Source organism: Pseudomonas sp. LS2P72 (genome assembly GCF_054897865.1).
The window spans coordinates 5081294-5138401 of the sequence record NZ_CM142708.1 but is presented as its reverse complement, the minus strand read 5'-3'; the positions used below and the strand labels follow the sequence as shown (position 1 = coordinate 5138401).

The window sequence follows — 57108 nt, the reverse complement described above, 5'->3', positions numbered from 1 at the left end:
GGTCGTCGTGGCTGCCGTCGAGCACTTCGTCGGCGGCCTGTTCGATCAGCCGGGCGATGTCGGCGGGCAGGTCACCATTGCGGTCATTGACCCGCGCCGCGGCTTTCTTGATCAGCGCCAGGGCATGCAGCACGGCCAGCGGCATTTTTTCGTTGCCGATGGCGAAGTTGATCAGCGAGCGTTGCGTCTGAGCGCCCCAGTAGGCTTCATCCGGGACTTCCACCTGGCCAAGGCTGTCGGTTTCGATACGGCTCATCATGCACACTCCTGTAGGTCGATAGCGCAGTTTAGGCCGTGATCGCCGGCCGTGGTTCCATCAGTCTGTTTTTTGACCATTCAACCCCTCTAAATCAGGCCCGACAAGGCTTGGGGTTGAGTGACACACTTTTTTAGGTGCAGAATGGTCGCCCTTGGGGTAATGACCTCGCCTGCTAGAAAAGGAAACTCGATGACTCGTCTTCGTGCCATCTGTACCGCGGTTGCACTGGTTTGCGCCAGCGGCCCTGTTTTTGCCGATACCGCCAGCCACAACGCCAGTGCCGAAGCTTTCCTGACTCTGGCGCACGCTGACAAATTGGGCACTCCGGTGTACATGCAAGTGCAGCAAATGTTCGCTCAGCGCTTTGCTCAGACCAAAGCCCCTGAATCGAAAAAGGCCTTGCTGGAAACCTACCAGGCCAAAGCTAACGCCGCGCTGGACCAAGCCATTGGCTGGAACAAGCTGAAGCCGGACATGGTCAAGCTCTACACCACCAACTTCAGCGAATCCGAGCTGAAAGACCTGGTCGCGTTCTACAAATCGCCACTGGGCAAGAAAGTCCTGGAAAAAATGCCGCAGCTGACTCAGCAATCGGCCCAGATGACTCAAGCCAAGCTGGAAAGCGCCGTGCCTGTGGTCAACAAACTGTTGGCTGACATGACGGCCGAGCTGGAGCCTAAAGGCGCCGCCGCCCCAGCCAAGAAAAAGCCTTAAGCGGAGTTCGGTATGACCATGCAACAACGCATCGAATCGACACTGGGCCTGTTGCAGCCACAGCATCTGCAAGTGCTGGATGAAAGCCACATGCACAGCCGTGGGTTGCAGACCCACTTCAAGGCCGTGGTGGTCAGCCAGCAGTTCGAAGGGCTCAACCGCGTCAAGCGTCACCAGAAAGTCTACGGCACGCTCGGCGAGCTGATGGGCGAGTTCCATGCGTTGGCGCTGCATACCTACACGCCAGAGGAATGGGCACAGATCGAAGCAGCTCCGGCCTCGCCGACCTGTGCTGGCGGCAGGTAGGAGCAAGGCTTGCCCGCGATGGCGACCTTGAGTACGCCATCGCGGGCAAGCCATGCTCCTACAGAGATCGCGTTATTTTTGCTAGAATCCGCAACGCGCCGCTCACCCGGCGCGTTTTTTTTCGCATCCGGTTCACCCCTTACGAGGGTAGCCACCTGGAGAATCACCCATGACACAACAGATTGTCGTGGCGGCACTGTATAAGTTCGTCACTCTGGAAGATTACGTCGCCCTGCGCGAGCCACTGCTGCAAGCGATGGTCGACAACGGCATCAAAGGCACGCTGCTGATCGCCGAAGAAGGCATCAACGGCACCGTGTCCGGCAGCCGCGAAGGCATTGACGGGCTGATGGCCTGGCTCAAGAACGACCCGCGCATGGACGACATCGACCACAAAGAGTCGTACTGCGACGACCAGCCGTTCTATCGCACCAAAGTCAAACTCAAGAAAGAGATCGTCACCCTCGGCGTCGAAGGCGTAGACCCGAACAAAAAGGTCGGCACCTACGTCGATCCAGAAAACTGGAACGCCCTGATCAGCGATCCTGAAGTGCTGTTGATCGACACCCGCAACGACTACGAAGTCTCGATCGGCACCTTCGAAGGCGCCATCGACCCGAAGACCACCAGTTTTCGCGAATTCCCCGACTACATCAAAGCCAATTTCGACCCCGCCGTGCACAAGAAAGTCGCGATGTTCTGCACCGGCGGCATTCGTTGTGAAAAGGCGTCGAGCTACATGCTCAGCCAGGGCTTCGACGAGGTCTATCACCTCAAGGGCGGCATTCTGAAGTACCTCGAAGAGGTGCCGCAGGAAGAAACCAAATGGCAGGGCGACTGCTTCGTGTTCGATAACCGCGTGACCGTGCGCCACGACCTCAGCGAAGGCGACTACGATCAATGTCATGCCTGTCGTACACCGATCAGCGCCTCCGACCGTGCATCCGAGCACTACGTGGCCGGCATCAGTTGCCCGCATTGCTGGGATAAGCTGAGCGAGAAGACCCGTCGCAGTGCTATCGACCGGCAAAAGCAGATCGAACTGGCCAAGGCTCGCAACCTGCCTCACCCGATCGGCTACAACTACAAGCAAACTCCTTCCGAGGCTTGAACCATGTCTGCGCAACGCCTGCTCTATGTGATGGACCCTATGTGTTCGTGGTGCTGGGGCTTCGCACCGATGGCCAACGCGCTGGTCGAGCAGGCGCAAGCAGCGGGGGTGGACGTGCACCTGGTGGTGGGCGGTTTGCGTACCGGCAGCGGTTCCGCGCTGGAGCCGACCACCCGGCGCTACATCCTTGAGCATTGGCAGGCGGTCAACGAGGCGACGGGCCAACCGTTCAAGCTGGAAGGCGCGTTGCCCGACGGATTTGTCTACGACACCGAACCTGCCTGTCGGGCGCTGGTGACCGCGCGCAGCCTGGCGCCGGATTGCGCGTGGAAACTGCTCGGGCTGATTCAGCACGCGTTTTACGCCGAAGGTCGCGATGTCACGCATGCCAGCGTTCTGGTGGAGCTCGCGGAGCAGGCCGGTCTGCCGCGCATCGAATTCGCCGCCGCGTTCGACCGTGCCGATCAGCACGCCGCGACGGCGGCCGATTTCACCTGGGTCCAGGACCTGGGCATTGCCGGTTTTCCTACCTTGCTGGCTGAGCGTGATGGTCAATTGGCGCTGTTGACCAATGGTTATCAGCCGCTCAGCGTATTGTCTCCGTTGCTCGGCCGCTGGCTGGAGCGCGCTGCCTGTGCATGATCTGCCCGACCACGAGCCACCTGCTTCACATGTCGACCGTCTGAGCTGGGCGGAAATCCGTCGCCTGGCGCTGCATCACAAAAAATCCCTTTGGATTGCCAACGGCGTGGCGGTGTTGGCAACCTTGTGTAGCGTGCCAATTCCCTTGCTCCTGCCGTTGCTGGTGGACGAAGTGCTACTGGGCCACGGTGACGCCGCGCTGAAGATCATGAACCACGCGCTGCCCGAAAACTGGCAGAAAGCTGCGGGTTACATTGGCCTTATGCTGCTGGTGACGCTGGGACTGCGTTGCGCCGCTTTGCTGTTCAACGTGGTGCAGGCGCGGTTGTTCGCGGCGCTGGCCAAGGACATCGTGTACCGCATTCGTGTGCGCCTGATCGAACGGCTCAAGCGCATTTCGCTGGGTGAATACGAAAGCCTGGGCAGCGGCACGGTCACCACGCATCTAGTGACCGACCTGGACACGCTGGACAAATTCGTTGGCGAAACCCTCAGTCGTTTCCTTGTGGCCATGCTGACCCTGGTCGGAACCGCATCCATCCTGATGTGGATGCACTGGAAGCTGGCGTTGCTGATCCTGCTGTTCAACCCGTTGGTGATCTATGCCACGGTGCAGTTGGGCAAGCGGGTCAAGCACCTGAAGAAACTCGAGAACGACAGCACCTCGCGCTTTACCCAGGCGCTCACCGAAACCCTCGATTCCATTCAGGAAGTGCGTGCCGGCAACCGTCAGGGCTTTTTCCTTGGGCGCTTGGGGCAGCGCGCCCGGGAAGTGCGCGATTACGCGGTGAACTCTCAGTGGAAAACCGATGCCTCGAACCGTGCCAGCGGTTTGCTGTTCCAGTTCGGCATCGATATTTTTCGTGCGGCGGCGATGCTCACCGTGCTGTTTTCCGACCTGTCCATCGGCCAGATGCTCGCGGTGTTCAGCTACCTGTGGTTCATGATCGGTCCGGTGGAACAGCTGCTGAATCTGCAGTACGCCTATTACGCGGCCGGCGGCGCGCTGTCGCGGATCAACGAGTTGCTGGCCCGGGCCGATGAGCCTGAGTACCCGGGCGGTGTCGACCCGTTCAACGGTCGCGACACCGTGGGCATCGAAGTCCAGGGATTGAGTTTCGGTTACGGCGACGAGCTGGTGTTGAACCAGATGAACCTGTCGATCGCCCCCGGCGAAAAGGTCGCGATTGTCGGCGCTAGCGGAGGCGGCAAAAGTACTCTGGTGCAGTTGCTGCTGGGCTTGTACACGCCGCTCGCCGGGACCATCCGTTTCGGCGGCTCGACCCAGCAAGAGATCGGCCTGGAAACCGTTCGGGAAAATGTTGCCGTAGTCCTGCAGCATCCGGCACTGTTCAACGACACCGTCCGCGCCAACCTGACGATGGGGCGTGAACGCAGTGACGAAGCCTGCTGGCAAGCGCTGGAAATCGCGCAATTGCACCAGACCGTTCGAGAGCTGCCCAACGGCCTGGACAGCATCGTCGGACGTTCCGGCGTGCGCTTTTCCGGCGGCCAGCGTCAACGCCTGGCGATTGCACGGATGGTGTTGGCCGACCCTAAAGTGGTGATCCTCGATGAGGCCACTTCAGCGCTGGATGCCGCCACCGAATACAACCTGCACCAGGCGCTGGCGCGGTTCTTGAGCAACCGCACCACGCTGATCATTGCGCACCGGTTGTCCGCGGTGAAGCAGGCTGATCGGGTGCTGGTGTTTGATGGCGGGCAAATTGCCGAGGATGGCGACCATCAGCAGTTGATTGCTGGTGGTGGCTTGTACGCCAAGCTTTATGGGCATTTGCAGCAGTTGTAAGTCAATTCCACAGCACCTTCAGAGCATCCGCCCCGCCGTCATGGCCGAACTCTTTGAGGACGACTGAACAGCTATTGCACGGCGGCATGGTCGTGGCCACGTCGACTGATTTGATCATATTGTTCTCCGGGTACTTTATCCGCAGGGTGCTGATCAATTTGGCTTCGCTGTCCAGAGAGGTCGGTCGGCTGGTCATCACAGGCGTATAGCTATCAATATTCTTTATCGTATGCGGAATGGCCAATACCTTTCCTTCGCTCGAGACGTTCAACGACGTCCTGGTAAATGTCTGGCCGAAGTCAATGTTGAAGTAGGTGGTATCGCCAACGATGACTTTATCCGGGGCGAAAGGCTGTTTGAACAGTGGCAGCTCTGCGGTAAGTCCCTGTGCGCCGGAAACGCTGACATAAACCTCGCGCTTACCGGTCGATGTCACGATGTCGACGTAAGCGATATTTCTCGGGTTATGTGATTGGAAATTGTCGGGGAGCAGCTTCTGGAGCTTCTCCATCGTCCTATTGATTTTCAGATCAATGTCCGGGTTGACAGTGATGGTCTTTTCAGCGAACAGCGTATCGAAGATGTCCGCGGTTCTTTGGCGGAAGGTGTCCGATGCGGATCGGCTGCGAGACCAGGACGTCGCCCCGGTTGGAAGTTTGCTGACAATCATTCGTGTGGAATGGTCGAACAGCACCGCTTCACCCGGACTGGTATCGACCTTGAGCAGCTTGAGTGTATCGGGCGGGTTCACGTGGCCGCCAATCGGAATGGCAATTTCTTCCATGGTTTTCAACGCGCGTTCCACCGCTTCCGTACCGTGAATCCTTGCCATATTGTTGGCATTGAGCGATCCGGTATAAACCGTCTTCAATTCCTCTACCAGGTCGGCGGGCAAGGTTTGCGTCTTGCGCAATGTCAGGGGGGCGGAGAAGCTTTGCACCGGAAGGCGCTCGGCGACGTAAAAATCTCCGGCATCCAGTCGGGTGAACACATAGTGCTTCGAACCGTCAATTGCCGGGACGATGATGGCGCCGGCCTCAAGGGTATCAAATTGATTCGTGCGCGAGAGGGGGGTACGCGCTCTGATTCGCCCGTAAATCCCTTTTTGAAATTCCATCGAAGCCGTGAGTTGGTCAAGGTTTTTCAGGGTTTTCAGTGACAGAGGCCATTCGGGGTTGGCCGGTGTATAGATAGTGTCTCCAAACCAGGGAGCCCATCCCTTGGTTTCGTCGAACGAATTGACTGCCGGTGTGGGGGCCGGGTTTCGAGTTACGTAACTTGTTTTGCAAGCGTCTGCTGTTGGAGCGCGTCGTGGGCGGCAAGGTATTGCCTTCAGTATTTCACTGCTTTCAATCAAGTCGGCACGGCGCAGTTGGTTACCGTCCAGACGATAGGGAATGTCATCAACGAACACCGTCGTCCGACCATCGACCTCAAGCACTTCACGGATGTGGGCGTTTTCCGGGAGTTCTACCAGGACGTGGGATTCGGTATGGGAGGACGTCTTGAAGATTGACCGGCCCTGTATGAGGTTGTCGCTGTGATTGTGCAGGCGCGGGCCATAGGGCAAGGACGTCACCGGGTCGACGGGGTGGAACCGGGTCAGGTCCGACGGGCTGGTATTGCGCACAAGTACATCATCGACACCGTTGACCGTTGCCAGTCGATCATTGTTTGTCAGTGGCTTCCAGCGCCCCGGATCGGTTGTCTGGGGCAGGTTGTGGACCAGTCGGTAGCTGTCGGCGTGTCCTGTCAGCTTCTTGAACCCGCTAACACCGATGCGTCCCGCCGTGTGCAGTCCTTTCCGCGCACCGCTTCCCATTGTCTTGAGCAGTGTCGGAACCCCGTCCAGCGGATTGAGGTTGCTCAGTGAAGCGGTCAGCAGTTTTCGGGTCAACGTTGAAAAGGAAGGCAGACTTGCTTTGGCGGTCATTCGCGAGGCTGTGGCCCCGGCCCTGATCAGCCGCACCGAGCCCGACATGAATTTCCCGATAGGGGTGATGAATGAAGCCAGGTCCAACACGAGTCCAGCCACGCCCATGAGTATCCGGTCAGTTTTGCCCGACATAAGGTCCTCAATACTGCCCCAGAAGGGCACAAACCCTTTGGCCAACTCTACGAACGTATTCCGCCGTTGTTCGTTTCTAGCCCTGATGGTGTCGAATGCCGTCATGCCGCGGGCTTGGGTATGCAACTGCCGTTCATCTACGTACAGAAAATTCGTTGCAATGTAGTGGGCCACTGCATTCAAACGCAGGGATTTCCACGCCGTTCCTTCGCTATGGCCAAGAGCTGCGGGCACGTCACCTACCACGCCGAGAATTGCTATGCAGAACGCCCTGTCAGCAGGCTGCGTGCCATTCAAGTGCGCTGACCAATCGAGAAGCAGAGAAGTGCTGATTTCAGCAGTGTAGGTTTGTCCGGGGATTGTGGCGTGCAAGGGAAACGTGGTGCGAACCCCGTTGACTGTCGAAAACCTCAAGTGGGGTCGGCAACGAATGACGCCAGCACTCGGGATCAGTTCGTAATAGGTGATTTCATGATTGTGGGTCACCTGCAGAACGAAACCTTTTCTTGGCCGGATGTCTCCCCTTGATTGGATGAGTGTTTTTTCCAGGTGCAGGCTCAGCAAGCGGACGTCACCCCGTTCAAGGGCATGGCGGTCGGTCAGTGGCAGCGAGGTCAATAGACTGGCGATCAGGGTCTGATAGGCCGTCCTGATTTTCGAGAGGTAGTTTGTGAAGTCTGTTTCAAACTGCGTGTTGATATCAGGCAGCGTCTTGCCCCTGTATGTGCTAAACACACGCCTTTCGATCCCCCTATGATCCTTGAGAAATTCCTCATGATGCAGGGTTCTCTTGTCGTCGATCTTGATCCAGTGACTGGTTCGTGTTTTCCCATCCGACTGGGTTACAAACCATTTGCTTGCGTCATCGAATTGGCCATCGGCATAGACATCGAGGAACGCATTGCCCGGCAGCTTCAATGAGGGCATATCTCTGAACCCCAAGTTGCTCGGTGACTCCTCACGCAGCAACTTGCGCCCGTCCGATTCGAACATTGCATCGCCAAACAGCTCATCCTTAACTCGTTTGGCCATCTTCAGTCTTTCAGGGGGCGGCAAATCGAGTGTCATGACGGCGTTGTTCAGGCGCTCGCTGTGGCTTTCCAGAGCTGCCATCGCCCGCGTCATATCGTCCTCGTCGTAATCGGATTCCGTTCGCGATTGAACGAAGCCACTGCAGACCGCCCATTCCAGCGCTGGATCCATCCTCAGTCGCGCAATCTGCTCAAGTTGTTCGGACGAGGCATCGGCGCTCCGGGACAGGGGCAGGTCGACGAATTGTTGAAAGGACAGCGGTTGCAATCGATCAAGGCCGAGTTCATCTGCCAGCAGCACGCCGTGCATGAAGTTCACCCACACCACCGAGCTTTTGTAAGGAAGGTCGGGCGGGATATCACGCACAGCGAAGTCCTTTGAGAGGCGGGTCTCGAACACCCGCGCCAGAAAGAACGCCTCTTTTGCATTAATGACCCGTTTGGTGCGCAGCAAGTGCTGTTCAAAATCGCTGCGCAGGGTCTGGTAGTTTTTGCCCCAGTGAGCCGGGTCTTGCCAGCGGAATCCGGCGAGTTCCTGCGGCTCATCGGCTGACGGGGCGTGCGAGTAAAGGCATATGGCCTTGCAAACCAGTTGATGGCGTACGGACGCCGAAGTCTGTTCGCCGGGGTGTGCGCCATACCACTTGAGTTTCTTGAGTAGCCGGTCTGCCAGATCCTGTGCTTGGGGCGCGTTCAATATCCGCTGGAGAAATACCGAGGGCGTCGCACGCAATTCTTCTTCGGACGCGAGACGCAGTACATCCCCGCCCAGATGACGGATCAACGAGGACTTGTCGGTGATGAAGCTTTTTACGGTGTCGACGATTTGAACATTGATGAGTTTTGCCTTGTACATGTCGATGGTCAGGGATTGCGCGAGGGTGGGTATCGCGCGTTGCAAAGCCTTGAACCGTTGTTGGTCCTGAGCGGTGGGTTGGGTAATAAAAGATTCGATATCCGGGCCGTCGTCGAGTCCCAGAGCCTGTCTGGCGCGAAATTCTTCGGCGGCCGATGTGTCGGGTGCAGCTAAAGTTGTCGATGTCATGTCGCACTCCTCATGAAAGTAATTCCCGCAACAAGTAGGGGGAATCCTGGAGTGCCCAGTAAATCGATCTCGAAATCTGCTGTGGCTGTATATATATATGACTGTGTTTAGAGTGTACCGAGGCTGAACCTCCGCTTGCCGGAACCGGGAACGCACCCTAGGCTAGCTGTAGCGATCACGTTGGATGATGATCTGGCAGTGCTAAAACAAGGGACCTCATGAATCAAGCGCGGACTCGCGGAACGCCACGGTTGTTGGGCATCGTCTGGCCATTTATTGCCGTCGTGTTATTTCAAGCCTTGCTGGGCGGTGTCAGCCTGTATGTTCTGTCGGCGGTTCGCGGCTACGTTGCCGGTGAAAGCCTGTGGTCCAAAGGCCAAAAAGACGCCATCTATTACCTCAATCTCTACGCCGACAGTCACGACAAGACGATATTCAACAAATACCAGAACGCAATTGCCGTGCCTCAGGGTGGCCACGAATTGCGTGTGGCGCTGGATCATCAGCCGCCGAATATCGAAGCCGCGCGCGTGGCGATCCTCAAGGGCGGCAACCACCCGGATGACATCAATAGTGTGATCTGGCTGTACCTGAATTTCCGGCACTTCAGTTACCACGAGAAAGCCATCGACCTCTGGACGGTGGGCGATGCGTATCTGGTGCAACTCGATGCCATTGCGCGGGAGATGCATCAGCGCATCACCGCCCGGCAGGCCACCGATGCCGATATCAAGCGCTGGAAGGATCAGATATTCGTCATCAACGAAAGTGTGACACCGGCAGCGAAGGCCTTCAGCGATGCCTTGGGCGAAGGCTCGCGGATGATCCTGCGGCTGTTGCTGGTGACCAACCTCGCCACCGCGCTGGGCTTGATTGCATTAGCACTGATGCGTACTCACAAACTGCTCAAGCATCGCAATGCGTTCGCCGAGGCCCTGCAATTGGAGAAGGACCGGGCGCAGATCACCCTGCAATCAATTGGCGATGGCGTGATCACCACCAATGTCGAAGGCGCAATCGCCTACATGAACCCGGCCGCCGAGGCGTTGACTCACTGGAAGGCCGAGCAGGCAACGGGTTTGCCGCTGGCAGCGTTGTTCAATCTGCTGGACGAGAACGCTGAGGCCGATGGCTCCACATTGATCGAGCACATTTTGAGCGGACAACTGAGCGGTGGCAGCGAACACTCAAAACTGATCCAGCGCCTGGATGGCAGCACGGTTTCGGTCACCCTGGTCGGTGCGCCGATCCGCAACGCCGGGAAAGTCAGCGGTACGGTGCTGGTGCTGCACGACATGACCCAGGAGCGACAATACATTGCCAATCTGTCCTGGCAGGCGACCCATGACGCCTTGACGGGGCTCGCCAACCGCCGCGAATTCGAATATCGCCTGGAGCAAGCGCTGCACAACCTGGCGCGGCAGTCGGGGCGCCATGCTTTGATGTTCCTCGATCTGGATCAGTTCAAACTGGTCAACGATACCTGTGGCCATGCGGCGGGTGACGAGTTGCTGCGGCATATCTGCGCTCTGTTGCAATCCGGTTTGCGCGAAGGCGATACCCTGGCCCGGCTGGGGGGCGACGAGTTTGGCATCCTGCTGGAGAACTGCGCCCCGGAAGCCGCAGAAAAAATCGCCGAGGGCCTGCGTCAGACCGTGCAGAACCTGCACTTCGTCTGGAAAGGTCGACCGTTCGTGACCACTGTGAGCATCGGGCTGGTTCACGTCGCTCAGAATCCAACCACCCTCGAAGCCTCGCTGCGCGCTGCCGACATGGCCTGCTACATGGCCAAGGAAAAGGGCCGCAATCGGGTTCAGGTCTATCACCCCGACGATTCGGAACTGTCCCTGCGCTTCGGCGAGATGGCTTGGGTGCAGCGCTTGCACATGGCGCTGGAAGAAGACCGCTTCTGTCTGTACGCCCAGGAAATCGCGCCCCTTGGTCATATCGAGAAGGGCGGTGGACATATCGAAATTCTGTTGCGCCTGCATGATGAAGCCGGACGGATGATTTTGCCCGACAGTTTTATTCCGGCTGCTGAGCGTTATGGTCTGATGACCTCCCTTGACCGCTGGGTTGTACAGAACGTTTTCAAAATTATTGCCCAATGCATAGCCGAACAGTACAAAGGACCATTGGCCATGTGTGCGATTAATCTGTCAGGCACAACTATCGGAGATGAGGCGTTTCTGCACTTCCTGCGTGAACAGTTTGTTACTTACTCCATACCGCCTGAAATGATTTGTTTTGAAATCACTGAAACCAGTGCTATTTCCAATCTCGGAAGTGCAATCAGATTTATTAATGAACTCAAAGGTTTAGGTTGCCACTTTTCACTGGATGACTTTTGCGCCGGAATGTCTTCATTCGCATACTTGAAACATTTACCTGTAGACTTCCTGAAGATCGACGGGAGTTTCGTAAAGGATATGCTGGACGACCCGATTAACCGCGCCATGGTCGAAGTGATCAATCACATCGGTCATGTTATGGGTAAGCGTACGATTGCCGAGTTTGTTGAAACACCCCAGATCGAGCAGGCATTGCTGGAGATCGGGGTGGATTACGCTCAAGGGTATGTTGTTGAACGCCCGCATTTGTTTACCAGCGACAGTTTAAAAAGTCGTCCAGCCAGGCCTCAGCCCTTGTTATTCAAGGCGCCTGGCACGTTCCGTTGAAATCTCTTGCTGATCCTTATAATCACAATCAAAAGGAGCTCGACAGTGATCGACACATTCAACCGAACCGGACCACTTATGGAAGCTGCAAGTTATCCTGCCTGGGCTCAACGCCTGATCCAGGACTGCAGCGAGAGCAAACGCCGGGTTGTCGAACACGAACTGTATAAGCGTCTGCGTGATAACAAGCTCAGTGCAAAGACCATGCGTCAGTACCTTGTTGGTGGCTGGCCGGTGGTCGAACAGTTCGCGTTATATATGGCACAGAACCTGACCAAGACTCGCTTTGCCCGCCATCCAGGTGAAGACATGGCGCGTCGCTGGCTGATGCGTAACATACGCGTCGAATTGAACCATGCCGATTACTGGGTGCACTGGAGCCGTGCTCACGGTGTCAGCCTGGAAGATCTGCAAGCGCAAAAGGTTGATCCTGAACTTCACGCCTTGAGCCACTGGTGCTGGCACACCAGTTCGTCGGATTCGCTGATCGTTGCCATTGCCGCCACCAACTACGCCATTGAAGGTGCGACCGGGGAGTGGTCGGCGCTGGTCTGTTCCAGTGGCGTCTACGCGGCATCGTTCCCGGAGGAAGATCGCAAGCGGGCCATGAAGTGGTTGAAGATGCATGCCCAGTACGACGATGCCCATCCATGGGAAGCGCTGGAAATCATCTGCACGCTGGCGGGCACGAACCCAAGCAAATCCTTGCAAGTGGAACTGCGTCAGGCCGTCTGCAAGAGCTACGACTACATGTTCCTGTTCCTGGAACGCTGTATGCAGCTCGAACATGCGGAAAGGGCCCCGGTCGCGCGTGAACGCATGGAGCTGGCCGAGAGCTGATCGGTGAATACACACCATTGAAAAAGCCCGCCTCCCTTGTCTGTATCGAAAGGGGGGGGGGGCGGGCTTTTTCGTAATGGCAGTAAACAGTCAGGCGCTGATCTTCAGCCCGACCAGCCCGGAAATGATCAACGCCACACTGGCGAGCCTGAACAACGCCATGGATTCACCGAACAGAATGATCCCGGCAATCACTGTCCCGACCGCACCGACACCCGTCCAGATCGCGTAGGCCGTGCCCAGCGGCAATTCCTTCATGGCAAGGCCCAGCAAGCCAAGGCTGATGGCCATGGCGGCAACGGTCAATGCGGTGGGGAGAGGGCGGCTGAAGCCATCGGTGTATTTCAGGCCGACGGCCCAGCCAACTTCGAACAGACCGGCGAAAAACAGAATGATCCAGGACATGAGAGACCTCCATCGATTGACGGGGTCGTCCCCAGATTAATGACTCGATCGAGCCGCGAGGTCGTCCTCGCGTTTTGCAATAGAGTGCCCATCATTAACCCGGGGATCAAGTTTTCGGATCAGCCGGTGGCCTGTTGAGCCGCCACCTCCCGATCTTCTTTCTCGCTCATCCGGCGGAAATAGGTCGAGAGCAGCGAGCCATGATCAGCAGGCCGGATTCAGCAGCCGACCAGGATGACGCCGACAGCGATTTCCGGCGACCTGGCAAAGCCATGGCCTGATCCCTGTTATGTGAAAACGCCACCGAAGCGGTGGCGTTTGAAGGTAACCCAATACCTGTAGAGAGGTTTAGATCCCCTGCGGAGTCTCTTCGCCGCCCAACGCTTCAACCAGCGCCGGCAGGAAGTCGCCGAAGGTCAGCATCATCAGGGTGAAGCTGGCGTCCAGTTGGCCGAGGGCTTCTTCGCCACCGTCCTGTTCCGCCTGGTCTTGCAGCAAGTCTTCGAACTTCAGGCGCTTGACCACCATCTTGTCGTCAAGCACGAAAGACAGCTTGTCTTGCCAGGCCAGCGACAGCTGAGTGACCACTTTGCCGGTGCTCAGGTGCAGCTGGATTTCTTCGCTGGTCAGGTCCTGGCGCTTGCAACGCACGATACCGCCGTCTTCGTGGGTATCACGCAGCTCGCACTCGTCCAGCACGAAGAAATCGTCCGCGGCTTTCTGGGTGGTGACCCATTCAGTCATGGTCGCGGTAGGGGACATCTTCACGGTCAGCGGACGTACCGGCAGTGTGCCGATGACTTCACGCAGGGTGGACAACAGGTCTTCGGCACGTTTCGGGCTGGCCGAGTTGACCAGGATCAGGCCCTGTTTCGGCGCAATGGCAGCGAAAGTCGATGAACGACGAATAAAGGCGCGCGGCAGGAAAGCCTGGATGATTTCATCCTTGATCTGATCGCGTTCCTTTTTGTAGACCTTGCGCATTTGTTCAGCTTCGATCTCTTCGACCTTTTCCTTCACCGCGTCACGCACGACGCTGCCCGGCAGAATGCGTTCTTCTTTGCGGGCGGCGATCAGCAGGAAGTCGCCACTGATGTGCGCCAGCGGAGCATCTTCGCCCTTGCCGAATGGCGCGACGAAACCGTAGGTGGTCAACTCCTGGCTTGCACATGGACGCGCCAGTTTGGTGGCCAGTGCAGTTTCCAACGCCTCGGCATCAAAAGGCAGATCTTGGGTCAGGCGATAGATAAGCAGGTTTTTGAACCACATGGGGCGAGTCTCTCCTTTATACAAAGGGGGGCATTATTCTCTTCGCGGCGCCATAGGCCAACCCTTCTCTAAGCCTTTGGAAGGCCTGAAAAAATTAATATAAAAAGTGCTTGCCAGAGATGTGGTCGCTCCGTAGAATGCGCGCCACACCGAAAGTGAAGGGTGATTAGCTCAGCTGGGAGAGCGTCTGCCTTACAAGCAGAATGTCGGCGGTTCGATCCCGTCATCACCCACCATTCGCTTCCAGTGTTACGCGCAGCGGTAGTTCAGTCGGTTAGAATACCGGCCTGTCACGCCGGGGGTCGCGGGTTCGAGTCCCGTCCGCTGCGCCATATTCGGTTATCTGGAACGCTGAACGCCAGGTCACCACGGAAAAGCCCGCTTAACGCGGGTTTTTTTCTGTCAAAAGTTTGTACGTTGTTCCTGCAGGTCGCGTCGTTTTATGGATTTTCAGATTTTTTTGAAAAATTATTCAATTAAATCAACACATTATGAAAATCTGTGGCACAATGCGCCCCGCAACGAAGGTAAAGGGTGATTAGCTCAGCTGGGAGAGCGTCTGCCTTACAAGCAGAATGTCGGCGGTTCGATCCCGTCATCACCCACCACTTACTTTCAACGCTACGCGCAGCGGTAGTTCAGTCGGTTAGAATACCGGCCTGTCACGCCGGGGGTCGCGGGTTCGAGTCCCGTCCGCTGCGCCATATTCGGTCACCTGGAACGCTGAACGCCAGGTCACTACAGAAAGCCCGCTTGATGCGGGCTTTTTGCTGTCTGGGGTTTGACTTCTGCCGAGACGCAACGAAAGAAAGCGGCCTTCGGGTCGCTTTTTTTCGTTCTGCCTTCTTATCGTTCGGCGTTGCGGCTGTGTCGGTAGTCGCTCACGGCTTCGTACACCGCTTTGCGCAACCGGTTGATGCCGCCAATGGGGCGATGAGCCTCAAGGCCAAACCACGGGTTGAAGGACTTGTTATCGCATTGCACGTTCAGTGCAGGCGTATCGAAGTCCTGGGCGGGTACGTTGATCCGCGCGACGGTCTCGAAGGGTGCGTCACTTTCGCTCCACTCGATACTGGTGTCTTCGATCGGCATGTACTTGCCCGCATCCTGACGCTGGATCTGCAAGACGAAACACGCCGGCACCCGATCGTTCGATAGCTGCTGGTTCAGCGCATTACGCAGGAAGTTCGGCAACTTCTGGTTTTGCGCAGGCAGGGTGTAAGTCGGGCAGCTTGCCGGATCGGGCATGACGCGGAACTTGGCATTGGCTTCGCCGAATTTGTAGGGCGAAACCGAAAAGTAAGTCGTCTGGGTCGGGCTTTGCGGGGCGGGTGAGAGTGTCGCCAGCGCGACAAACAGATGGCGAACCTGCCAGGTCCGTGGATCCCAACCCGGGAAGAACGCCATCACCTTCTTGCCGTCAGCCTGTGCGGCTACATTCTGACGGTACTCGGCGACATCGCTGACGAAGAAATTCGGATGGCTGAACATCACGAAATCCTGTTCGCCACCACTCTGTTGATCATTCAGCAGTTGTTTGCCGGGCACATCGAGCAACTTGATTGCCATGCCCCGTGCATCGCGGATGCTGTCGAACTGCGGGTAGGCATTGCCGTTGGACAGTCGCATCGTCGCTTGCCAGGTTTTGCCCGGTTCGCTGAACACCCCCTGACGCAGTTCGCCCGCCAGATCCGGCAGCACCTGAACCTCGGCCTTCACGCAGCCATGGGCCTTGGCATGGGCGTCGCGCAGATACCGGGTGCTTTCACGATGCTGATCGACGATGCGCACGGCCGTCTGGATGATGTCTTGAGTCATCGCTGATTCGCCATCCGGAATCAGTTCTTCCGCCGAAACCGGGCCGCTGTGCTGCCAGGCGAACCACGCCGTGGCTAACGCCCAGCCGAGCAATCCAAGGCCCAGTGACCACAGCAGGGTTTTGCCGAGAAAGGCGCCAAAACGCATCCAGAGTCTGCTCATGGCAATTGTGCCTCCAAGGGGCCGCCCAACACTTTCAGATACTCCAGCAGCGCCCAGCGCTCTTCTGGTTGCAGCAGGCGACCGATGACGCCGTTGCCACGCTTGCCTGCGCGGAATTCGTGGCCGCTGTTGTGATTGCCGGTGATGCGTGTGTCGAACATGAAGCCATTGGTGAAGGCCTCGGTGCGATAACCCAGGTGCCTGGGGTCGTACTCGAAGGTGCCTTTGTAGAAGGTGGTTGCGCGTTCATCCTGGGGCGAGAGCAACTGATAAATGCTGGGCACCGAACCGTTATGCAGAAACGGTGCGGTCGCCCAGATTCCCGCCAATGGTCGCGCTTTGTAGGCGCGCAATTCGCGCACGCCAATCGGCAGGCCGAAGCCATCCATGTCCGGTCGTTCGGCCGCAGGAATGTTTGCTTCACGGTAGGCCTGGTTTCCGACGAAAGCGGTGATGTAGGCCAATCCTTTAGCCGATGAGAGCTTGCTCAAATCCAGCGGTTCAACGGGCGTCGGCTGCAATTGCACATCCAGTTGCGCCAGCTCTGCCGGGTCCCATTGCAAGGCTGTGAGGTCGAAGCGATGGTCGGCGATGTTATTGGCCGCGCCCGGGTCTGTGCCGATGAACTCTACGGGCAGCATTTTCAAATGTTGCACCCAGCGCCCGTCGCTCTGGAGCGATCGAGGTACATGGCAGCCGGCGCAGTTCTCGGTAAATAATTCGCGACCTTTTGCGGCCTGGGTTTTGTCGATGGCGCCCAGCAGTTCCTCCGGCCAGGCCGGCGGTTTGAGCCGTTGCAGGGTTTGTTCGATCAGGTGCAGATCGCGCAAGCGAACACTGGATGGATAACGCGCGTCTCCTTTAAACGGTTGGCCGTTAGCGTCGAAGAAGTTCAGCGTGGCGCCCACACCCAAGGCCTCACCGATGTTGCGGGCCATCGGTTGCTGCGCCGAACCGTTCCACTGCACCCAGTCGAAGGTCCACATGTCCCACAGTTGCGGATAGTCGACCGGAGCGTTGGCTACACGGTAGTTGGCGGGGGAAATCGCATCACCGAAACTGGCGTTGGCAATGCGCCCGAAAGCGTCGGTGCGGCCGGGGCCTTCTTCGGTGGGATAGAGCCCGCGATGGGTGTCGTTCCAGGCCACCTTCAAGAAGGTGTCGAGAGAGACTTTGAAATCTTTGCGCAGTTGTTGATGCCGGGCATCGTAGTCCTGGCCCAGTACGTTGCGTGCGAAACGTTCGAATTTCCACGGGTTGTAGTAAGTCGACGTCAGACTCGATACTAGCGCTTGTCCGAAACTGCCGCCGCGCAACGTAGGAACGCTGGATGGCAAAACGTGCTGCGCCGAACCGCCATCGATGCGCACGGCCTGGCCGTTAAAGCGCAGTTCGCCGGTGTGGCAGGCGGCGCAGGTGATGTCCAGAAACTCGTCCTGGCTTCCAGGGTTTTGATGACGGGCAAAGCCCACTGGCAGATTGCCGGGGTTATTCGGCGTGGGTCGCTGGCTGGGGTCGATCAGAAAACCGAAGCGGGCGAGGTATTCGGGGGCGGCGAATCGCTGTTGCGAGAACGGCAGTTCGAGGGCCTTGAACCAGTCATAGCGCAAGCCTTTGACCTGAGTACCCTGAGGCGTGAAGTAGTAGGTCTCGCGGTCACTGGCGCTCCATTGCTCCAGGTAATGCACCTGCTGCACAGGTGATAAGGACGGCAGTTTCGGGTTGGCGACATAGTACAGAACCACGGCGAGGCCCAGCCCCAGCAGGACTGCGAGCAGAACAAGCAAGCGAAAGAAGAGGCGCAAGATAAACATCCTTGTCAATTTGAAGCTATCTTATGCCTCAGCGCCTGAGGTGCGGCAAGTGGCCATTACGCCAGATGCTGGGGTTCTGCTATCAGTCTCTGTGGGCGCAAGATGACAGAAGCTTCATCAGTCCATTCCCGAAATGCGTTAAAACACCTGAACTTATCAGAAATTTCCTGCTCTCATGCCGGTAGCCATTGGTCGTGGCCGCCTGATAAGCTCGCGGCTTTATTCGATTGCCCTTTAGGCGCATGAACAAGGAAATAGCATGAAACAGCATCGGTTGGCGGCGGCGGTGGCCCTGGTTAGCCTGGTACTTGCGGGTTGTGATTCGCAGACCAGCGTAGAGCTGAAAACCCCGGCGCAAAAAGCTTCCTACGGGATTGGCCTGAACATGGGCAAGAGCCTGGCTCAGGAAGGCATGGATGATCTGGACTCCAAAGCCGTAGCCCAAGGCATCGAAGATGCCGTCGGCAAGAAAGAACAGAAGCTGAAGGATGACGAACTGGTCGAAGCCTTCGCAGCACTGCAAAAGCGTGCAGAAGAGCGCATGACCAAAATGAGCGAAGAGTCGGCAGCTGCCGGCAAGAAATTCCTCGAAGACAACGCCAAGAAAGCCGGTGTAACCACCACCGCTTCGGGCCTGCAGTATGAAGTGGTCAAGAAAGCCGATGGCGCACAGCCTAAGCCGACCGACGTAGTGACTGTTCACTACACCGGCAAGCTGACCGACGGCACTACCTTCGACAGCTCCGTCGACCGTGGCAGCCCGATCGATCTGCCGGTCAGCGGCGTGATTCCGGGTTGGGTCGAAGGCCTGCAACTGATGCACGTTGGCGAGAAGTACAAACTGTACATCCCTAGCGAACTGGCTTACGGCGCCCAAAGCCCAAGCCCGGCGATTCCAGCCAACTCGGTGCTGGTATTCGACCTGGAACTGCTGGCGATCAAGGATCCAGCAAAACAAGACGCTCCTGCCAAGTAATCAGCGTCTGCTCTAAAAACAACGCCTCGCTTATGCGGGGCGTTGTTGCATCTGGCGTTCAGCAAAGGTAAACAAAGCGAACGGATGCTGTAGGCTGGAGTCATAGCCATTGAGGGCGCTCGTGCTAGCCGCGCCAGAGCGCCAAGTCAATGAAATCTTGGGTTTTTTTATGTGAGTAAAAAACGCCCGATCTGAGTTGGGCCCTTATGAAACGGGGCTTTCAGCCGTGAAAAGCAGCTCTGTTCACAAGGTTATCCACAATTTGTGTGGATAACATTGCAGCGGGAGGAATAATGAAAACACCCTGGAATTTCGCTCGTTTCCTGCCTCTGGCCGGACGCCTGCTCGCGCGTGGACGTTTGCCGACCTTGCTCTTCGCGGTAGCCAGCAAAGGTGCCAGCCAGGGTAATCGGCTGGGCAAGCTCAAGGATGATCTGCGCCTGTTGCAGGCACTCTGCCTGGCTTACTGGCGCGGTGAGTATCGGGCTATCAGCCCCAAAGCGTTGATATCGGTGGTGGCAGGCCTGATGTACTTCCTCAGTCCGCTGGATGCCATTCCGGACTTCATTCCAGTGTTCGGCATGCTCGATGACATCGCGGTGCTGGCCTGGCTGATGAAAGTTCTCGACGATGAGCTCAACGCCTTTCGCGCCTGGCGCAAGCGTCAGTTGCCGGAAAAGCTTGCCGTGGTTGAACGCCTGCCCGATACCCCGGAACAACTTCATCTTCAGGGTCCGAAAAAAAACTGAACTGATTCAGTCTCATCCATAGATACCCCTGCGACCTTGGCCGCTGTTAGGATTACACTTCTAGGGAAAAGTGCCGACTCGCTAAGTGTTGTTGTCCTACGGGGTAGTCATGGATATTCAGATAATTACACGCGAAGGAGAGCCCGAGTATGCGGTTCTGCCATGGGCTCAATATCAGGCTCTACTAAAAGCAGCAGGCATCAATGAACAACCGCCGCGGGTCGCTCCAGAGCGTCCCACGGCAACACCAGACCAGATTCTTCCGGGTCTGGATCAACTACGCAGTTTGCGCGAAGGGAAGGGCATCGCCATCGAGGCGTTGGCCCGCACGGTCGGCATCAGCCCGTCTTATCTGGCCTTGATCGAAAATGGCGAGCGTCTACCCGACGCTGCGATTCGCCGCAGCCTGGCCTGGGAATTGGCGGTGCCAGGGTGGAGGGATGAATCGTGAGCGTACGCATCAGTCGTCAACATTGGGACGGGTTGCTGGGCGAACTGGATCAGGCACGCCGCCAGCGTCATCTTCTGACATACCGGGCGTTGCTTGAACGTTTGCAACTGCCCACACCGGCCATGCAAACCTTGACCGCCGCCCTTGAACATCTGGCCGCGCTGGACGCCAAGGCCGAGCAGCCATTGCGCAGTTCGCTGGTGATCAGCCAGGGCGCCAGCCGCCTCCCGCGCACAGGGTTCTTTGAGTGTGTCGAGCGTCTGGGGCGTTTCTCCGGGCCGTCCGATGGCATTGCCGCAGCGTCCTGGCATGCCTCGGAAGTGGTTCGGGTGTTCGAGTACGAATACCCCGAATCGGCAGAGGCCTGAGTGTTTTTAAAACTCAAGGCGCGGGCTAACTACTGGCTGGCTCGCCGCTTGTTTCACTGGTCATGGTTTGTGCGTCAGCCGCGTGGCTGGAGCTGGCTCGAAGGCCAGTTCGCGCGCATGGCGAACCTGGGTGATGTTGGCGCCCAGAGCTTCTACGGCCACATCCTGACCTTTCGCGGCGTCGGCCTTGGCGCTCGCGAAGAGGGCGTGCGATTGCTGCGCCTGGCGGCGTTGGCGGGGGATGGCAAAGCGGCGTATCAGGTGGGCGTGATTAGTCTGGCGGGGACGCCGAGCAAGGCGCCGGATGCGGTTGAAGCTGCGCGGTTTTGGGAGATGGCCGCCAAAGCAGGACATCCGTTGGCCGAGCTTAAACTGAAAGAGTTGACGTCTCGCGGTTCCGAGGCGCCGCCCTCACTCTGAGTTGAATGATCGTTCCCGCGCAGAGCGTGGGAACGATCAGGATCAGCAATCACTGATGTCCCGCAGCCATCGCTTCCTCGGCTGCTGGCACCGCCAGACTATCAATCACATGCACGCTATATCCCGGCACATTCTTCGCGTGATGCTTGGCCTGCGATGCCATCTCCGCCAACTGGCTTGCATCGAGTTGTCCACAGGCCTGTGGATGTAAATGCACCACGCCGATCGACAGTGACAGCAACGCAAACTCCTGGCGCACACCCTGACGGTTGGGGGCGATGAAGCAGCCGGCTTCCAGATGTTCGCTGCGATAAAAGCGTCGGCATTGGCTCTGGAAGTCGTCCAGCAGTTGGTTCAAGCGTTTGCGCCAGTCTTCCGGGCCGAGCACCAGCAGAAAGTCATCACCGCCGATATGGCCGACAAAGTCGCGGGAAGGGTCGACGCGATCATTCAGGCATTGCGCCAGGCACAGCAGGACTTCGTCTCCACGACCGTAGCCGTAGATGTCGTTGAAGGGTTTGAAACTGTCGATGTCGACGTAGCAGATCACCGATTCCCGTTGCTGTTGCAGCAGTCGCGTCAGGCATTGCTGGATCGGCACGTTGCCCGGCAGCAGGGTCAACGGGTTGGCATAGCGGGCTTGCTGGATCTTCAGTTCGGTAATCAGTTTAAGTACGTCGATCACTCGGCCTAGTCCCAGGTAGCCGCCGTTGAGGGTGATGATGAAGTCTTCTTCGATGCGCTGCCGCGCGCGGCTGGTGATCAGGCGACTGACTTGTTGCAGCGACTGGCTCATCTCAACGGCGAGGAAGTCATCGCTCATCAAGCGACTAATCGGCTTGCGGGCGAACAGATCGGTGGCAAAAGGCTTGAGCAGTGCATCGGAGAGCGAATGCCGGTGGACGATGCCGCAGGGCTGACCTTGCTCGTCGAGTACTGCCAGGGAGTTCAGGTTGGCCTGGCGGCGAAAGGCTTCCAGCACCGTGGCGGTCGGTGTATCGCGATCCACCGCCGGTTGGTCGTTGAGCAAAGCGCTAAGGTCGCTGACTTCATCATTTAATGCCACCGCTGTGCTTTCCCGTTTGGGCATCAGGGCTCGGGCATCACGAGGTGGATGTTCCTGGGGACGGCAGAGCAGATAACCCTGAACCAGGTCCACGCCCATCTCGGTCAATACCGCGAGTTCTTCCGGCAGCTCGATACCTTCTGCGATCACTTGTGCCCGTGAGGCTTTGGCAATTTGCAGGATCGAGCCGACGAATTCGCGCTTGAGGGCGTCCTGGTGAATGCCGTCGATGAAGTGTCGATCAATCTTCACGTAGTCCGGGCGCAATTCTGACCATAGCCGCAAACTCGAATAGCCTGCGCCCAAATCATCCAGAGCAATGGAAAACCCCATCGCTCGATAGTGATGCAGAGCGGTTTGCAGCAGCTCGAAATCGTCGGTCGGGGTCTGTTCAGTCAGTTCGATCACCACCTGACTTGGCGGTATGCCGAAATCCTGCAGCAGTTGCAGGGTGCGACCGGGTTGGTGGGCGGCTTCGAGCAGGGATTCAGGGGAAACGTTGAGGAACAGTTTGCCGGGCAGTTGCTGCTCATTGAAACGTCGGCAGGCGCTTTGACGGCAAGCGATTTCCAGCTCGCTCAGGCGGCCGGCCTGACGGGCGACGGCGAACAATGCGAGGGGAGAGTGCAGCGGACTGTTGGAGGGGCCGCGACTAAGGGCTTCGTAACCGACAATACGTCGCTCAGAAAGGGAAATGATCGGCTGGAACAGACTGTGCAAACCGCTTTGAGTCAGTATGGAACTCAAGGCACTCAGCTGTTCTGTGGTGGTCATGGCTTTCTCTGGCGATAAAAAAAGGACTGGGAGCGCGCTCTTGGATAAAGAGGTGCTCCCAGTCCTTTATTTCACGACAGAATGATGACTGTTTGATGACGCTCCGGGGAGCGTCAGCGTTAAATTGCCATCATCTTGCTCGTAACCACTTAGTGCTTGGCTACCGCGGTATTGAGTTTCAGGTAGTCCAACAGAATTCGCCCGGTCTCGCTCAGATAAGCATCGTCTTCTGGTTTGGTCTTGTCTGGCTCGGCCGCGATCGCGTCTTCGTCTTCTTTCTTCAGCTCTTTGAGCGGTTCTTCACCCTTGGCCTTGCGACGGATGTTTTCCATGACAAGTTGCTTGGCCTCGATATCGGCGTGTTGGGTACGACGATCGGCTTCATTGAGGCTGACGGTTTTTTCCGCCATCAGTTTCTGCGCCAGGGCCAGTTTGTCGCGGATGAACACGAATTCCGCGTCTTTGGCCGAACGTACGTCATGCTCGGATTTGAGCTGCGAAATGTATGGCTTGAACGGGTCGACTGCAGGCTTTATGGCCGCGCGGATGGTGTCCCACGGCATGGCTTCAGGCAGTGCGCTTTCGCCGATTTCCTTGGTGTCGATGATCGACGGGTAATCGATGTCCGGCAATACGCCCTGATGCTGGGTGCTCTGGCCGGAAACCCGGTAGAACTTGGCCAGGGTCAGTTTCAGTTCGCCATGGTTCAGCGGCTGAATGGTCTGCACGGTGCCTTTACCGAAGGTCTGGCCGCCAATGATCAGCGCGCGGTGATAGTCCTGCATGGCGCCGGCAAAAATCTCCGAAGCCGAGGCAGACAAGCGGTTGACCAGCAACGCCATCGGCCCTTTGTAGAAGGCACCCGGGTTTTCATCTTCCAGCACATCGACCCGGCCATCGGCATTACGCACGAGAACGGTCGGACCTTTGTCGATGAACAGGCTGGTCAGCTCGGTGGCTTCCTGCAGGGAACCGCCGCCGTTGTTGCGCAGGTCGATGACCACGCCGTCGACCTTGTCTTTTTGCAACTCGGTCAGGAGTTTCTTGACGTCGCGAGTGGTGCTCTTGTAGTCCGGATCACCAGCACGGAAAGCTTTGAAGTCCAGGTAGAAGGCCGGGATCTCGATGACGCCAAGCTTGTAGTCCTTGCCGTCCTGTTTCAGGTTGAGGACCGACTTCTTCACCGCCTGGTCTTCAAGCTTCACCGCTTCGCGGGTGATCGGGACGACCTTGCTGGTCTGGTCGTTCGGCGCATTGCTGGCCGGGATCACTTCCAGGCGCACCACGGTGCCTTTCGGCCCACGGATCAACTTGACCACTTCGTCCAGGCGCCAGCCGACCACGTCGACCATCTCTTTGTTGCCCTGGGCAACGCCGATGATCTTGTCGGCAGGGGCAACCATTTTGGTCTTGTCGGCCGGACCGGCAGGCACCAGACGCACGACTTTCACCTGGTCGTTGTCGCTCTGCAACACGGCGCCAATGCCCTCGAGGGACAGACTCATGTTGATGTCGAAATTCTCCGCGTTATCCGGTGACAGATAGTTGGTGTGCGGGTCGTAGGACATGGCGAAGGTATTGATGTACGCCTGGAAGATGTCTTCCGGACGGGTCTGGTCCAGGCGCGCCAGTTGATTCTTGTAACGCTTGGTCAGGGTTTCCTGAATCTGCTTGGAGTCCTTGCCCGCGATCTTCTGCCGCAAGACTTCGTCCTTGACGCGTTTGCGCCACAGGTCGTCGAGCTCTGCGGTGTTCTTGAGCCAAGGGGCGTCCTTGCGATCGATCAGCAAGGTTTCCCTGGCGGTGAAGTCGATCTTGTCGACGCCTTTGTTCAGCTCGGCAAGGGCGAAGTCCAGGCGCGCCTTGACGCGGTCCAGGTAGCGCTTGTAGATGGTGAACCCGGCGTTCAGGTCGCCGCTTTTGAGGAAGTCGTCAAACTGGGTTTTCCACTTGTCGAATTCGGCAATGTCGCTGGCCATGAAATAGCTGCGCGACGGGTCCAGCAGCTTGAGATAGCTGTCATAGATGATCACGGAGCGCGCGTCATCGAGCGGCGGCTTGCTGTAGTGATGGCGCTTGAGCAACTCGACGACGTTCAGGCTGGCGATCACTTCGTCACGATCAGGCTGAAGCTTGTCCCAGCTATTGGCTGCAAACGAATGGCTCGACATCGGCAGCAGACCGATACCAATGAATAGGGCTAGGGCGGTGCTGGGGAAAAAATGCTTCATGCTGATTCGACGCGGGGACAATTGATCACGCATATTAGGCCGTCTTTGAAGTCGCCGGTACCACTAGGCTCTGTACGAAAACTGCCTGCTAGCTTTCGTATAGGCCCCAGGGCCGGTCGCATAATGCAAGAAAGCCCGGCGCTACAGCTACGGGCTCAGTCCAGACTCACTATGGAGGCACTGTGAAAGCATTGCAAGGCGTTGAAGGTCGAGTGGAGTGGCTTGAAGAGCCCAGTCCTACATGCGATGTAGGACAAGTTCGGATTCGAGTGGCGGCTGCGGGTCTCAATCGCGCCGATTTGTTACAGAAGGCGGGTCTTTATCCGCCACCGCCGGGAGCCAGTCAGGTACTGGGTCTTGAGTGTTCGGGGGTAATCAGCGAGGTGGGGCCGGGCTCGTCCTGGCAGGTCGGGGATCGGGTTTGCGCCTTGCTGGCCGGGGGCGGGATGGCCGAGGAGGTAGTTGTCGACGGACGGCATGTGTTGCCGGTTCCCGAAGGATTGTCCCTGGCTGAGGCGGCAGCGCTGCCAGAAGTGTATGCGACCGTTTGGCTGAATTTGTTTCAACTGGCTGCGCTCAAGCCGGGTGAGAAAGTTCTGCTGCACGCCGGAGCAAGTGGAATCGGTTCAGCTGCCATTCAGCTGTGCAAGGCGTTTGGTAACCCGTGCTGGGTCAGCGTCGGTTCCGCCGAGCGTTTGGCGTACTGCGAAGCGCTGGGAGCCCAAGGTGGGGTCGTGCGCAACGGGGATCTGGACAGCTTGAGCGACCTGGGGCCGTTCGATGTGATTCTGGACCCGGTGGGCGGCAACTACGCCGCGCTGAATCTGAAACTGATGGCGCTCGATGGTCGATGGGTGCTGATCGGCCTGATGGGCGGTCGTGAGGCGCAGCTCGATCTGGCGCAGGTGCTGGCCAAGCGTGTGCAACTGCTGGGTTCGACTTTGCGCAGTCGCGACGAACAATTCAAGGCGGATCTGTTCAGCGATCTCAGCCAGCATGTCTGGCCGTTGTTTGCTGAAGGGCGTTTAAGCCCGCAATTGGCCAAGACCTTCCCGATCAAGGACGCCGAAGCGGCGTTTGCGGAGTTGGCGACTAATAAGGTGTCGGGAAAGTTGGTGTTGGTGATCGACGAAAGCCTGACCTGACGACAGTGAACCTGTGGGAGCGAGCCTGCTCGCGATGAACGATAACGCGGTCTTGCAGGTAAACCGCGTCGCCTGAATCGCGAGCAGGCTCGCTCCCACAGGGGCCGAATTACTTCCAGAGGTGGATTGGCCAGCCGGCTTTTTCTGCGTGTTCAAGCAGCACCGGATCCGGGTTTACCACGTGTGGGAAATCCACCTTCAGCAGCAACGGCAAATCATTGCGTGAGTCGGAGTAGAAACTGGCGCCCTCGAGGTTTTCCTCTTCCGCATCCAGCCACTCCAGCAAACGCGTGATCTTGCCTTCGCGGTAGGTCAGTGTGCCAACGGTGTTGCCGCTATACACCCCGTGTGCAACTTCCAGCTCGATGCCGAGAATCTCGTCAATGCCCAAACGATCGGCAATCGGCCTCACCAGATGTGTGCCCGACGCCGAAATCACCAAAATCCGGTCGCCGGCCTTGCGGTGGGCGGCAATGGCTTTGGTGGCGTCACTGAAAATGATCGGCTCGATGAAGTCTTCCACCCAGGGCCCTACCAAATGGTCGACCTCTTCGGGTGTGCGCCCGATCATCGGCTCCAGACTGAAGGTCATGTACTCCTCCATCCGTAGTTTGCCGTGGCTGTAGGCGTCCATCAGTTCATTGTTCTGACGCATGAACGACTCGGGATCGACCCAACCCAGGCGGCCCATTTGCTCGCTCCAGAGGGTGGCGCAGTCGCCGTGGATCAGGGTTTCGTCCAAATCAAAAATTGCCAGGGCCATCAGTGCGGTTCTCTCTTCAACATCAGCAAAGTCATCAGGCTACCTCACACAGGGCCGTCGGATCGATTGAAAGCGCCAGACGCTGACCATCGGGATGCAGATCGGCCGCCGAGCGGTTCAGCACATCAACCACCAATTCCACGCCCCGGGCTTCGACCCGGTAGCGAATCACGTTGCCCAACAGGCTGTGGCTGCGGATCTGCGCGTCGAGTTCGCCGTTCAGACTCAGTTCGATGGCTTCCGGGCGAATCGCGATGCGGTGGGTAATCGGTCGCTGCAGCAGTTTGGTGGCGCTGTCCGCGTCCAGCAGGTTGTAGTTGCCGATGAAACCAGCGGCAAAGAAGTCGATGGGTGCAGTGTAAAGGGTCTGGGCATCGCCGCTCTGTACGATCTTTCCCTGATTCATCAAGAAAATCCGGTCGGACATAGTCAGGGCTTCTTCCTGATCGTGAGTGACGAAGATCGTGGTCAAGCCGAGTTCGCGCTGGATCTGACGGATCTGTTCGCGCAGGTGCTTGCGAATCCGCGCATCCAGGGCCGACAGCGGCTCATCCAGCAACAACAGACGAGGCCGGGTCACCAACGAGCGGGCGAGGGCGACTCGCTGGCATTGGCCGCCGGACAGTTGATGCGGATAACGCGCGGCGAAGTCATTGAGCTCGACCAGTTTCAATACTTCGGCAACACGCTTATGGCTATCGTCGGCATTGACCTTCTGCATGCGCAAACCAAAGGCGACGTTCTGCTCAACCGTCATGTTCGGAAACAGTGCGTAGCTCTGGAACACCATGCCGATCCCGCGTTTCTGCGGGCTCAACGGCACGAGGTCCCGGCCATCGAGCAGGATTTGGCCGCCATCCACCGACGTCAGCCCGGCGATGCAACGTAGCAGGGTGGACTTGCCGCAACCGGACGGGCCGAGGAGAGTGACGAACTCGCCCTTATGGATTTCACAGTTGATGTCGCTGAATACAGGGGTGCCTGAATAGTTTTTTTGCAGGTGTTGGACGCTGACATAGCTCATTCGCTTTTGTCCTTGTTCAAGATATTGGCAGCCCAGGTCAGAACCAGCACAAAGAGGAAGTAGGAAATCACCACCGCGCTGGTGAAGTGGCCACTGCTGTTACGCATGTTGTTGAGGTAGACCTGCAGGGTTTCGTAGCGGGTCCCGACGAGGATGTTGGCGAACACGAACTCACCGAACAGGAACGAAAACGACAGCAGCAACGCCACCATCAAACCTTTGCGCAGGTTTGGCAGCACCACCAGGAACGCCGCTTGCCAGGTGCTGGCACCGAGCAGTTGGGCGGAGTCCATCAGGTCTCGCAGGTTGATCGCTTGCAGGTTGTTGGTGATTGCCCGGTACATGAACGGCAGCGCCACGGTGAAATAGCAACCGATCAGAATCCACGGCGTCCCGACCATCGCGAACGGCCCGGAACCGTAGAGCTGCAACAGACCCACCGACGACACCACCGGCGGAACCGCGAAGGGCAGCAGGATCAGGATGTTCATCAGCGCATCGAGTTTCGGGAAGTGGTAATGCACCACAAACAGCAACGGCAGAATCAGCACCACCGACAGAATCAGCGCGCCGACGCAGACCAGCAGGGATTGGCCGAACGAATGGAGAAACCGCGGATCGCTCCACAGCTCCACGTACCATTTAACGGTGAAGCCGCTGGGCATAATGGTCGCCGACCAACTGCTGGAGATCGAGTAGATCAGCGTCCCGAGCAACGGCAGCAACAGTATGCCAAACAGCAAATACACCACCACCCGGTGGTAGATGCCGACGGGGCCCAGTTCAGCGCGAGACATGGTAGCTCCTCTTCAACAGCAGCTGATGCACGATGGTCACCAGGGTCATCAACGCAACGAGCACCACAGCCAGGGCACTGGCGAGGTTCGGGTCAAGGGAAATGTCGCCGGAAACCATCGCCGCAATACGGATTGTCAGCACGTTGAAGTTGCCGGTGGTCAGGGCATACACCGTGGCGTACGCGCCCAGGGCGTTGGCCAGCAGGATCACAAACGTACCGAGCAGCGCCGGGGTCAGCACGGGCAAACCGATGTACCGCCAGTACTGCCAGCCGTTGGCGCCGAGCAGCGCGGCGGATTCACGCCAGTCTTCGCGCAGGGCATCAAAGGCCGGGTAGAGCAGCAGAACGCCGAGCGGAATCTGGAAGTAGGTGTAGAGAATGATCAGCCCGGTTTTCGAATACAGGTTGAAGTCCTGAATGATCCCGGCCTGCTTGAGCATGATGGTGAAGCTGCCGTTGAAACCCAGCAGAATGACGAACGCAAAGGCCAAGGGCACGCCGGAAAAGTTGCTGGTCATGTTGGCAAAGGCGTTGACGAAGTTGCGCAGCTTCGAGTCGACCCGGCGCAGGGAGTAGGCGCCGAGTACCGCGATGATGATCCCGAACACGCTGGACCAGAAACTGATCTCGAGGCTTAACTGGATCGCCTGCAGATAGAACTTCGAATTGAAGATCCTGGTGAAGTTGGCAATGCCCCAGCCGAACTCTTCCGATTGCAGGCTGTTGATCATCACCCAGGACAGCGGCGCGATCTGGAACACGATAAAGAACAGTGCAAAAGGCACCAGACACAAGGCTGCCAGCCATTTTCCGCGCGTCATGGTGTTCACTTGAGCAGCTCCCGGCACACAGGTTTGTCGTGGGCCACACCCAGCAGTTCGCAGACGGTGCCGCAGATTTCAGTCTGTTTCGGTGCGGCGTTGGCATTGAAGCTGAAAGCGTCGCCGAGTACGAACAGCGGTACTTCGCGTTCTTCCGGCAGCAGGCCGTTATGGGAGCGGTCGTTGTTCATGCCATGGTCGGCGGTCACCAGCACCTGATACCCGGCGTCGAGCCAGGTGTGCAGGTAGTCGGCCAGAATAATGTCGGCCGAGCGGGCGCTGTTGCGGTATTGCGGGGTGTCGAGGCCGTGCTTGTGCCCGGCGTCGTCGATGTTCATGGGGTGGACCAGTAAAAAGTTCGGCGCGTGACGCAGGCGCAGGTTCTCGGCGTCGGCGAACAGGTGCGAGTCCGGGTAGTGATCGCTCCAGTAAAAATGACCGTGCTGGATTGGCAGGTCCGGGTAGTCGGTGTGACGATCCCGCACGGCCACAAACGGCGAACGGTTATACAACTCACTGACCCAGTGATAGGCCGCGGCCGCGGTTACAAGGCCGGCATCGCTGGCGTAGTGATAGATGCTGCGCTGGTTGGACAGGCGCGAGACATTGTTGTGAACAATGCCGCTGTCGATCGGCGTGACGCCGGTCAGGATGCACTCGTAAAGCGGACGGGACAGGGCCGGCAGTTCGCACTCCAGTTTGTAGAGCGCCGCGCGTCCTGCGCCAACGTAAGCCTGCAGGTGCCCCATGGCGTGATGGGCGACCTCGTAATTGAGGCCGTCGAGCACGACAAGAATGACGTTGTGCTTCATAGGGGCTGGAACTCCGCTAAACAGAAATTCGAAACACCTGTAGGAGCAAAGTTTGCTCGCGATGCAGGCACCCCGGTCTGTCTGGTGACCGAGGTGAAGCCATCGCGGGCAAGCCTTGCTCCTACGAGGGTTGCATCATTGCTTCATATTGACGATGACTTCTTCGTTCCACTTCTGAGGAAGGGCTTTGGAGGTCTTTTCCCATGCGTCGGCGTCTTTGATCGGCGTGACCTTTTTGTACTGCTCGTTAGGCAGCAACTGGGCCTGAACCTCAGGCGGCAGTGTCAGATGCTCGGCGCGGATCGGACGGGCGTTACCGCGTGCCAGATTGATCTGGCCGGCGTCGCTGAAGATGTATTCGCGGGCCAGTTTGGCGGCATTCGGGTGCTTGGCGTACTTGTTGATGATGGTGGTGTAACCGGAAATCACCGAACCATCAGACGGGATCAGCACAGTGTAGTCATCCGGATTAGCCATTTTGGCCTTGTAGCTCAGACCGTTGAAGTCCCAGACCACACCGACTTCGATTTCACCCTTTTCCATAGTGGCAATTGTCGGGTTGGCCATCGACAGGCGGCCTTGCTTGGCGATCTCGGAAAACAGATCCAGCGCTGGCTGGAGGTTTTTCTCATTGCCGCCGTTGGCGAGCGCGGCAGCCAGAACACCGTTGGCGGCTTGGGCCGCGGTGCTCACATCACCGATGGACACTTTGTATTTGCCGTCCTTGAGGTCAGCCCATTTGGTCGGAGCGTCGGAGCCGTGCAGCAACTTTTTGTTGACGATGAACGCGATGGTGCCGGTGTAGGCCAGCGCCCAATTGCCATCCTTGTCCTTTGCCCAGCTCGGGATCTGATCCCAGGTGCTTGGCTTGTAGGGTTGTACAACGCCTTGCTTCACTGCGATCGGACCGAACGCTGCACCGACATCACCGATATCGGCAGTGGCGTTGTCTTTTTCAGCGGCGAACTTGGCGATTTCCTGGGCCGAGCTCATGTCGGTGTCGATGTGTTTCAGGCCGTAGTTCTTGGCCAGGTCGTCCCAGGTGCCTTTCCAGTTGGCCCAGTTGTCGGGCATGCCGACACTGTTGACCTCACCTTCCGCTTTCGCCGCGGCTTCCAGGGTTTTCAAATCGGTATCAGCCGCCATCGCGGCGGTGCACATGGCAATGGTCGAGCCTAACAGTGAGGCCAGGAAAAGCTGTTTCATCCGAAGCTCCTTTGGGCGTTTTCAACGCTGCGATTGCGGTTGTGTTGGTCTAGGTCAGCAATACCTGAGCCAATTTAGGCGCCTCTGATGACATTTTGATGTCGACGACTGGTCGGCCTATATTTTTTGAGCGGCAATGCTCAGGCTTCGGAGTAAGCGTAGACCATGGCTAATAGGCTGATATAAAAGGACTTGGCCGTGAAATTGCAGGTGTCTGGATCAACCGTTCGGCAGCTTTGTCATCTGTCAGTCATGTGCAGTGCCTAGGCTTGTCGGGAGTTGAGGGAACCGATTTGAATCGCGGTTCCGCCCCGAAATAGTGCTGGTCTAGTCCAGATAGGTAACGTTGATGCGCATCGAGACAACTAAAGCGGTGACAGCCATCGGGCAGGTGCTGCAGGAACAGCTCGACCATGGCCTGTTGGCGCCCGGGAGCAAACTGCCGGCCGAGCGCAAGCTCAGTGAGTTGTTCGGGACCACGCGGATCACCGTGCGTGAAGCGTTGTTGCAACTGGAAGCCCAGGGGCAGATTTATCGGGAGGAGCGCCGTGGCTGGTTCGTGTCGCCACCGCGCCTGGCCTACAACCTGATGCAGCGCAGTCACTTTCACGCGATGGTCAGTGCGCAGGGGCGGGTGCCGTCCACCGAGGTGATTTCCGCGCGGTTGCAACCGGCGTCGGCGGCGGTCTGTGCCTGGTTGCAGTTGCCGGCATTGTCCAGCGTGATTCAGATTTGCCGGGCACGGCGGATTGATGAGCGGCTGGTGTTGTACGTGGAGCACTATTTGAATCCGCAGTTTTTTCCGGGGATTCTGGATTTCGATCTGAATCAGTCGATTACCGAGCTGTACGCGCGCCATTACGATTTGCACTACGGGCGGGTGCGTTTCGAGATTGTGCCGACGGCATTGTCGGTGGATGCGGCGGCGGCTTTACGGGTGTCGGTGGGGAGTCCGGGGTTGCGCATCGCTCGGGTCAACTACGATCAGCATGAGCGGTTGATTGATTGTGATCTGGAGTTTTGGCGGCACGATGCGATTCATGTCGGGGTCGATGTTGTCTGAGCCTGGCCGCCACAGACTGTAAGTTTTTACGTTATCCGAAGCGGTAAATGTCCATGCCCAAGGCCCCCATGGTGAATCCCTTGTGGGCCACGCTGAAATGTCCTCCGGCGCCGCGAGCAAAATACAAAGGCAACAAGTGTTCATCACTCGGATGGTTGCGCACCGCATTCGGTGCTTGCTGACGGTAATCGTGCAACGCGGTTTCGTCGTTGGCAGCGAGTTTTTCGATCATCCAGTCACGAAATGCCTGGGCCCAGGGTTCGACGCTTTCCGGGCCGGCGTGCCAGTCCAGTTCGCGCAGGTTGTGGGTGATGCTCCCGGAACCGATCAGCAGCACGCCGTGTTCGCGCAGACTGGCCAAGGCATGACCGACACGGGTCTGCAGGGCCGGGCCACCGCGGGTGGGCAGCGAAACTTGCACCACGGCGATATCGGCTTGTGGATACATCAATGACAACGGCACCCAGACACCATGGTCGAACGGCCGTTCGGCGTCGATGCGTGCGGGCAGGCCATCGCTCTTCAGCAGTTCGACAACCCCTGCGGCCAATTGTGGATTGCCGGGCGCCGGGTATTGCACGTCGAACAACGCCTGCGGAAAACCGCCGAAGTCATGCCAGGTGTCAGGATGGGGATTGCCGCTGACCAGCAACTCGTTGCTTTCCCAATGTGCAGAAACAATGACGATGGCTTTGGGTTTCGGCAATTCTGCGGCCAGGCGAGCGAGGGCGGGCCCGCTGGCGCCCGGTTCCAGTGCCAACATGGGCGAGCCATGGGATATGTACAGGCTGGGGAACATGGATGAGCTCCTGAGGGGTAAGATGGCAACATCTTCAGTCAGATCATTGATCTAAATCTAATATAAGTTTTAGGGTCTTTTGATCGAATTTTCGGGATTAATTATGCAGCCGGAGTTTTGGCACAAGCGGTGGACGTCGAATCAGATCGGCTTTCACCTGCCGGAAGTGAATCCATATCTGCAACGGTACTGGCCGCAGCTGGGCATGGAAGAGGGCGCGCGTGTCCTGGTGCCGCTATGTGGCAAAAGCCTGGATTTGCTGTGGCTGGCGAAATGCGGTCACGAGGTGTTGGGCGTCGAGTTGTCGGAAAAAGCGGTGGAAGACTTTTTTCACGAGCATCAATTTGACCCGGACGTCAGCGACCAAGGCCCCTTTACTGTCTATCGGGCGGGCTCGATCGAGATCTGGTGTGGTGATTTCTTCGCGTTGACGGCCGGCGATGTCGCCGATTGCAGTGCGCTGTACGACCGCGCTGCGTTGATCGCTTTGCCCCCGAAGATGCGTGAGCAATACGCCGAGCATCTGAAGCGGATTGTGCCAAAGGATTCGCTGGGGCTGCTGATTACCCTGGATTACGACCAGGCACAAATGGAGGGGCCGCCCTTTGCAGTGCTGGATGACGAAGTGCAACGGTTGTTCGGTGCTTCGTGGGAGTTGAAGATTCTGGAGGACCAGGACGTTCTGGGCGAAAGCTGGAAGTTCCTGGAAAGCGGTGTTACGCGGCTTGAAGAGCGGGTTTATCGGGTTTCTACTCGGTAATTGATGTTGTTTGTGCTGGCCTCTTCGCGAGCAGGCTCGCTCCCACAGGGGGAATGCATTCCAATGTGGGAGCGAGCCTGCTCGCGATGGGGCCCGAATGAACACCACAAAAATCAGCAGACAAAAAAAGGCCCGCATTCACTGCGGGCCTTTTCTTTTAGTGCGGAACCTATCAGCCCCGACGACGCAGTGCGTCGATGCGTTCTTCCAGCGGCGGGTGGCTCATGAACATGCGGGCGAACCCCTGCTTGAGGCCACCGTTGATGCCGAAAGCCGTCAGGGTGTCCGGCATGTGCACCGGCAGCCCCTGTTCCGCGCGCAGGCGTTGCAGGGCGCCGATCATTGCGGCGGTGCCGGCCAGGCGTGCACCGGCTTCGTCTGCACGGAATTCGCGTTTACGCGAGAACCACATGACGATGGCGCTGGCCAGAATGCCCAGAACCAGTTCGGCGAAGATGGTTGCCACGTAGTAGGCGATGCCCTGGCCTTCTTCGTTCTTGAAGATCACCTTGTCGACAAAGTTGCCGATGATCCGTGCGAAGAACATCACGAAGGTGTTCACCACGCCCTGGACCAATGCCAGGGTGACCATGTCGCCATTGGCGACGTGGCCGATTTCGTGGGCCAGAACGGCCTTCACTTCATCTGGCGAGAAACGCTCGAGCAGCCCTTGGCTGACCGCGACCAACGCGTCGTTCTTGTTCCAGCCGGTGGCAAAGGCGTTCGCTTCGTAGGCCGGGAAAATACCGACTTCAGGCATCTTGATCCCGGCTTCCCGGGACAATTGCTCGACGGTTTGCAGCAGCCATTGCTCGTGACGTGTGCGCGGCTGGCTGATGATTTGGGTGCTGGTGCTCATCTTCGCCATCCACTTGGAGATGAACAGCGAGAACAGCGAACCGGCGAAACCAAAGACCGCACAGAAAATCAGCAGCTGATTGAGGTTGAGATCAACCCCGTTGGCCGCCATGAACCCGTTGAAGCCGAAAAGGCTCAGGGTGATGCTGGCAATCAGCACGACCGCCAGGTTAGTGGCCAAAAACAGCAGGATGCGCATCATGGTTGTAGAAATCTCCTCATGCTAAATATGTAGCGTACTGCGGGGTATATAAGGTGCTGACCCGGGCTATTCAACCAAGTGACTATTTCAAACTGTGTCCTACGGCAACAGTCTAGCTGCTTGAAGGGCATTTCCGACGTCGATGCGGGAAGCGTTTGTCAGGCAATTAGCGTCATAAGCCCCCGCCGTTGTTAGACGCGAGCACTCAATGGTCATCAGTCAGCGATTGAAGAAGCGAGGTTCGGCAGGGCGCAAAGAAATGTTGCTGAATCAATCACCGTGCGACTTGCGCAAGCGTCGCACGGTGACAGGCAGGTTATTGGCGATAGGTCTTGAGGAAATTGCCGATACGTCCGATGGCCATGTCCAGGTCGTCCACGCGCGGCAGGGTCACCACACGGAAATGGTCCGGCCATGGCCAGTTGAAGGCGGTGCCTTGAACCACCAGCAGCTTCTCCGACAGCAGCAGGTCGAGCACGAATTTTTCGTCGTTATGGATCGGGCAGACTTTCGGGTCGATCCGTGGGAACGCATACAGCGCGCCCATTGGCTTGACGCAGCTCACGCCGGGAATGTCGTTGAGCAGTTCCCAGGTGCGATTGCGCTGTTCCAGCAGTCGTCCGTTGGGCAATACCAGATCATTGATGCTCTGGTAGCCGCCGAGGGCGGTCTGGATCGCATGCTGGCTCGGCACGTTGGCACACAGACGCATGTTGGCCAGCATGTCGATGCCTTCGATGTAGCTCTGGGCGTGGTGTTTCGGGCCGGAAATGGCGATCCAGCCGGAACGGAAACCCGCCACGCGATAAGACTTGGACAGACCGTTGAACGTCAGGCACAGCAAGTCTGGTGCCAGGGAAGCCGTGCAGATGTGCACGGCATCGTCGTACAGAATCTTGTCGTAGATCTCGTCGGAAAAAACCACCAGGTTGTGCTGACGGGCCAGTTCCAGCATGCCCAGCAGGACTTCTTTCGAATACACCGCGCCGGTCGGATTGTTCGGGTTGATGATCACCAGGGCTTTGGTGTTCGGGGTGATCTTGGCCTTGATGTCGGCCAGATCCGGCCACCAGTTGGCCTGCTCGTCGCACAGGTAATGCACCGGGTTGCCGCCGGACAGACTCACCGCGGCGGTCCACAGCGGGTAGTCCGGAGCCGGCACCAGCACTTCGTCGCCGTTGTTGAGCAGGGCCTGCATCGACATCACGATCAGCTCGGAAACGCCGTTGCCCAAATAGATGTCTTCAATGCCGACGCCTTCTACCTGCTTCTGCTGGTAGTACTGCATCACGGCCTTGCGGGCGCTGAACAGACCTTTGGAATCGCTGTAGCCCTGAGCCGTCGGCAGGTTGCGGATGACGTCCTGGAGGATTTCATCCGGCGCTTCGAAACCAAAAGGCGCCGGGTTGCCGATGTTCAGCTTGAGGATGCGATGGCCTTCCTCTTCCAGGCGTTTGGCGTGCTTGAGCACTGGGCCGCGAATGTCGTAGCAGACGTTGGCGAGCTTGTTCGATTTGCTGACCTGCATGGCGATGTGTTCCCGAAAATGAACGATCCAGGCGGCGTATGAACGACCGTACTGGGAATCCTGCGTATTCACACAGGCCTGGCGCCTTTAAAGGTCGCACCCATAAATCCGTTTGAATGCGTGTGATCGGGCTGCCAGACTGGCGTTTGACGAGGCGCAATCATACGTGCCGCCCGATCCGTGGAAAAGGTACAGATCGGGCTTTTTCAGCTGCCGAGGTGTGATGATGGAAAAGTTGGAAAAAACCCTGGAAGAATGGCGGGCGATGCTCGATCCGGAGCAGTACAACGTTTGCCGCCTTAAAGGCACCGAACGGCCGTTCTCCGGCAAATATAACGACAGCAAGGTCGACGGCATTTACCACTGCATCTGTTGCAACGAACCGCTGTTCGACTCCAAAACCAAATTCGACTCCGGCTGCGGCTGGCCGAGTTTCTACGCACCGATCGGCGACAGCGCCATGGTCGAGATCCGTGACGTCAGCCACGGCATGATCCGCACCGAAGTGGTCTGCGCCAAATGCGATGCGCACCTGGGGCACGTATTCCCGGACGGCCCGCCACCGACCGGCCTGCGTTATTGCATCAATTCGGTGTGCCTGGACCTGGTGCCCCGCTCGTAATGCGAGCCCTGTAGGAGCACGGCTTGCCGGCGATAGCGATCTCAAGGACGCCATCGCCGGCAAGCCGTGCTCCTACAGGGATTGTCCCACCCCAATCAGTTAGATTGATTTATTAAATTGCACACAATTCAATTGCTCGCTATTTTTATCTCATCTTCCCTCATTTAGAGTCAGAACCATGAGCGACAACCTGCTGAGCATCCCTTGCACCACCATCAAGGGTGAGCAAAAGACCCTGGCGGATTTCGCCGGCAAAGCCGTGTTGGTGGTCAATACCGCGAGCGAATGCGGCTTCACTCCGCAATACAAAGGCCTTGAAGAGTTGTGGCAGACCTACAAGGATCAAGGCCTGGTGGTGCTGGGCTTTCCGTGCAATCAGTTCGGCAAGCAAGAACCAGGCAACGAAGGGGCGATTTCCGAGTTCTGCGAGTTGAACTTCGGCGTCAGTTTTCCGCTGTTCAAAAAGATTGAAGTCAATGGCGCCGGCGCCCATCCGCTGTTCGTTCAACTGAAAAAACGCGCGCCGGGTGTGCTGGGTTCCCAGGGCATCAAGTGGAATTTCACCAAGTTTCTGATCGGCAAGGATGGCCAGCTGGTCAAGCGCTTCGCCCCCGCGACCAAGCCGCAGGACCTGACCCGCGAGATCGAAGCCCTGCTCAAATGAGCACCTTGTCAGTCGATTCCCTGAAGCTTGACAGTCAACTGTGCTTCAAGCTGTACGCCGCTTCCCGGGCAGTGATCCGCGCCTACAAGCCGATGCTCGATCAGCTCGGCCTGACCTACCCGCAATACCTGGCGATGCTGGTGTTGTGGGAATGGCAGGAGGCGGCCCCGGAGCAGCCGACGGTCAAGGCGTTGGGCGAACGCCTGGCGCTGGATTCCGGAACGCTGACGCCGTTGCTCAAGCGTCTTGAGCAACTGCAACTGATTCAGCGTCAGCGCTCGGCGCGGGACGAGCGTGAAGTGCACTTGAGCCTGTCGCCAACCGGCAAGGCTTTGCGCGATCAGGTCGGGCCGCTCAAGGCCCGTCTGTTATGCGACAGCGGTGTGGATCTGGATCGCCTGAATGATCTGCGCGAGGGTCTTGATCACCTTTTGGGGCAGATCAAAGCACTGCCGTAGTAGGAACCCACAAGTCCAGCAGGGCAGCCAGCTCTTCCCGGCGGAAGGGTTTTGCCAGGTAATCGCTCATGCCTGCCGCTCGACAGCGTTCGCGCTCTTCGGACATGGCGTTGGCGGTCAGGGCGACGATGGGCAGCTGTGGCCAGCGTCCGCTACGACGGATTTGCCGACTGGCCTCGTAGCCGTCCATCACTGGCATGTTGCAGTCCATCAGCACCAGATCGAATTCGCTCTGCTCCAGCTGATCCAGCGCCTCGCCACCGTGACCGGCGACAATCACCTCGCAACCGAGTTTTCCGAGCATCCCCTTCGCCACCAACTGGTTGACCGGATTGTCCTCCACCAGCAGCACGCGTCCGCGTCGTTGTGGGGAGAGGGCGTCGAGCCGGGCACCGTTGATCGTGTTGAGTTCCGGCTGCAGGGTTCGCCGTAGCGTCTGGTACAGCGCGTTGCGTGCCAGAGGCCGCGCCTGTTGCTGTAAGGGGGCGAGGGCGAGGGCTTCTTCGCTGGGCATGAAACTGCCATAAGCGGTGACCAGCAGAATGGGCGCTGTACACGAAGGGCGAAGGCCAAACAGGCATTCGGGGCAATCGGTAATCAGTACATCCGGGTTCAGGCCCAGCAACGAGTCATCGAGGGAACGCTGCTCATAGTCGAGCCCCCAGCCGGGCAGCACACTGTTCAACAGTTCTGCCAGACCACTGCTGGCGGCGGTGATTGCGATGACCTTGCCCTGTAAAGAGGCCGGGGGAAGGGCGCGGGTGTGGCTGGGCAGCGGCAGATCCGCACAGAACTGGCTGCCGAAGCCTGCTTCCGAGCTGATGGTGAGGCGTCCTTGCATGGCTTCGCAGAGGTTGTAGGTCAGTGCCAGGCCCAACCCGGTCCCGCCGAATTGCCGGGTAATGCCGGCACCCGCTTGCGTGAAGGGCTGGAAGATCTTGACCTGGGCGTCCTGGGCGATACCGATGCCAGTGTCGCAGACTTCGATTCTGACGCCGTCCTCGAATGTCGACAGGCGTACATCGACCCGACCGAAACGGGTGAACTTGAGGGCGTTGGACAAGAGGTTGCTGACGATCTGTCGGACCCGGGTCGGATCCCCCAGCACCAGAGCCGGAAAGTGCGGGTCGATCAGGCAGCTCAGCTCGACACTCGGCGCGGCGTTTTGCGATAGCAGGTTGGCGGTGTCCTCGATCAACGAACCGAGGTCGAACGGAATATGTTCGAGCTCCAGTTGGCCGGCATCGAACTTCGACAAATCGAGAATATCGTTGAGCAGTTCCACCAGTACTTTGCCCGAGTCATGGGCGATGGACAGCTGTTGCTGTTGCTCGGCATTGAGCGGGCCGTCGAGGGAAAGCGCGATCATCCCCAGCAGGCCATTGAGCGGCGTGCGGATCTCGTGGCTCATGTTGGCCAGGAACACCGAGCGCGCTTCGGCCATGTCCAGGGCGGTGCTGCGGGCGACTTCCAGTTCCTGATTGGATTGGCTGAGCCGCGAGTTGATCGCCTTGAGTTCCGCGGTGCGGGCCGAGACGATGTTCTCCAGTTGCCCCAGGTAGTCGGTCAGGCGGTTTTCGGCGTTGCGTCGCTGCTGGATTTCGGTGGCGATGTTTTCGAATTGTTGATTGGCAACTTTGACCAGTACACCGATTTCATCGTTTTCATGGTTCGTCGGACACTCCAGCGACGTCGACTCCGTGCTACGCGGGTCGCGACTGCTGAGTTCACGGATGACCCGCACCAACGGCTTGGTCAGCATCACATAGAACAGCGCCAGCAGGATGCCGGTCAGCAGCAGGCTGCGAGCGAAGCCGTTGAGCAGGGTCACCTCGGCCCGGCGCAGGAACCGGTTGCCGAATGAATAAGTGTCGACGTCCAGACGCAGGGTGCCGAGGGATTCGGTCGGCAAGTGATCCAGGTAGAGACGGTCTTCGAACTGCCGGTTGGCGCCGAACAGGAAGTCACTGATCACCCGATAGCCGCTTTGCACGCCTGGGCGTTTGACGTTGGCCAGCACGGTATCGTTGTTGTCGATCAATTGCGCGCCGATGATCGCCGGCGAGCGCAACAGGCCCAGGGTCAGTTCCTGAGCGAGTTCGGCGTCGATGTTGTAGGCGATGCGGGACGCGGGGTTGTGGCTGATTTCCAGCAAAGACAGGATTTCGCGGTTGATGGAGGCGTCTTCACTGGCATAATCGATGCCTATTTGCAGCAGGCTGAGCAGCGTGCCCAGAATGAAACCCACCAGCACAGTAAGCCTGGCTTGCTTGTAGGACAGCCGGTTGGTGAACTTGATATCCATGGGGTGTCGAACCACTTCCGTTTCCCTTCGCTGCTCAAGCATAGTCGATCATGCAGGGATACCGATGTTCTCGTGAGCCCTTGTGCAAAGGGTTGAACCGGACACCCGAACGCTGTGTTTTGTCGCTGTATCGCCATCATTACTGTGAACGTGCCCGAGGAGAAGACGTGGATTCCCGATTAAATGCTTTTCTTGAACGCGCCGATGCCGTTTTGGCCCGTATCGAACCGCTGCTGCCTGCACCCCGGCAAGCTATCGACTGGAATCATTGCCTTGCCGCGCGCTGGCAGCGCGAGGGTCGCAGCGGGTTTCTGTTGCCGCTGGAAGTCAGCCTCGACATGCGTTTGTCTGACCTGATCGGCGTCAATCGGCAACTGGAGCAACTGGGGCGAAATACCCAACAGTTCCTCGATGGCATGCCGGCCAACCACGCGTTGCTCTGGGGCTCGCGCGGCACCGGTAAATCGTCGCTGATTCGTGCCTTGCTGGCCGAACACGCCAAGGCCGGTCTGCGGCTGATCGAGATCGAACGCGATCACCTGGCGGACTTGCCGCGCGTGGTCGAACAGATCGCCAAGCTGCCCCAGCGTTTTGTGCTGTTCTGCGATGACCTGTCGTTCGAGTCGGGCGAAGGCGATTACCGGGTGCTCAAGAGCGTTCTCGACGGCTCGCTCGAACAGGCCCCGGATAACGTTTTGTTGTACGCCACGTCGAACCGTCGCCACCTGGTGCCGGAAAAGGAAAGCGATAACGAAAACTGGAAACGCGTTGACGGCGAACTCCATCCCAGCGAGGCGGTGGAAGACAAGATCGCGCTGTCGGATCGATTTGGCCTGTGGCTGTCGTTCTATCCGTTTACTCAGGAGCACTTCCTCAGCGTCGTCGAACACTGGATCGGTCAACTGGCCGACAAGGCCGGCCTTGAGTGGCAGCGAGACGAAGCACTGGACATCCTCGCGGTGCGCTGGGCCACGGGTCGCGGTAATCGCAACGGACGTTGCGCGTATCAATTTGCCCGCTATTGGGTCGGGCTGAAGTTGTTGGAGCACAAGGCATGATCGATTTACAAAAGAGCGGCCAGGGCCTCGAAGGCTACGGCATGCTGTGGGCGCAATTGGAGTCATTGCTGGCGGATGAGCGGGATTTCATTGCAAACGCCGCGCAGTTCTCGGCGTTCCTGTTCAACCAGCTCGATGACCTGAACTGGGCCGGGTTCTACCTCAATCGCAATGAAGAACTGGTGCTTGGCCCGTTTCAAGGGCAGATCGCCTGCGTGCGGATTCCGTTCGGTCGGGGTGTGTGCGGCGCGGCGGCGGCCACCTTGCAGACCCAGTTGGTCGAGGACGTACACGCGTTCCCCGGACACATCGCTTGCGACAGCGCGTCGAACAGCGAGCTGGTCGTGCCACTGGTCAAGGACGGTCGCCTGATCGGCGTGCTGGACCTCGACAGCCCGAAACTGGCGCGTTTTACCGCTGAAGATCAGGCCGGTATCGAGCAATTGGCGGCGATTTTCCTGCGCCTGACCGACTGCTGATCATGCCAGGCCTGCCTTGACCAGCAGGCTTGCCGGATCAACCGTATCGATCTGTTGGGGATCGAGGAATCGATCGGCGTACTGCAAGTAGATTTGCGCATTGATGAACAGCCCGAACAACTCAGGATCGATGTGGGCATCCCGGCACATGGTGGCCATGATGCCCAGCGCTTCGCTCAAGGACTTGGCTTTCTTGTAGGGGCGATCGGCGGCGGTCAGTGCTTCGAAAATATCGGCAATCGCCATCATCCGCGCCGGCAGGCTCATTTCTTCGCGCTTCAACTGTTTGGGATACCCGGTGCCGTCCATTTTCTCGTGGTGACCGCCAGCGATCTCCGCGACGTTGGTGAGGTGGCCGGGGAAGGGCAGGTGGCTGAGCATCAGAATCGTCTGCACCATGTGGTGATTGATGATGTAACGCTCCTCGCGGGTCAGGGTGCCTCGGGCAATGCTCAGGTTGTAGAGCTCGCCCCGGTTGTACTTATAGCGCGGCACCTCGAGCTTGAACCCCCACGGATTATCCTCTGGAATCAGTTCGGCTTCGGGCCGTTCGAACAGGTGCTCGGGTTTGTCCGCCAGCAATGGCTCGCCGACCGGCAGTGTCGGTGCCGGGGTCCGCGCCTGACGCCGGTTCTCTTCCCAGGAAACGCCCAACCGGTCATCCAGGGTTCGGGTCCAGGTGCGTTGGGCGATGCTGCGCAGGCGTTGCAGGTCGGGTTCAGCCATCGCCTCGCCACCCAGGTTGCAGCGGGCAATGAACGCGAAATCATCGTCCAGCCCCGCCAGCGTAGTGTTGCGCAGTTCGGCCAGGTGCTGCTCGTCACCGCCCAGGGCCATGGCTTGCCAATAGCTGATCCAGGCATCGCGCTTGAGCACTTCGAAGCGGGTGCGGATTTCGTGAATACGGTCGTTAAGGGTTTCCAGCTTCGTGGCTTTATCAACCACATATTCCGGAGTGGTGACCTTGCCGCAGTCGTGCAGCCAGGCGGCGATGTGCAGCGCTTCCCATTCATCTTCGTTGGGTTGATAGCCACTGAAGGTCGGGGCCTGGCTGGCGGCGGCGGCTTGGGCGAGCATCAGGGTCAGCGCCGGTACTCGCTGGCAGTGACCGCCGGTGTAGGGGCTTTTGGCGTCAATCGCACCCGCCAGCAGTTGAATGAAGGAATCCAGCAGTTGTTTCTGTTTGGCTTGCAGACGTTGACTTTCGATACTCACGGCGGCCGCGCCGGACACGGCCTGGAGGAACGCGATGCGGTCCGGGCGAAGTTTTTCCAGATCGCTCTGGTTGCCGGTATCAGCCATCAGCAGGACCAGCAGGCCCACGGTTTCGTTATGACGATTGTGCAGCCGAATGCCGATCAGATGAACGCGGGGACACTCCAGCGCAAGCAACACCTTCTGCAAATCCCCGGCCTCTTCGAAACCAAGCATGGTGACGACGTTGTCGGCATTCGACAGCTGTTGTAGCCATGCAGGGCTTTGCGGAGCCTGGAGTTCGTGACCTCGAAGATCAAATGACGGCAATGCCCGTGAGGTGCCGTTGACGACCAGACCATGGGGCTCCATTCGATCGCCATCACTTTCGCGCAGGTAGATCAGACCGGCCTGGGCCTGGGCGATTTTCACGGTTTCAAACAACACCCGTTCCAGCAAAGGGGCGAAGCGAGTCTCGGCGCTCAGGCTGTCGGTGATCTGGAAAAAACTTGCCAGTGTGTCTTTCATACGCGTCATCGACACGCTCAGTTGGTCGACTTCGAGCACGGGAGAGCGACGTGAGGCCGGAAAGTTGAAGTCGAAACTGCGAACCGCGTCGGCCTCCTTTACTAGCGCGCGCAGGGGTTTAACCAGAATTCGGGAGGTCAGCCAGCCCAGCGGCAGGCACAGCAACAGCGTGGCCAGGGTAATCAGCGCGCCTTGCCAGCGCATGCGGTAGGCATCGACAAGTAACTCATCTTCCGGCACCAGCAGCGCCAGTTGCAGTCCCTGGGGACCGCCCTCCTGCATGCGGCTGCGGGCAACGATCCACTGACGACCGCCGACATCCAGGCGATTGCCTGCGGCGGGATTTACGGGTGGGTTGTTGAGCAACGCGCCGAGGCCGGGGCTCAGGTCGGCGGCTTTGATCAGGCGGGCAGTCTGATCGTCGATGATCAGTTTGCTGCTGTCGGGATACGCGATGGCATTCCCTTCAGCATCGAACAGCACGATTTCGGTACTGGGCGTCACGACATGTTTGGCCAGTGTCGCGGAGAGTTCCTCCAGGGTCAGATCGGCACCCATGATGGCCTGTTCGCCGCTGCGCCGGGCCAGGGTAGTGCCGACATTGTGGGTGGAGAAAAAAATGTAGGGTTCGGTGGTGATCTGTTCGTTGTCGCGGCGGGCGTTGGCATACCAGGCGCGGATCCGCGGATCGTAGGTTTCGTTGGGGTTGTCCTGGCGGCTGATGAGGGCCAGATTCTGATCGAAAAACAATGATTGGGAGCGGACCTGACCGCTGTTGCCTGTTCGCTCAATGCTCCACACCTGATAAGCCGCAGGATCCGGTGCCTTGAGGAGCGTTTTCAGGTCGGGGGTTCGCAAGGGCCGAACCATGAAAAAATCACCGTTGCCATAGCCCAGATACAACGAGGCCAGGTCGGGGTTGTCCTTGAGCGACTGGCTGAAGGGTTTGAGTAGCGCCATGCGTTGTTCCAGGTCCGGTGCCTGGGTCGCCGGGTATTCCGCCAGCAGGGACAGCAGATGGCGAATCGGTTCGTAAGTGGCATGCAGGTCGAGACGGACGTCCTGCTCGATGCGGTTGAAGAGCTTTTCACTGCTGGAAAGAATGATCTGCGTGGTTTGCTGGTAGTTGAAAAGGCCAAGCACCACACCAGTCAGCAACAGCAGGAAAGTGAACATCACGCTGATATGGACGTGCAGGGGAAACCGCCGTTGATCCGGGCGCAGTGGGCTGGGCATTGCAGGTCTCTCCATGATGGTTAACACACTGCTCAGCGTCCAAGCATAGTTAAGGCTCGGTCATTCTGCTTTTGTCGTTTTGGCCGATCTGGTGCTGCAATGCTTGCTCCAGTTCGAGCATGGCGCGCTCTATAGCCTTGCTGCAATCGGCCACTTCGTCGTGATGAAACACTTCATGGCAGGCCTTTTCCAGGGCCTCGCAGCTGTCGATCACCCGGGAAGCCTGGACGATTCGGGCGGCGCCCTTGATTTTGTGGGCGACGTCGAGAAATGGCTGAGGCTCTTTGGGTGGGGACAGCGCCAGCAGTTCTTGTCGGTCCAGACGGTTGCTGTTCAACAGTTCGGTCAGCAGTCGCTGGTCCAATACCGGATCGCCACCGGTCAAAAGACGCAGTCCTTGCAGGCTGAACGCGGGATCGCGGACGATTGGCCTGACTCCTTCAAACCACTGACTCAAGGCATTCAGGGTAAGGGGCTTGAACAGACAGTCGTCCATCCCGGCTTGTTTGCAGCGTTGTATTTCTTCCGGTTGTGCGTTGGCGGTAAAACCCAGCACGGTACAGGGCGGGCGGTGCGTTTTTTGTTCATGTCGGCGAATGGCGCGGGCCAGTTCGTATCCGTTCATGATTGGCATGTTGCAATCGACAATCACCAGATCGAACGGCTCGGCTTCCCATGCCTGAAATCCCGCCTGGCCATCCGGTGCGACGCTGAATCGGTGGCCCAGAAACTCCAGTTGCTGGCACATGAGCAAGCGATTGGCGGGGTGATCGTCGACCACCAGAACATTCAAGGGGGTCGTCGTGGTGCGGATTTGCGTTTCAGCAGTCTCCGGCATCTGTTCGAGTGGCAGTGTTGTCAGGTGCAACGCCACCTCGACTTGAGTGCCGACACCCGGCTGGCTGCTCAATTGCAGGCTGCCGCCCATCATTTCGCACAGGCTGCGGCTGATCACCAGTCCAAGCCCCGCACCGCCTCTGGCTGACTGCCCGGAGTGATCGGCCTGGGCGAAAGGTTCGAACAGCCGCCGCTGATCCTGTTCGTTGATCCCTATGCCGCTGTCGTGAACCTGCAACAGCATCCGGACCCGCTCAGGCTCGGCGGTCTGCTGCAGGTCAACGATGATCCTGACTTGGCCGTGCTCCGTAAATTTGATGGCATTGCTGACCAGATTGGACAAGACCTGCTTGAAGCGCATCGGGTCCAACAGGACATCAAACCCCGGATTGGCAGGGCGGAATTCCAGCAGCAGCCGAAGATTTTTCTGGCGCGCCAGTCCATCGAAGACCCGCACCACCGAGGCCACGATTTCACTTGGATTGACCCGTTCAGGACTCAGGCTCAGCCGTCCGGATTCAATCCGGGCAATGTCGAGAATGTCCCCGATCAGCTCCAGCAGGTCCTTCGCCGAGTTGTACGCCACATCGATGGCCGGGCGATCCGGGTGCTTCTGATCGATACGCTTGAGCGTCAATTCGAGCATGCCGATAACCGCATTCATCGGGGTGCGGATCTCATGGCTCATGGTCGCCAGAAAAGTTGTTTTGGCTCGGTTGGCTTCATCGGCACGCTCTTTGGCATAGCGCAGATCATCGAACAGTTGCCGCCGTTCGCTGATGTCGATCCAGCCGCCGATGATGCCTTGCACTTCACCGCTCGAATCACGGTAAGGAAGAATCCAGTGGTAAATCGTCAGTCGACGGCCGCCGATGTGCAGCGCACGATCGAGAATCAGCGGTATGCCCTCGGCCACGACGCGCTGGTAGTCGGCCTGATATTCCCGGGCTTCGAACGCATTGCTCATGTTGCCTTGCGTGACGCTTTTGCCGATCACGTCTTCACGTCTCGCGCAGAAGGCTTCCAGGTAACTGTCGTTGCAGCTTTGCAGCAGTCCCTGGCGATCGCGAACGTAGATAGGATGAGGCGTCCCGTTGACCAGTGATCGCATGAATTCGAGTTGATCGTTCAATGCGCGCTCGGCTGCCTGACGCTGCTTAATCTGGCGTCGCATGTAAGCGTTCCAGGCAACGGAAATCAGCAGCAGCCCCCCGGCACCGATGACGATTTGGTAGAACAGACGGTGATAGTTGCGCCAGGTACTTTGCGAGGACGCCGAATAGCCGCGCCAGCGGCTGTTGATGATCCCCAGTTCTTCCGGCGCAATGCTCAGCAGCGCCTTGTTGAGGATGGTGTTCAGTTCTTTGGCTTCCCGGCCTGTGGCCAGGGAAAACGCCGCCTGCCGAGTGCCAATGGTGGTACTGATTTGAAGGGTGTGCTCGAAGAGCTGCGATGAGATGAAGTAGTTGGCAATCACCAGTGAATTCACCGCACCTTCTGCCTTGCCCTCGGCCAGCAACTCCACGGCGCTGAACGCGTCCGGGGTTTCAATCAGCTTGATCCGCGGGAACTCGCTGCGCAGGTAATCCACCAAGGGATTGCCTTGGGCGATTGCCAGGCGTTTGTCCCGCAACTGCAAAAGGCTTGTCGGGCTGTCGGCGGCTTTGCGAGTCAGCAGGACAAAGGAGTTTTGCAGGTAGGGGCGGGTGAAGTTCAACGTCGTTTCACGTTGGGCGCTGGGGAGCAGGGCGGCGATCAAGTCGGCCTTATGGTCCCTGATCTGCTCGATCATCTCGTCATCGCTGCGGCTGCGATGGACGTCGAAGCGCAAACCGGTGCGCAATCTGATTAGCTCTAGCAAGTCCGCGGTAACCCCACGAAAATTGCCATCACTGTCGAAAAACGTCAGCGGCGCAAAAGCCTCATTGACCACCACACGCACTACCGGGTGTTGCGCCAGCCAGCGTTCTTCGTTGTGGGTGAGTTGCAGCTTTTGATCGGTGAGCAGCAGGTCACTGCCGGCACTCCAGCGTTTGGCAATGTTGTCTCGCTCGCTGGTGGGGATGGCCATGAGCATTGCGTTGATAATCCCGAGCAGTTGCGGGTTGTCCTTGTGCACTGCAAAGCTGAAACCGTGTGCTTCGTGTTTGCCGAAGTTGGCCATGCGGATGTTGTTCAGGTACCCCTTGTTGATCATGTAATGGGTGGAAATGGTGTCACCCAGAAAGACGTCAGCCTGGTCGAAGGCAACGGCATTGATCGCATTCTGGTAGGACGGAAAGGACGTGATGATCGCCCCCGGATACATCGCCTTGACCTCCTCCAGCGGCAAATAGTGATACACCATGCTCAGCCGTAGACCAGTCAGGCCACCGGTCAAGGATCTGCTTTCACCTTCGCGTGTCACCAGAACCGGCTGGTCTACTGCGTAGGGGGTGGAAAGTACGATGTCAGTGTTGTGAGCTTCGAATCCATTGGCGGTACCCAGCAAATCGATCTCGCCGTTTTCGAGTGCCTCGATCGCGTCCTCCCGGGACGCAAAGCGCAGAACCTTGATTGGCAAACCGGTTGTTTTGCCAAGGATACCTGCGTAATCGGCGGTAAAACCTTCGTAGTCGTGACCACTGACGGTCAGGTCGAAAGGGGGGTAGTCCGGGGCTGAAGTGCCAAGGATCAGTTCCCGTTTATGCTCAATCCATTGTCGTTGTGATTTATCCAGATGGACTTCCTGGTGTCCGGCCATCGAGCGACTCATCAGGGTGTAGTTCTCGCTGACGGTCTGCGCCGCGGCCATTGAGGTGTTCAGGCATAAACCTGCGGCCATGAGTGTCAGATAATCCTTTATACGACTGGGCATCCTGTCTCTCACACTAACGCGTTACGTTTTGCCATATCGATGAGTTCAACCAGGGATTTGGCTTTGAGTTTCTGCATGAGGCGTTTTTTATAAGTGCTGACAGTCTTGTTGCTCAGAAACATGCCTTTGGCAATTTCCTTGTTGGTGCGGCCTTGGGCAAAGAGTTGCAATACCATCAGTTCCCGGTCATTGACCGACTTGAACAGTTCCAGGTCGGCAAAACGCGCGTCATCAGCGCGAACAGGATTCAAGGCCTGGCTTGGGAAGTAGTTGTAACCTGATAATACGGCTTTTATAGCACTGACCAGTTCGCTCAGGTCTTCCTGTTTGCACACATATCCCGATGCGCCGGATTGCATGCAACGAATACCGAAAAGTGTCGGGCATTGTGCTGTTAGTACCAATGTTTTCAGACGAGTACTCATTGCGTTGAAACGGGCGAGAACTTCCAGCCCATCCAGTTTGGGAATGCTGATGTCGAGAATGACCAGGTCAGGCATGCATTCGCGAACCATCTGCATGGCGTCGACCCCATTATCAGTTTCGCCGATGACTTTGTAACCTTCATGTTCAAGCAACATTCTGACGGCAAGGCGGATAACCGGGTGATCATCGACAATAAAAACGGAGTTCATAATCAAATCCCATGCGAGCTCAAATAAAGCGCGCACCTTAGCTCAGATAGTTGAGGCGACGCATGAGCTGACGGACCTGCAGCGGCAATACAGGAACAATCCTACAGCTGAAGAGGAATGGGACTACGTATCAACTAGGTTTTTATGAAGAAGGGTAAAGGTTGTTGATAGTTAATCGAGAGGTTGTAAGTATTTAATTGTAAGTTGTGAGTGGTATTTCGCCTGAGTTTTTAGTGTGTTGGATGTGCGATTTTTTACATTGAGGCCAAGGTCAACAAGTTTCTAAATTCGGATTGTTTCAGCGGTTTGATCAAGTATCCCAATAATGGCAGTCCGTGTTCGTTGGCCTTTTTTTCAAGTTCATCCAGTTCCGCGGATGTCAGGCTACTTAATAGTATTGCCTGTCTAATCATTCCCCGGTGGCTGGCGAATTCGACCAGATCAAGACCGCAGAGGTCGGGCAGACATTGATCGCACAAAAGAATATCAAATGGTTGCACAGCCTTGAGCATTTGTTGCAAGGCTCCATCGGCACTGTCGGTGGTGGTCAGTTGGGTAAAACCGTAACTCTCAAGCAGGTATTGAGTCGCCCGGAGTTGGAAGGGGTGATCTTCTACCAGCAAGATGCGCAGATCGTCTTTGAACATAGGAGTATTCACGCTTCTTCTCGAGCTGAAGGAAGCGAGATTATTTCGCGACGTTACCGAATAATCGATCAGTTAGCTCTGCGCATGTTGTAGGGGGACTCGGTGAACGTTGAGTGCACTTGGGGGTTTGAGAGGCAAATCAACCATTGCAAACGGCGTAATGGCTGATCCCCCAGGTCTCGTCAGTGGCTCGAACGACCGGTCATCTCCAGCGCCATTTCGCTTGCATAGCTGTCGGTCATGCCTGCGATGAAATCAATCATCCGTAGAAACGAGGCGTGCAATGAACCGTGAGGATCGGGCGCATTGTTACCCAACAGGTCGAGGACCCGGCGACTCTTGAAGGATGGCGTTCGACCGTTATGCTGTTCCAGTGCCGCGCCGCAGAAGGCGTTGAGCAGGATTTCCAGCGTGGTGTAGGCGCCGATTTCATGCAGAGTCTTGCGCTTGTCCTGGAAGATTTTTTTCCGCGCCATGTCCTTGGCATTCAGGACGCAACGCTTGGCAGGGCCGTGCATGTGCTCCACCAGATCACCGGGCAACGTGCCGGCCAGCAACGCGTCCTGTTGCTCGACAAAGGCCCGGGCGGCGGCGTTGGTCAGGTGTTCAATGGCTTTGCCTCGCAGGATCGCCAGTTTGCGTCGGCGCGAATCCTGTGGACCGAGCTGGCGATAGGTTTCCGGCAGATCGTCACCCACAAGGTCCAGCAACAGGGACTCGACTTCGGCGTACTCCAGCAACTCCATTTCCAGACCGTCTTCCAGATCGATCAGCGCGTAGCAGATGTCATCGGCAGCCTCCATCAGATACACCAGCGGATGTCGCGCCCAACGCTGTTCCTCGAGTTGCGGCAGGCCGAGTTTATGGGCGATTTGTTCCAGAAGCGGCAATTCGCTCTGATAGCAGCCGAACTTGTGTTTCTTGTAGCCCAGAGAATCCGCGTGTTTTGCCGTCCATGGGTACTTCAGATAAGTACCCAGCGTGGCGTAGGTCAGTCGGGTGCCGCCATCGAACTGGTGGTATTCCAGTTGGGTGAGTACCCGGAAGCCTTGGGCATTGCCTTCGAAATTGAGGAAGTCATTGCGTTCGACTTCGCTCATTGCATCCAGCCAGCCACGGCCGGCGGCTTGCTGGAACCAGTGGCGAATCGCGTCTTCGCCGGAATGGCCGAAGGGCGGATTGCCGATGTCATGGGCCAGGCAGGCCGATTGCACCACCATGCCCAGGTCGCTGGGCTCGCACCAGTCAGGCAGGGCGCTACGGATGGTTTCGCCGACGCGCATGCCCAGCGAACGGCCGACGCAGCTGACTTCCAGCGAGTGGGTCAGGCGCGTGTGGATATGATCGTTGCTGGTGACCGGATGGACTTGGGTCTTACGCCCGAGGCGGCGAAACGCGCCCGAGAAAATGATCCGGTCGTGGTCTTTGTGGAAAGGGCTACGGCCGAGTTCTTCCGGGCTGTGCAGAGGCTTTCCGAGGCGTTCGCGGGTAAGCAGGGTTTGCCAATCCAAGGCGGGTTCTCTCCGTCAGGTGTTTGATTGCGTAAGCTTCCGGCTTCGCGTCCGGACCTGCAAGCGGAACTACAACCCGGCGGCGTCGATATCGACCTGTGGCGGTATCGATGAACGGTTCTCGGATAAAACCTGTTCACCAGGTAGGCACGCAGGATTGAACCCCTCGATAAAGAGGTTCAATCCGATTTTGCAAGAATGCAGCCAGATAACGGCCTTAGTGGTTACGCGAAGAGCCTTGCATGACCAGCTTGATCAATGGTCCCAGCGTGGTACCCAGACGAACCAGTCGAGTCAGGCTGCTGACGCCACCGCTCTTGGCGCCCTTACCCGTCAAAAAGCCCAGCAAGGTGACGGCTGCCACACCCCAGAGTGGAGCGTGTTTGATGCCGAAGCCATCTTGCAGGTTTTGCGTCATCCCGCGCACACGCTGCAAGGGTTGCAGCAGTTGCGCGGATTCGTGACGGATTTCCTGACGATGCATTTCCATGCGCAGGCGGATCAGCGCCTTGCGCATTTCGGTGCGCGAGCTGTTGTGAGGCAGTTCAGGCAGTCTCATGGCAGCAAACGCTCCCGATCGTTGGCCAACTCTTCCAGGGTGCCGTGGAAGGGTGAGGATTCATCGAAAATCGCCGCTCTCAAGCGCATCGCACAGAAAATCGCCGCGAGTGTGTAGAAAACACAGAGCCCGATGATGGCCGCCAGGCGATAGGTGTCCCAAAACAGGATCAACACCAGCGTCGACAACCCCACCAGCAACAGCAAGGCAAAAACCAGCGCCAAGCCTGCGAACAGCAACAAGCTTACCGTGCGGGCTTTTTGTTCCTGCAATTCGATGCCGAACAGTTCGACATGGCTGTGCAGCAGTCCAAGAAACGCGGCACCCAGGCGCCGCGGTGAGGAGCTTGGGCCCGTCGCGGACGAGCCGGATTCGCCGATCGCCATATCAGCGCCGAGTGGCCAGCAAGCCAAGCAGGAAACCCACGCCGGCCGCGATCCCGACCGATTGCCATGGGTTGGCCTGGACATAGTCTTCGGTGGCGGTAACGGCGGCCCTGCTGCGCTCGCGCAAGGAGTCTTCGGTCAGTTTCAAGGTTTCGCGCGCACGCAGCAGACTGTCGTGGATTTGCTCGCGCAGCTCATCAGCCTGATCGCCGGCCAGCGTTGCGGTGTGTTCGAGCAACCGTTCGGTGTCGCTGACCAGAGTCTGAAAATCGGTCATCAGGATTTCTTGAGCAGTCTTTGCCTTGATGCTGGCCATGGGTGGATCTCCGTAAGTGGCTTCTGAAGCGTTCGAGTATGAGCCTTGCGCGAAGGTTCAGTACAAATGACTGGTACAACTTTTGCTATGTCGTGGTGCGTCTGCCTGCGCTGTTGCGCTGTTGCTGGGCGGGACTCGAGCAAAACCTTATCTCAAATAATGAAAACTCGCGCAAAGGTTCCAACCTTGTGCGCCAAAGTGGCTCATCGGGATCCATCTGCTGATCCTGGCAAGTCGCAACTTGGTGCATGAATTGTCTGCGCGAACTGCTTTGGTGCTTTTTAGCCTTCAGGTCTGCCAACCCCATGGAAAATCTGCAAAGCGCTGTGGACAATCTGGTCCATAGCTCCAATACGTTGTTCATTCTGATCGGCGCGGTCATGGTGCTGGCGATGCACGCCGGTTTCGCCTTTCTTGAAGTCGGCACGGTTCGACAAAAGAACCAGGTCAATGCCTTGTCGAAGATTCTCAGCGACTTCGCCATTTCGACCCTGGCCTACTTCTTTATAGGCTATTGGATTTCATATGGGGTGACCTTCATGCAACCGGCGGCTGTGATCAATGCGGATCATGGCTATGGGCTGGTGAAGTTTTTCTTCCTGCTGACGTTTGCTGCGGCGATACCCGCAATCATTTCCGGCGGTATCGCCGAGCGCGCCCGGTTTGTCCCGCAGTTGTGCGCAACGGCACTGATCGTGGCGTTCATCTATCCGTTCTTCGAGGGCATGATCTGGAACGGCAACTTTGGCTTGCAAGCCTGGTTGCTGGAGCGCTTCGGCGCCAGCTTCCATGATTTCGCCGGCTCGGTGGTGGTCCACGCCATGGGTGGTTGGCTGGCCCTGGCGGCGGTGTTGTTGCTCGGGCCGCGCGATGGCCGTTATCGCGAAGGGCGATTGGTGGCGTTCGCGCCCTCAAGCATTCCCTTTTTGGCGCTGGGGTCGTGGATCCTGATCGTTGGCTGGTTCGGTTTCAACGTGATGAGCGCGCAAACCCTGCAAGGTGTCAGCGGACTGGTGGCGGTGAACTCGCTGATGGCCATGGTAGGCGGTACCGTGGCGGCGTTGATCGTCGGGCGCAATGACCCGGGTTTTCTGCATAACGGCCCGCTGGCCGGACTGGTGGCGATCTGTGCCGGTTCCGATCTGATGCACCCGGTGGGCGCGCTGATCACGGGCATTATCGCCGGCGCATTGTTTGTCTGGTGCTTCACTGCCGCTCAAGTCAAATGGCGCATCGACGATGTGCTGGGGGTTTGGCCGTTGCATGGTTTGTGTGGCGTCTGGGGCGGGATCGCCTGCGGCATCTTCGGCCAGAGCGCGTTGGGTGGGCTGGGCGGCGTGAGTCTGATCAGCCAGTTGATCGGCACCGCACTGGGGGTAGTCGTGGCACTGGCCGGCGGTTTTGCTGTGTATGGCGCGATCAAGGCGTTCCATGGTCTGCGCCTGAGTCAGGAAGAAGAGTATTACGGCGCGGACTTGTCGGTGCACAAGATCGGCTCGGTCAGTCAGGACTAGGTCTCTTCGTCGTCAGCGCCTGGATAGAAACCGTGCAGCAGACGATAGCGGTCGTGCCGAATCTGGTCGGCCCGTTCCTGTACCTGATACGCAGGTAATCCCAGCATGATCAGCGCGTGGGAGGCGAGCATCAGGCTCGACTCCAACAGTTCGGGCACGACTTCGCTGGCGCCGGCTGCCTTCAACTCGGCCAGTTGGCTGTCGTCGCGCGTGCGCACCAGAATCGGCACGGTCGCGTTGAGTCGCCGCGCTTCCTTGAGGATCAGCAACGCGATGTCGCTCTGATCCACGGCGATCACCAGCAGTCTGGCGCGCTCCAGCCCTATCGCGACCAGCAGTTCACCACGGCGTGAGTCGCCATAATGCACACAGGTTTCACCAACGGCGGCTTCGTGGACCCGCACCGGATCGGTATCCAGTGCGATGTAGGGTTGCTGCGCGTTGCGTAGCGCGCGGCCGATTGACTGACCTACACGACCGTAGCCACATATAACGACATGGTTGTGTAACCCGGCATTGAGCGCGCTGATTTCTTCCAGTTTCGCTTCTTCGTTGGGTTTGCGATGCAGGCGTGTGGCGATGTGGGGCGCGGCGCGCAGCAGCAATGGAGTGACGAGCATTGAACAGAAGGTCGCCGCCAGCAGCAGACCGCCAAAATCCGCGGGCATCAGTTCGTTCTGCTGCATCTGTGCCATCAGCGCAAAGCAGAACTCGCCGCCCTGGGCCAATGCGAGGCCGCTGCGCCAGGCGGTTTCGCCATCGCTGCCTCGCCATTTGACCAGTAGCGCAACGACGCTGCCCTTGAGCAACAACAATCCCAGGGTCAGGCCGAGAATCAGCAGGCCGTGGCTGGCGAACAACTGCAAGTCGATCAGCATGCCGATACTGACGAAGAACAGCCCGAGCAGGATGTCGCGGAACGGGCGGATGTCGGCCTCGATCTGATGCCGGTAGTGGCTTTCCCCCAGCAGCATGCCGGCGAGAAACGCACCCAGGGCAGGGGAGAGACCGAGCAGGTGAGTCAGCCACGCCGTCAACAGAATAATGACCAGCGCCAGTAGCACGAACAGTTCCGGGGAACGGGCAGCCGCCACTTCATGGAACAACCGCGGCAGCAGCCAGCGACTGGCCAGCAGCAGACCGACGAACAGCACCACTGTTTTACCCAGCGTCAGTGGCAGCGCCCAATACCAGGCCTGGTCGCTGCTGCCAGCGAACACGGGCACCAGAGTCAGTAGCAGCACAGCCACGACGTCCTGGAACAGCAACACGGCAATGGCATTCTGGCCGTGACTGCTGAAAATCTCGCCGAGACTGCTCAGCTCTTTACTGACAATGGCCGTGGAAGACAGCGACAGGCCGGCGCCGAGTAACAGCGCAGGCGTGATCGACATACCGAGCAGCATCAGCAAACCACCTAGCAACATCCCGGAACACAGCACCTGCAGACTGCCAAGCCCGAACACCACTCGGCGCAACACGAGCATTTTCGACAAGGAGAACTCCAGACCAAGGGAGAACAGCAGAAACACCACGCCCAACTCGGCGAGGTCCGGCAACTCTTCGCTTTCATTCACCCAGTTGAATGCAGTTGGCCCGACGATCAGCCCCACGCACAGGTAGCCCAGCACCGGTGGCAATCGCAGGCGCTGGAACAGTGCAATCACCACCAGGGAGGAGGCGAAGATGATCAACAGATTGGCAAACACAAAAACTCCCGTGATGGACGCTGGCAACTCAAGCGTAGAGGCAAATAATCCGTGAGCATCGCGCAATGGGTATTGAAGACGACTGATGTGCGTCAGCGTATTGCCACGATCCGTTGTCGTTATGGCCCAAGGGTAGAGCATTCAACGGCTCGACGGCTTTTCAGGGCAGGCCTAGAATGATGACTTAAATTTTTCGGTTGAGCGCTCATGCTTCCTGAATGTCAGCTGTTCGGCACCCTTGGGTGCCATCTGTGTGAAGTGGCCGAAGCCATGCTGATGGAGTTTGTCGAGCGCGGTCTGCTGGTGGAACTGGTGGATATCGCGGACGACGAAACATGGTTCGAAGCTTACAGCCTGCGTATTCCGGTATTACGGCGGGTGGATACTGGCGCGGAGCTGGGCTGGCCGTTCAGTGCCGATCAGGTCGTGGCGTTCCTGCGTTAAGCGGTTGTTGCGGTGGCGATGTTCCGCCTGTCGAACGTTGCGATGGATCCCCTTGGCTTTACCGGTACTGATCGGATACTGTATGCGCATACAGTTATTCGTGATGCCTGCCTTGTACCCCTGGTTTTCGGGTTTGGGCAGGCGGTCCGGGCGTGAGAGGGATGAATCGTGGTCAATGTCGAACAATTGAAGAACAGCGTGAACCGGATGTCGGCAGACGTGGTGCGCGAGGCTGTCCTCGAATTGCGTCTGGATGGCTTGGTGACAGAAGGAAAAACTCCCTTCAATAAACTGCATTTCAATACCTGTTTTGCCGAAATAGAAGCCTTGTTCCAGCGCGCGGGTTATCACCGGCAGCTGGA

Annotated in this window: 50 protein-coding genes and 4 tRNA genes (2 of these 54 only partly in view); 27 read left to right on the top strand and 27 right to left on the bottom strand. The window is 58.0% G+C overall.

Features of this window, described 5'->3' with window-relative positions:
- Positions 1 to 256, bottom strand: the beginning of a protein-coding gene (locus ACYZUA_RS23570; RefSeq protein WP_461964099.1) for a class II fumarate hydratase. Its footprint begins 1139 nt before the window's first position; 256 of the gene's 1395 nt are visible here — the first part of the coding sequence; the start codon lies at positions 254 to 256; the stop codon falls past the left edge of the window.
- Positions 257 to 448: 192 nt separating this feature from the next.
- On the opposite strand from ACYZUA_RS23570, the gene ACYZUA_RS23565 reads away from it, so the two are divergent.
- The 5 genes from ACYZUA_RS23565 to ACYZUA_RS23545 all read left to right on the top strand — a co-directional run bounded on the left by ACYZUA_RS23565 (position 449) and on the right by ACYZUA_RS23545 (position 4842).
- Positions 449 to 973, top strand: coding sequence for a DUF2059 domain-containing protein (locus ACYZUA_RS23565; protein WP_461960817.1), 525 nt, complete (start codon positions 449 to 451; stop codon positions 971 to 973).
- A 12-nt stretch (positions 974 to 985) separates the two neighbouring features.
- Positions 986 to 1279: a BolA family protein gene (locus tag ACYZUA_RS23560; protein ID WP_461960816.1), complete on the top strand. Its 294-nt coding sequence runs from the start codon at positions 986 to 988 to the stop codon at positions 1277 to 1279.
- A 169-nt stretch (positions 1280 to 1448) separates the two neighbouring features.
- Positions 1449 to 2390: an oxygen-dependent tRNA uridine(34) hydroxylase TrhO gene (gene trhO, locus ACYZUA_RS23555; protein ID WP_046049127.1), complete on the top strand. Its 942-nt coding sequence runs from the start codon at positions 1449 to 1451 to the stop codon at positions 2388 to 2390.
- 3 nt (positions 2391 to 2393) lie between these two features.
- Positions 2394 to 3032: a DsbA family protein gene (locus ACYZUA_RS23550; protein ID WP_461960815.1), complete on the top strand. Its 639-nt coding sequence runs from the start codon at positions 2394 to 2396 to the stop codon at positions 3030 to 3032.
- Positions 3025 to 4842 (top strand): ABC transporter ATP-binding protein, encoded by a 1818-nt coding sequence (locus ACYZUA_RS23545; protein ID WP_461960814.1) that lies wholly within the window; start codon positions 3025 to 3027, stop codon positions 4840 to 4842. Before ACYZUA_RS23550 ends, ACYZUA_RS23545 begins: the two co-directional genes overlap by 8 nt.
- 1 nt (position 4843) lies before the next feature.
- Here the strand turns inward: ACYZUA_RS23545 and ACYZUA_RS23540 are convergent, their stop codons facing one another.
- Positions 4844 to 8986, bottom strand: a complete 4143-nt coding sequence (locus ACYZUA_RS23540; RefSeq protein WP_461960813.1) for a hypothetical protein — start codon at positions 8984 to 8986, stop codon at positions 4844 to 4846.
- Between the two features lie 218 nt (positions 8987 to 9204).
- Between ACYZUA_RS23540 and ACYZUA_RS23535 the strand changes: the two genes are divergently transcribed.
- Together ACYZUA_RS23535 and ACYZUA_RS23530 are read left to right on the top strand one after the other, a co-directional pair.
- Positions 9205 to 11664, top strand: a complete 2460-nt coding sequence (locus tag ACYZUA_RS23535) for an EAL domain-containing protein (protein ID WP_461960812.1) — start codon at positions 9205 to 9207, stop codon at positions 11662 to 11664.
- 78 nt (positions 11665 to 11742) lie between these two features.
- Positions 11743 to 12504 (top strand): TenA family transcriptional regulator, encoded by a 762-nt coding sequence (locus ACYZUA_RS23530; RefSeq protein ID WP_461960811.1) that lies wholly within the window; start codon positions 11743 to 11745, stop codon positions 12502 to 12504.
- A 90-nt stretch (positions 12505 to 12594) separates the two neighbouring features.
- On the opposite strand, the gene sugE is transcribed toward ACYZUA_RS23530, so the two are convergent.
- Together sugE and rdgC are read right to left on the bottom strand one after the other, a co-directional pair.
- Positions 12595 to 12909: a quaternary ammonium compound efflux SMR transporter SugE gene (gene sugE / locus ACYZUA_RS23525; RefSeq protein WP_008151200.1), complete on the bottom strand. Its 315-nt coding sequence runs from the start codon at positions 12907 to 12909 to the stop codon at positions 12595 to 12597.
- A gap of 348 nt (positions 12910 to 13257) precedes the next feature.
- A complete protein-coding gene (gene rdgC, locus ACYZUA_RS23520) occupies positions 13258 to 14178 on the bottom strand; it encodes a recombination-associated protein RdgC (RefSeq protein ID WP_046056543.1) in 921 nt (306 codons plus the stop codon).
- Between the two features lie 160 nt (positions 14179 to 14338).
- Between rdgC and ACYZUA_RS23515 the strand changes: the two genes are divergently transcribed.
- The 4 genes from ACYZUA_RS23515 (at position 14339) to ACYZUA_RS23500 (ending at position 14882) form a co-directional block, all read left to right on the top strand.
- Positions 14339 to 14414 (top strand) — tRNA-Val (locus tag ACYZUA_RS23515).
- Positions 14415 to 14433: 19 nt separating this feature from the next.
- Positions 14434 to 14510 (top strand) — tRNA-Asp (locus ACYZUA_RS23510).
- Between the two features lie 200 nt (positions 14511 to 14710).
- Positions 14711 to 14786 (top strand) — tRNA-Val (locus ACYZUA_RS23505).
- Between the two features lie 19 nt (positions 14787 to 14805).
- A tRNA-Asp gene (locus ACYZUA_RS23500) sits at positions 14806 to 14882 on the top strand.
- Between the two features lie 142 nt (positions 14883 to 15024).
- On the opposite strand, the gene ACYZUA_RS23495 is transcribed toward ACYZUA_RS23500, so the two are convergent.
- Both ACYZUA_RS23495 and ACYZUA_RS23490 read right to left on the bottom strand, forming a co-directional pair.
- Positions 15025 to 16158 carry a catalase family protein gene (locus ACYZUA_RS23495; protein ID WP_461960810.1) on the bottom strand — a complete coding sequence of 378 codons (1134 nt, stop codon included), beginning with the start codon at positions 16156 to 16158 and terminating at the stop codon, positions 15025 to 15027.
- Positions 16155 to 17963, bottom strand: coding sequence for a di-heme-cytochrome C peroxidase (locus tag ACYZUA_RS23490; RefSeq protein WP_461960809.1), 1809 nt, complete (start codon positions 17961 to 17963; stop codon positions 16155 to 16157). The genes ACYZUA_RS23495 and ACYZUA_RS23490 overlap by 4 nt, the downstream gene beginning before the upstream one ends.
- Before the next feature lie 268 nt (positions 17964 to 18231).
- Here ACYZUA_RS23490 and ACYZUA_RS23485 point away from each other — a divergent pair, with 268 nt between their 5' ends.
- From ACYZUA_RS23485 to ACYZUA_RS23465, 5 genes are all read left to right on the top strand, one after another.
- The gene (locus ACYZUA_RS23485; protein ID WP_461960808.1) at positions 18232 to 18948 is read left to right on the top strand and encodes an FKBP-type peptidyl-prolyl cis-trans isomerase; all 717 of its coding nucleotides are present in this window, start codon (positions 18232 to 18234) and stop codon (positions 18946 to 18948) included.
- Between the two features lie 293 nt (positions 18949 to 19241).
- Positions 19242 to 19697, top strand: a complete 456-nt coding sequence (locus tag ACYZUA_RS23480; RefSeq protein ID WP_461960807.1) for a YkvA family protein — start codon at positions 19242 to 19244, stop codon at positions 19695 to 19697.
- A gap of 109 nt (positions 19698 to 19806) precedes the next feature.
- Positions 19807 to 20148: a helix-turn-helix domain-containing protein gene (locus ACYZUA_RS23475; RefSeq protein ID WP_461960806.1), complete on the top strand. Its 342-nt coding sequence runs from the start codon at positions 19807 to 19809 to the stop codon at positions 20146 to 20148.
- Complete coding sequence (locus tag ACYZUA_RS23470) at positions 20145 to 20516, top strand: hypothetical protein (protein ID WP_059401930.1); 372 nt, start codon at positions 20145 to 20147, stop codon at positions 20514 to 20516. Before ACYZUA_RS23475 ends, ACYZUA_RS23470 begins: the two co-directional genes overlap by 4 nt.
- Positions 20517 to 20936 (top strand): SEL1-like repeat protein, encoded by a 420-nt coding sequence (locus ACYZUA_RS23465; protein ID WP_461960805.1) that lies wholly within the window; start codon positions 20517 to 20519, stop codon positions 20934 to 20936. It abuts the gene before it with no gap.
- A gap of 49 nt (positions 20937 to 20985) precedes the next feature.
- Here the strand turns inward: ACYZUA_RS23465 and ACYZUA_RS23460 are convergent, their stop codons facing one another.
- Together ACYZUA_RS23460 and ACYZUA_RS23455 are read right to left on the bottom strand one after the other, a co-directional pair.
- A complete protein-coding gene (locus ACYZUA_RS23460; protein ID WP_461960804.1) occupies positions 20986 to 22776 on the bottom strand; it encodes a bifunctional diguanylate cyclase/phosphodiesterase in 1791 nt (596 codons plus the stop codon).
- A gap of 149 nt (positions 22777 to 22925) precedes the next feature.
- Positions 22926 to 25007 carry a carboxy terminal-processing peptidase gene (locus ACYZUA_RS23455; RefSeq protein WP_461960803.1) on the bottom strand — a complete coding sequence of 694 codons (2082 nt, stop codon included), beginning with the start codon at positions 25005 to 25007 and terminating at the stop codon, positions 22926 to 22928.
- Between the two features lie 182 nt (positions 25008 to 25189).
- Here ACYZUA_RS23455 and ACYZUA_RS23450 point away from each other — a divergent pair, with 182 nt between their 5' ends.
- Positions 25190 to 26152, top strand: a complete 963-nt coding sequence (locus ACYZUA_RS23450; protein ID WP_461960802.1) for a zinc-binding dehydrogenase — start codon at positions 25190 to 25192, stop codon at positions 26150 to 26152.
- 109 nt (positions 26153 to 26261) lie between these two features.
- Here ACYZUA_RS23450 and ACYZUA_RS23445 read toward each other — a convergent pair whose 3' ends face one another.
- The 6 genes from ACYZUA_RS23445 to ACYZUA_RS23420 all read right to left on the bottom strand — a co-directional run bounded on the left by ACYZUA_RS23445 (position 26262) and on the right by ACYZUA_RS23420 (position 31577).
- A complete protein-coding gene (locus ACYZUA_RS23445; RefSeq protein ID WP_008145849.1) occupies positions 26262 to 26915 on the bottom strand; it encodes an HAD family hydrolase in 654 nt (217 codons plus the stop codon).
- A 34-nt stretch (positions 26916 to 26949) separates the two neighbouring features.
- Positions 26950 to 27939 carry an ABC transporter ATP-binding protein gene (locus ACYZUA_RS23440; RefSeq protein WP_461960801.1) on the bottom strand — a complete coding sequence of 330 codons (990 nt, stop codon included), beginning with the start codon at positions 27937 to 27939 and terminating at the stop codon, positions 26950 to 26952.
- Positions 27936 to 28736, bottom strand: coding sequence for an ABC transporter permease (locus tag ACYZUA_RS23435; protein WP_461960800.1), 801 nt, complete (start codon positions 28734 to 28736; stop codon positions 27936 to 27938). Before ACYZUA_RS23435 ends, ACYZUA_RS23440 begins: the two co-directional genes overlap by 4 nt.
- A complete protein-coding gene (locus ACYZUA_RS23430; RefSeq protein WP_461964097.1) occupies positions 28723 to 29559 on the bottom strand; it encodes an ABC transporter permease in 837 nt (278 codons plus the stop codon). The genes ACYZUA_RS23435 and ACYZUA_RS23430 overlap by 14 nt, the downstream gene beginning before the upstream one ends.
- Before the next feature lie 5 nt (positions 29560 to 29564).
- A complete protein-coding gene (locus tag ACYZUA_RS23425; RefSeq protein WP_461960799.1) occupies positions 29565 to 30371 on the bottom strand; it encodes an alkaline phosphatase family protein in 807 nt (268 codons plus the stop codon).
- A gap of 135 nt (positions 30372 to 30506) precedes the next feature.
- A complete protein-coding gene (locus ACYZUA_RS23420; protein WP_461960798.1) occupies positions 30507 to 31577 on the bottom strand; it encodes an ABC transporter substrate-binding protein in 1071 nt (356 codons plus the stop codon).
- A gap of 349 nt (positions 31578 to 31926) precedes the next feature.
- Between ACYZUA_RS23420 and ACYZUA_RS23415 the strand changes: the two genes are divergently transcribed.
- On the top strand, positions 31927 to 32640 hold the full coding sequence (locus ACYZUA_RS23415; protein ID WP_008145862.1) for a UTRA domain-containing protein: 714 nt from the start codon (positions 31927 to 31929) through the stop codon (positions 32638 to 32640).
- Between the two features lie 31 nt (positions 32641 to 32671).
- Here ACYZUA_RS23415 and ACYZUA_RS23410 read toward each other — a convergent pair whose 3' ends face one another.
- A complete protein-coding gene (locus tag ACYZUA_RS23410; protein ID WP_461960797.1) occupies positions 32672 to 33439 on the bottom strand; it encodes a DODA-type extradiol aromatic ring-opening family dioxygenase in 768 nt (255 codons plus the stop codon).
- Positions 33440 to 33542: 103 nt separating this feature from the next.
- Between ACYZUA_RS23410 and ACYZUA_RS23405 the strand changes: the two genes are divergently transcribed.
- Positions 33543 to 34199: a thiopurine S-methyltransferase gene (locus tag ACYZUA_RS23405; RefSeq protein ID WP_461960796.1), complete on the top strand. Its 657-nt coding sequence runs from the start codon at positions 33543 to 33545 to the stop codon at positions 34197 to 34199.
- Positions 34200 to 34371: 172 nt separating this feature from the next.
- Here ACYZUA_RS23405 and htpX read toward each other — a convergent pair whose 3' ends face one another.
- Positions 34372 to 35259 carry a protease HtpX gene (gene htpX / locus ACYZUA_RS23400; RefSeq protein WP_074878828.1) on the bottom strand — a complete coding sequence of 296 codons (888 nt, stop codon included), beginning with the start codon at positions 35257 to 35259 and terminating at the stop codon, positions 34372 to 34374.
- Positions 35260 to 35575: 316 nt separating this feature from the next.
- Positions 35576 to 36787: a pyridoxal phosphate-dependent aminotransferase gene (locus ACYZUA_RS23395; protein WP_046049239.1), complete on the bottom strand. Its 1212-nt coding sequence runs from the start codon at positions 36785 to 36787 to the stop codon at positions 35576 to 35578.
- Between the two features lie 226 nt (positions 36788 to 37013).
- Here ACYZUA_RS23395 and msrB point away from each other — a divergent pair, with 226 nt between their 5' ends.
- The 3 genes from msrB to ACYZUA_RS23380 all read left to right on the top strand — a co-directional run bounded on the left by msrB (position 37014) and on the right by ACYZUA_RS23380 (position 38531).
- The gene (gene msrB, locus ACYZUA_RS23390) at positions 37014 to 37409 is read left to right on the top strand and encodes a peptide-methionine (R)-S-oxide reductase MsrB (protein ID WP_461960795.1); all 396 of its coding nucleotides are present in this window, start codon (positions 37014 to 37016) and stop codon (positions 37407 to 37409) included.
- Between the two features lie 178 nt (positions 37410 to 37587).
- Positions 37588 to 38073, top strand: a complete 486-nt coding sequence (locus ACYZUA_RS23385; RefSeq protein ID WP_277530539.1) for a glutathione peroxidase — start codon at positions 37588 to 37590, stop codon at positions 38071 to 38073.
- On the top strand, positions 38070 to 38531 hold the full coding sequence (locus tag ACYZUA_RS23380; protein ID WP_461960794.1) for a MarR family winged helix-turn-helix transcriptional regulator: 462 nt from the start codon (positions 38070 to 38072) through the stop codon (positions 38529 to 38531). The genes ACYZUA_RS23385 and ACYZUA_RS23380 overlap by 4 nt, the downstream gene beginning before the upstream one ends.
- Here ACYZUA_RS23380 and ACYZUA_RS23375 read toward each other — a convergent pair.
- Positions 38515 to 40836 (bottom strand): hybrid sensor histidine kinase/response regulator, encoded by a 2322-nt coding sequence (locus tag ACYZUA_RS23375; RefSeq protein WP_461960793.1) that lies wholly within the window; start codon positions 40834 to 40836, stop codon positions 38515 to 38517. The two genes, ACYZUA_RS23380 and ACYZUA_RS23375, sit on opposite strands and share 17 nt — an antisense overlap.
- Positions 40837 to 41003: 167 nt before the next feature.
- On the opposite strand from ACYZUA_RS23375, the gene ACYZUA_RS23370 reads away from it, so the two are divergent.
- On the top strand, positions 41004 to 41894 hold the full coding sequence (locus ACYZUA_RS23370; RefSeq protein WP_461960792.1) for an ATP-binding protein: 891 nt from the start codon (positions 41004 to 41006) through the stop codon (positions 41892 to 41894).
- Complete coding sequence (locus tag ACYZUA_RS23365) at positions 41891 to 42373, top strand: GAF domain-containing protein (RefSeq protein WP_076028162.1); 483 nt, start codon at positions 41891 to 41893, stop codon at positions 42371 to 42373. The genes ACYZUA_RS23370 and ACYZUA_RS23365 overlap by 4 nt, the downstream gene beginning before the upstream one ends.
- Here ACYZUA_RS23365 and ACYZUA_RS23360 read toward each other — a convergent pair whose 3' ends face one another.
- The 8 genes from ACYZUA_RS23360 to ACYZUA_RS23325 form a co-directional block, all read right to left on the bottom strand.
- A complete protein-coding gene (locus tag ACYZUA_RS23360) occupies positions 42374 to 45331 on the bottom strand; it encodes an HD domain-containing phosphohydrolase (protein ID WP_461960791.1) in 2958 nt (985 codons plus the stop codon).
- Between the two features lie 49 nt (positions 45332 to 45380).
- Positions 45381 to 49025 carry a transporter substrate-binding domain-containing protein gene (locus ACYZUA_RS23355; RefSeq protein WP_461960790.1) on the bottom strand — a complete coding sequence of 1215 codons (3645 nt, stop codon included), beginning with the start codon at positions 49023 to 49025 and terminating at the stop codon, positions 45381 to 45383.
- 8 nt (positions 49026 to 49033) lie between these two features.
- The gene (locus ACYZUA_RS23350) at positions 49034 to 49660 is read right to left on the bottom strand and encodes a response regulator (RefSeq protein ID WP_461960789.1); all 627 of its coding nucleotides are present in this window, start codon (positions 49658 to 49660) and stop codon (positions 49034 to 49036) included.
- Positions 49661 to 49914: 254 nt separating this feature from the next.
- Positions 49915 to 50307 carry a response regulator gene (locus ACYZUA_RS23345; protein WP_461960788.1) on the bottom strand — a complete coding sequence of 131 codons (393 nt, stop codon included), beginning with the start codon at positions 50305 to 50307 and terminating at the stop codon, positions 49915 to 49917.
- A gap of 182 nt (positions 50308 to 50489) precedes the next feature.
- Complete coding sequence (locus ACYZUA_RS23340; RefSeq protein ID WP_150656983.1) at positions 50490 to 51818, bottom strand: deoxyguanosinetriphosphate triphosphohydrolase; 1329 nt, start codon at positions 51816 to 51818, stop codon at positions 50490 to 50492.
- A gap of 217 nt (positions 51819 to 52035) precedes the next feature.
- Entirely contained in the window at positions 52036 to 52377 is a 342-nt protein-coding gene (locus ACYZUA_RS23335) for a hypothetical protein (protein ID WP_309676667.1), read from the bottom strand.
- Positions 52374 to 52763, bottom strand: a complete 390-nt coding sequence (locus tag ACYZUA_RS23330; RefSeq protein WP_008145878.1) for a phage holin family protein — start codon at positions 52761 to 52763, stop codon at positions 52374 to 52376. The genes ACYZUA_RS23335 and ACYZUA_RS23330 overlap by 4 nt, the downstream gene beginning before the upstream one ends.
- A 1-nt stretch (position 52764) precedes the next feature.
- Positions 52765 to 53079: an ElaB/YgaM/YqjD family protein gene (locus ACYZUA_RS23325; RefSeq protein ID WP_461960787.1), complete on the bottom strand. Its 315-nt coding sequence runs from the start codon at positions 53077 to 53079 to the stop codon at positions 52765 to 52767.
- A 305-nt stretch (positions 53080 to 53384) separates the two neighbouring features.
- Between ACYZUA_RS23325 and ACYZUA_RS23320 the strand changes: the two genes are divergently transcribed.
- Positions 53385 to 54593, top strand: a complete 1209-nt coding sequence (locus ACYZUA_RS23320) for an ammonium transporter (protein WP_461960786.1) — start codon at positions 53385 to 53387, stop codon at positions 54591 to 54593.
- Here the strand turns inward: ACYZUA_RS23320 and ACYZUA_RS23315 are convergent.
- On the bottom strand, positions 54590 to 56302 hold the full coding sequence (locus ACYZUA_RS23315) for a cation:proton antiporter (protein WP_461960785.1): 1713 nt from the start codon (positions 56300 to 56302) through the stop codon (positions 54590 to 54592). The two genes, ACYZUA_RS23320 and ACYZUA_RS23315, sit on opposite strands and share 4 nt — an antisense overlap.
- 207 nt (positions 56303 to 56509) lie before the next feature.
- Between ACYZUA_RS23315 and ACYZUA_RS23310 the strand changes: the two genes are divergently transcribed.
- Positions 56510 to 56746: a glutaredoxin family protein gene (locus ACYZUA_RS23310; RefSeq protein WP_111452360.1), complete on the top strand. Its 237-nt coding sequence runs from the start codon at positions 56510 to 56512 to the stop codon at positions 56744 to 56746.
- 168 nt (positions 56747 to 56914) lie between these two features.
- Positions 56915 to 57108: the 5' portion of a hypothetical protein gene (locus ACYZUA_RS23305; protein WP_046049178.1), read on the top strand. Its footprint extends 124 nt past the window's final position; 194 of the gene's 318 nt are visible here — the first part of the coding sequence; its start codon is at positions 56915 to 56917; its stop codon lies off the right edge, out of view.

Bases quoted from the DNA above. Each gene is read 5' to 3' on its own strand.
- ACYZUA_RS23425 (WP_461960799.1), bottom strand. From the start codon at position 30,371: ATGAAGCACAACGTCATTCTTGTCGTGCTCGACGGCCTCAATTACGAG.
- ACYZUA_RS23405 (WP_461960796.1), top strand. From the start codon at position 33,543: ATGCAGCCGGAGTTTTGGCACAAGCGGTGGACGTCGAATCAGATCGGC.
- ACYZUA_RS23385 (WP_277530539.1), top strand. From the start codon at position 37,588: ATGAGCGACAACCTGCTGAGCATCCCTTGCACCACCATCAAGGGTGAG.
- ACYZUA_RS23495 (WP_461960810.1), bottom strand. From the start codon at position 16,158: ATGAGCAGACTCTGGATGCGTTTTGGCGCCTTTCTCGGCAAAACCCTG.
- ACYZUA_RS23560 (WP_461960816.1), top strand. From the start codon at position 986: ATGACCATGCAACAACGCATCGAATCGACACTGGGCCTGTTGCAGCCA.
- trhO (WP_046049127.1), top strand. From the start codon at position 1,449: ATGACACAACAGATTGTCGTGGCGGCACTGTATAAGTTCGTCACTCTG.
- ACYZUA_RS23375 (WP_461960793.1), bottom strand. From the start codon at position 40,836: ATGGATATCAAGTTCACCAACCGGCTGTCCTACAAGCAAGCCAGGCTT.
- ACYZUA_RS23380 (WP_461960794.1), top strand. From the start codon at position 38,070: ATGAGCACCTTGTCAGTCGATTCCCTGAAGCTTGACAGTCAACTGTGC.
- ACYZUA_RS23310 (WP_111452360.1), top strand. From the start codon at position 56,510: ATGCTTCCTGAATGTCAGCTGTTCGGCACCCTTGGGTGCCATCTGTGT.
- ACYZUA_RS23415 (WP_008145862.1), top strand. From the start codon at position 31,927: ATGCGCATCGAGACAACTAAAGCGGTGACAGCCATCGGGCAGGTGCTG.
- ACYZUA_RS23550 (WP_461960815.1), top strand. From the start codon at position 2,394: ATGTCTGCGCAACGCCTGCTCTATGTGATGGACCCTATGTGTTCGTGG.
- ACYZUA_RS23485 (WP_461960808.1), top strand. From the start codon at position 18,232: ATGAAACAGCATCGGTTGGCGGCGGCGGTGGCCCTGGTTAGCCTGGTA.
- htpX (WP_074878828.1), bottom strand. From the start codon at position 35,259: ATGATGCGCATCCTGCTGTTTTTGGCCACTAACCTGGCGGTCGTGCTG.
- ACYZUA_RS23565 (WP_461960817.1), top strand. From the start codon at position 449: ATGACTCGTCTTCGTGCCATCTGTACCGCGGTTGCACTGGTTTGCGCC.
- ACYZUA_RS23540 (WP_461960813.1), bottom strand. From the start codon at position 8,986: ATGACATCGACAACTTTAGCTGCACCCGACACATCGGCCGCCGAAGAA.
- ACYZUA_RS23325 (WP_461960787.1), bottom strand. From the start codon at position 53,079: ATGGCCAGCATCAAGGCAAAGACTGCTCAAGAAATCCTGATGACCGAT.
- ACYZUA_RS23420 (WP_461960798.1), bottom strand. From the start codon at position 31,577: ATGAAACAGCTTTTCCTGGCCTCACTGTTAGGCTCGACCATTGCCATG.
- ACYZUA_RS23350 (WP_461960789.1), bottom strand. From the start codon at position 49,660: ATGAACTCCGTTTTTATTGTCGATGATCACCCGGTTATCCGCCTTGCC.
- ACYZUA_RS23530 (WP_461960811.1), top strand. From the start codon at position 11,743: ATGGAAGCTGCAAGTTATCCTGCCTGGGCTCAACGCCTGATCCAGGAC.
- ACYZUA_RS23320 (WP_461960786.1), top strand. From the start codon at position 53,385: ATGGAAAATCTGCAAAGCGCTGTGGACAATCTGGTCCATAGCTCCAAT.
- ACYZUA_RS23475 (WP_461960806.1), top strand. From the start codon at position 19,807: ATGGATATTCAGATAATTACACGCGAAGGAGAGCCCGAGTATGCGGTT.
- msrB (WP_461960795.1), top strand. From the start codon at position 37,014: ATGGAAAAGTTGGAAAAAACCCTGGAAGAATGGCGGGCGATGCTCGAT.
- ACYZUA_RS23435 (WP_461960800.1), bottom strand. From the start codon at position 28,736: ATGTCTCGCGCTGAACTGGGCCCCGTCGGCATCTACCACCGGGTGGTG.
- ACYZUA_RS23480 (WP_461960807.1), top strand. From the start codon at position 19,242: ATGAAAACACCCTGGAATTTCGCTCGTTTCCTGCCTCTGGCCGGACGC.
- ACYZUA_RS23440 (WP_461960801.1), bottom strand. From the start codon at position 27,939: ATGAGCTATGTCAGCGTCCAACACCTGCAAAAAAACTATTCAGGCACC.
- ACYZUA_RS23335 (WP_309676667.1), bottom strand. From the start codon at position 52,377: ATGAGACTGCCTGAACTGCCTCACAACAGCTCGCGCACCGAAATGCGC.
- ACYZUA_RS23330 (WP_008145878.1), bottom strand. From the start codon at position 52,763: ATGGCGATCGGCGAATCCGGCTCGTCCGCGACGGGCCCAAGCTCCTCA.
- rdgC (WP_046056543.1), bottom strand. From the start codon at position 14,178: ATGTGGTTCAAAAACCTGCTTATCTATCGCCTGACCCAAGATCTGCCT.
- ACYZUA_RS23460 (WP_461960804.1), bottom strand. From the start codon at position 22,776: ATGACCACCACAGAACAGCTGAGTGCCTTGAGTTCCATACTGACTCAA.
- ACYZUA_RS23430 (WP_461964097.1), bottom strand. From the start codon at position 29,559: ATGACGCGCGGAAAATGGCTGGCAGCCTTGTGTCTGGTGCCTTTTGCA.
- ACYZUA_RS23410 (WP_461960797.1), bottom strand. From the start codon at position 33,439: ATGTTCCCCAGCCTGTACATATCCCATGGCTCGCCCATGTTGGCACTG.
- ACYZUA_RS23445 (WP_008145849.1), bottom strand. From the start codon at position 26,915: ATGGCCCTGGCAATTTTTGATTTGGACGAAACCCTGATCCACGGCGAC.
- ACYZUA_RS23365 (WP_076028162.1), top strand. From the start codon at position 41,891: ATGATCGATTTACAAAAGAGCGGCCAGGGCCTCGAAGGCTACGGCATG.
- ACYZUA_RS23455 (WP_461960803.1), bottom strand. From the start codon at position 25,007: ATGAAGCATTTTTTCCCCAGCACCGCCCTAGCCCTATTCATTGGTATC.
- sugE (WP_008151200.1), bottom strand. From the start codon at position 12,909: ATGTCCTGGATCATTCTGTTTTTCGCCGGTCTGTTCGAAGTTGGCTGG.
- ACYZUA_RS23395 (WP_046049239.1), bottom strand. From the start codon at position 36,787: ATGCAGGTCAGCAAATCGAACAAGCTCGCCAACGTCTGCTACGACATT.
- ACYZUA_RS23345 (WP_461960788.1), bottom strand. From the start codon at position 50,307: ATGTTCAAAGACGATCTGCGCATCTTGCTGGTAGAAGATCACCCCTTC.
- ACYZUA_RS23360 (WP_461960791.1), bottom strand. From the start codon at position 45,331: ATGCCCAGCCCACTGCGCCCGGATCAACGGCGGTTTCCCCTGCACGTC.
- ACYZUA_RS23535 (WP_461960812.1), top strand. From the start codon at position 9,205: ATGAATCAAGCGCGGACTCGCGGAACGCCACGGTTGTTGGGCATCGTC.
- ACYZUA_RS23355 (WP_461960790.1), bottom strand. From the start codon at position 49,025: ATGCCCAGTCGTATAAAGGATTATCTGACACTCATGGCCGCAGGTTTA.